The sequence below is a fragment of the Streptomyces sp. ME19-01-6 genome (assembly GCF_033793745.1).
Lineage (GTDB): Bacteria > Actinomycetota > Actinomycetes > Streptomycetales > Streptomycetaceae > Streptomyces.
The window spans coordinates 57,672-115,342 of the sequence record NZ_JARAXF010000035.1 but is presented as its reverse complement, the minus strand read 5'-3'; the positions used below and the strand labels follow the sequence as shown (position 1 = coordinate 115,342).

The window sequence follows — 57,671 nt, the reverse complement described above, 5'->3', positions numbered from 1 at the left end:
ACCGCGGGGCGCGCACCTCCACGACCGACCCGAGCGGCGCCACCACGCACTACACCTACGACACCTCGGGCCACCTGTCGTCGATCACGGATCCGCTGGGGCACACCACCCAGGTCACCACCAACGCGGCCGGCCTCCCGGTCACCATCACCGACCCCCTGGGCCGGACCACCCACATCCGCCGAGGCCCCCACGGCCAGATCACGGCCGTCACCGACCCGCTCGGGCACACCACCCGCCACGGCTGGACCATCGAGGGCAAGCCCGCCTGGCGCGAAGGGCCCGACGGCGCCCGCGAGGTGTGGCAGTGGGACACCGAAGGCAACCTCGCCCACCACACCGATGCGGCCGGACACACCACCACCTACACCCACACCTACTTCGACCTGCCCATCACCCGCACCGACCCGGACGGCGCTCACTACGCCTTCGCGTACGACACCGAACTGCGCCTCACCGAGGTCACCAACTCCCTGGGCGAGCAATGGCGTTACGAGTACGACGCGGCCGGCCATCTGATCGCCGAAACGGACTTCAACGGCGCCACCCGCACCTATGAACGCGACGCGGCGGGCCGACTCACCGCCCAGACCAACGCGCTGGGCGAGACGCTGCGCCACACCCTCGACGCGGCGGGCCGCCTGGTCGCCCAGCGCGACGAGACCACGGGCGAGGTGACGACGTACGCGTATGACGCCGACGGGGTCCTCCAGCGCGCGGCGAACGCGGATACCGAGCTGGTTCTGGAACGCGACCCGGTGGGCCGCGTCGTCTCCGAGACGGTGGGCGGCCGCACGACCACGTACGGCTATGACGCGGCGGGCAACCAGATCCACCGCACGACGCCCTCCGGTGTGATGTCCACCTGGACGTATGACGCGGCGGGCCGTCCGGCCACGCTGACCACGGAGGGCCACACCCTCACCTTCACACACGACGCGGCGGGCCGCGAGACGCGCCGCGACACCGGAGACATCACCCTCGCCCAGGCCTGGGACGAGGTGGGCCGCCTGGCCGCCCAAGGAGTCTCCACCTCGTCCCAGGACCTCCTCCAGCACCGCACCTACGCGTACCGCCCCGACGGCCACGTCACCCAGATCCGCGAACTCACCTCGGGCACGCGGAATTTCACGCTGGACACCATGGGTCGGGTGACGGGCGTCCAGGCACACGGCTGGACGGAGAAGTACGCCTACGACGCGGCGGGGAACCAGACCCACGCCACGGCCCCCGACCACCCGGCGACCGGTGACCGCGCCTACGAGGGCACTCTCATCCGCCATGCAGGCCGGACCACATACGAGCACGACGCGGCGGGCCGCCTCATCCGCAGGACCCGCAAACTCCTCAACGGGCAGACCCGTACCTGGACCTATGCCTGGAACGCGGAAGACCGGCTCACCAAGGCCACCACCCCGGGCGGCGAGGAGTGGACATACACCTACGACCCTCTGGGCCGCCGCACGTCGAAGACGAGCCCGGACGGGAACCCGCTCACCTTCAGCTGGGACGCCGGCCGCCTGGCCGAACAGGCCACCCACGACGGTGCCACCACCACCTGGGACTACGCCCCGGACAGCCACCGTCCCCTGACTCAGATCGACCGTGAGCTGGGCTCCACCGGCTTCCACGCCGTGGTCACCGACCCGACCGGCACCCCCACCGAACTCGTCACCCCCGACGGCCACCTCGCCTGGCAACACCGCACCACCCTCTGGGGCACCCCCCTCGCCGCGCCATCCGACGCCACGTACTGCCCGCTCCGCTTCCCCGGCCAGTACGCCGACCCGGAAACCGGTCTGCACTACAACCACTTCCGTTACTACGACCCCGAGACGGCCCGGTACCTCACCCCGGACCCGCTCGGCCTCGCCCCGGCGCCCAGCCCCCAGACCTATGTACCCAACCCGCACACCTGGCAGGACCCGCTCGGCCTCGAAGGGTGTGGGGACAAGAAGCCCCCGCGGCTCTCGGACCAGCTGCCACAGGGGCTGCCGAAGACGTTCGTCAGGGCATACGAAGACATCAGGCAGGGGCATGGCGTCCGGCAGACGGACCCGGACACGGGCGATCCGAAGATATTCGAGGGACGGAAAAAGCATGAGGCGCCTTGGAAAGACGCCTTGGAATATCGTGTCCCACACGCCAAGGACCCCGAGAACTCCCGCATCCTCGTGAAGGAACTCCCTGACGGGCGTAAGGTGATGGGGTGGACCACGGACCACTACAAAACCATCCACCCCTTCACGGCACCCCATTTCCCCGATGATGGTTGGAACTGACGTAGCCATGTACCGATTCGTCGAAGACGAGACGGAGCGGGAGATCCTCACCGCGACCGACGTCCGCGGCTTCTTCGTCGAGCCATCGCTCGGAGAGTCGCAGACCATCACCGCGGTCGGGTCCTCGCTGCGGCCGGCGCGGGTTCCCGTGCTCTTCGAGGACGTCGAGTTGCAGGTCAGGGACGTCCGAGGGCACGAGATCGGCGGCTACTACATCGGCAGAGTCGAGGTGACGGACGTGAGGGACAGCGTGAGCGTCCCGGGCGGCACCGATCTCGCCCTGTCCTTCTTCGGATACGGCTCTCCCTACCCGTATGCCCGAGAGATCTGGCAAACCTGGGCACAGGGCCCCCCGGCCGAATCCGGAATGTGGAAGAAGCTTCCCCCCGAAGCGCATGACAGCTGGCTCCATGTGGTCCAATCGGCCTGGTTCCGCACAGGCCACCTGGCCAAGCGCTATGGGGACGCGACCACCTGCGAAATCGCGGGAGCGGACCTCGCCGATATCGCCGGCTTTTACTGCGAACTGGGCGAGGCGGTCAACGGACCGGGCGGGTACTTCGGCTCCAACCCCAATGCGCTCGGCGACTGCCTCAGCAACAGCGGTGCTCGCCGGAGGCCGCCTTTCCGGCTGGTGTGGCGGGACTTCGAGACATCGCGGCGCAACGTCGGCGACGAAGAGCTGGACGATGTGATCTCCGTGCTGCGCACATACGGAATCGAGATCGAGTACCCGCCCTCCGGCTGACGGCGTGGCCGGGCCCGGGCCTCGGCGCGGTGGGAATGCCGGGGCCCGTCAGGCGTTGAACCCTGTGTGAGCTCTGCGATCGCCTCGACTCGGTTCTCGATCCTCGACCGCTCGCGGATCCGGGAGGGATCCGGCGGCCCGCGGGCGCTGCGTGACACCGTGCGCCTGGCCCAGGAGGCGGAGCGGCTCGGCTACCACCGGATCTGGGTCGCCGAGCACCACGGCGTGCCCGGTGTCGCGGGATCGGCGCCGACCGTGCTGGCCGCCGCGATCGCCGCCGCCACGCGCACCATCCGGGTCGGCACCGGCGGGGTGATGCTGCCGAACCACCAACCGCTCGTGGTCGCCGAGCAGTTCGGCGTCCTGGAGTCCCTCTTCCCCGGGCGGGTCGACATGGGCCTGGGCCGCTCGGTCGGCTTCACGGGCGGCGTGCGCAGGGCGCTGGGCCGGGACAAGGACGACGCCGACGACTTCGCGGGGCAGCTGGCCGAGCTCCTCGGCTGGTTCGAGGGCACCTCGCCCACCGGTGTCCACGCCCGCCCCGCCGAGGGGCTGCGCGTACCGCCGTATGTCCTGGCCACCGGCGAGGGCGCCACGATCGCCGCCGAGGCCGGGCTTCCGCTGGTGATCGGCGACCTCAGGGGCCGCGAGAAGCTCCTGCACGCGATCGAGCGCTACCGCGGCGCTTTCCGCCCGTCCGGGTGGGCCGAGGAGCCGTACGTCGTCGCCGCGGGCACGGTCGCCGTCGCCGCGACCCCCGAGCTGGCGCGCCGGCTGCTGATCCCCGAGGCGTGGGCCATCGCGTACGCGAGCACCCACGGCACGTTCCCGCCGCTCGCCCCGGCGGAGGAGGTCGAGCGGCGGACCATGAGCCCGAAGGAGCGGGACCTCTACGAGTCGGCCCTGCGCGGCCACATCCATGGCACCGAGGAGCAGGTGGCCGACGAGCTGGAGGTGGTGATCAAGGAGACCGGCGCCCAGGAGATCATGGTCACGACCAGCACCTACGACCAGGAGGCCCTGATCGCATCCCACCGCGGTCTGGCCCGGATCGCGGGGCTCACCAGTAACCGGTGAGCCGGTAGCCGTTGCGGGTTCTCAGGGCGGGTACGCGATCCGGTGCGGCGCTGCGGAGGGATGCGGTCACTCTCGTCCAGTGCCGTCATCGCTGGTCGGCCGCCACCATCGCGGTGCGGCTCGCGCCGCGGGCCGCGGTCTGCGGCGTGGCGTCCGCCGCGGCCGCCAGCAACTGTTCGGTGCCGTCCGCCGGACCCACTTCCGCCCATACGGCCCGGCACACCGGGCTGTACCTCAGACGCAGGGTTCGCCCGTCCGTGGACGCCGACCCAGAGGGGCGCAGAGCCCATGGCCAGGCGCGTGAGCCTTCGGGCGCTCCCGGCGGCGCGCTCCGGGCGGACATCGTCGCTCCAGGGGCGTACGAGGAGCAGCAGGAGCAGCACGGCGAGCAGGCCGCACACCGCCACCGCGGCCCCGATCGTCCTGCGGGAGAGGCGCCGCACACCGCCGGGCAGCCCGGTGGCCCAGCGGTGTTTCCGGTCCCGCGACGCGCCGCCTCCGCTGTCTCCGGTTCTTCCGCCGTCTCGGCCTCGTCCCCCGTCTTCGGGTCCCTGGGCTCCTTCGAGCCCTGTCCCGCCGCCCAGGCGTCCGAGACCGACTCCCTCGGCCTCCCACGGCGGCAGGGCCCGCCCGTTGCGGTAGCGGTGCCAGGACGAGCGCGGAAGATCACCAGGCAGCGGTCGCCATCGGGCCATCGGCACCCCTACGCCGCCGCGCCTGTCGCCCCTGCGGTATATTGCTCAGGAACTGTCAAGCCTCCTTGCTGCGGGTCCGCCTCCGCCGAGGAGGCTTTTTTCATGTCTGATGACCACACCACCAAGGGGGCAACGACGTGAGCCCGAGCAAGACCGAAGAGACGTACACCGCCGCGGCCGCGGGCACCTGGAACCTCGGCGATCTGACCGTCAACCGCCTCGGATTCGGGGCGATGCGGCTGACCGGCAGCGCCGCCTTCGACCTCGGTACTACCCCGAGCGACCGCGACCGGTCGATCAGGGTGCTACGGCGAGCGATCGAGCTCGGCGTCGACCACATCGACACGGCGGCGTTCTACTTCTCGTCGCTGCGGTCCGCCAACGAGCTGATCAACCGGGCGCTGGCGCCCTACCCGGACGACCTCGTCATCGCCACGAAGGTCTGGGCGGGCAGGGACCCGTCGGGCGCGTGGTGGTGGGCCACACCGGACCAGTTGCGCGGTCAGGTCGAGGAGAACCTGCGCCAACTGGGGCGTGACCACCTGGATGTGGTGAATCTGCGTGTGCCGCCGAGCCGCAGGTCCGGCTCCATCTCGGAACACTTCGGCGCGCTGGCCGACCTTCGCGACGCCGGGCTCATACGCCACCTGGGCCTGTCCAATGCCACGCCCGAGCATCTGACCGAGGCTCAGGCCATCGCGCCGGTGGTCTGTGTGCAGAACGCCTACGGCATCGGCGCCCCGGCCCAGGAACAAGACTTTCTGCGGGCCTGTGGCGAGCAGGGCATCGCCTATGTGCCGTTCTTCGCGATCGCCGGCGCCGGGCGCGAGGCCGGCGCGAGCGCGACCGACAGCGATGAGGTGCTTGCCGTCGCCCGCGCGCACGGTGTGACCCCCGCGCAGGTCCGGCTGGCGTGGACGCTGCGCCAGGGGCCGCATGTGCTGGCCATCCCCGGCACCGGGAACCCGGACCACCTCGTGGAGAACGTGGCCGCGGGGGCGCTGCGGCTCTCCGACGACGAAGCGGCCGCTGTGACACCGGAGACATGACACGCCACACGCGCTCGCTCCGACACCGGAAGGGCACCGGCGGCGGAGCGAGCGCGTGGGCGATCGGCGGCGGTGGCTAGACGCCCAGGGCGTCGAGGCAGGCCTCGACGGCGAGGACGCCACCGAGACCGAGGACCGCGAGCGTGGTGGTGTAGGTGGTGCGTGCCTTGATGGCGTCGATGACGGAGAGGTTGAAGTACTCCTTGAACATCCAGAACCCGGGGTCGTTGACGTGGCTGAAGGCGATGGATCCGCAGGAGACGGCGAGGACCATCATCTCGGGGTGGACTCCACTGCCCGCGACCAGCGGCGCCACCACACCGGCGGCGGTGACGACGGCGACGGTCGCCGATCCGAGGGCGATGCGGAGGATGACGGCGATCAGCCACGCCAGGATGATCGGCGAGATGTTCCAGCCCTCGGTGGCGTCCTTGATGTAGTCGGAGATCCCGCCCTCGACGAGGACACCCTTGAAGGCACCGCCCGCGCCGATCACCAGAAGGATCATGGCCATCGCCTGGGCCGCCGAGTTGCAGGACGCGCTGACCTCGGAGAGCGACCGGCCGATGCGCGGGCCGAACGCCCAGATGGCCAGGAGCAGGGTCAGCAGGAGGGCGACCGGCGCCGAGCCGATGAAGGTGATGAAGGGCCGGGCGGGGTTGGATTCGGACACCGCCATGTCGTACACGGCGGCGAACGCGATCAGCACCACCGGGACCAGCGCCACCGAGAGGGACCAGCCCATGCTGGGCATCTCCTCGTCGGTGAAGGTGCGCTCCGAGACCAGGCCCTTGGGCATGGAGGGGTTCATCTTCTTGACGAACGGGAGGCGCGGCCACACCAGGGCGATGAGCGCTCCGAAGGGGATGGCGAAGAACAGGCCGTAGAAGAGGGTCAGCCCGACGGAGGCGTGGAAGGTGGCGGCGACGGCGGTGGGGCCGGGGTGGGGCGGCAGGAAGCTGTGCATGGTGGACAGGGCGATCGACATCGGGAGCCCGACCCACAGCAGGTTCTTGCCCGTCACCCGGACGATGGTGAACGCCACGGGCACGATGATCACGAAGGCGACCTCGTAGAACATCGTCACGCCCAGCAGCATGGCCGTGACCACCATGGCCACCTGGACCCGGCGCAGGCCGAAGGTGTCGATGAGTTTGCCGGATATGCGCTGGGCGGCGCCGGAGTCTCCCATGACACGGCCGAGCATGGCGCCGAGTCCGACGACGATCAGGGTGTCGCCGATCTGCCCTCCGACACCCTCACCGAGGACGTCCGGGATCTTCTCCATCGGGACGCCTCGGACCAGCGCCACGGCGACGGCCACGAGGAGGAGGGAGATGAAGCCGTTCAGCTTCACCTTGGTCATCAGGAAGAGCAGCGCCAGAACGCTGATTCCTACTACGACAAGAGGCATGGGTCAGTTCCCCTTTGAACTGCGCTCAGGAAATGGCTTCCGAGAAGTGGCTTCCGATCCGTGGGGCGTGTACGGATCAGGGGGTGGCGGTGTGGGGGATGGCCCGGTCATGGCCGGCGGCCGCGCCGGTCGGGCCCTCGTCGCTGAGATGCGGCGGAAGACTGGGCCGGGCGGCGCGCGGGGCCGCCCGGATTCCATCGGTGTGTCGTGGTCAGCGGCCGGCCACGAGGCTCAGCCCGGTCTCCAGGAGTTTCTCCAGGGTGGCCAGATCCTCGGGGCCGGGGTCGGTGAGCGGGGCGCGCACCGGGCCGACCGGCTTGCCGCGCAGCCGGGCGGCGGCCTTCACCAGCGATACGGCATAGCCCGGCACCCGGTCGCGCAGCTCGACCAGCGGGACGTAGAAGTCACGCAGCAGCGTGTCCACGGTCTCGTCGTCGCCGTCCCGCAGCGCCACGAAGAACGCGCCCGCGATCTCGGGTGCGAAGGCGTGGACGGCGGAGGAGTACGCGGGCACGCCGACGGCGGCGTACGCGCGGGCCTGCACCTCGGCGGTGGCGGCCCCGTTGAAGAACAGGAGGTCGTCGGGGGCGGCGAGGGTCAGCCGCTGCAGCCGGTCCAGGTCGCTGTGTCCGTCCTTCAGACCGATGACGGTCGGGATCTCCGCGATCCGCCGCAGGCCGTCGATGGTGAACGTCACCTGGTCGCGCTGGTAGGCGATGAGCGGCAGCCCGGTCCCGGCGGCGATCCGGCGCACCTGCTCCACCAGGCCGTCCTGCGGGGCCTTGACCAGGTAGTGGGGGAGGACCAGGGCGGCGTCCGCACCGGCTTCCTCCGCGATCCGGGCGAAGCGCAGGGCCTGCGCGTAGCCGTAGCCGATCCCCGCGACCACCGGCATACGGCCATCGGCCACCTCCACCGCGGTGGCGATCACCTGGCCGTATTCGTCCTCGTCCAGGGCGGTGAACTCTCCGGTGCCACACGCGGGGAACACCGCGCCGGGGTCGGTGGCCAGTTGAGCGGTCAGATACTCGCGGTAGGCGTCCAGGTCGAGGCTGCCGTCCTCACCGAAGCTGGTGAGGGGGAAGGACAGCACGCCGCGCGCCATGCCGTCACGCAGTCGCTGCGCGACGTCCTGGACCGCCGTGTTCATATTCATGAACTGATCTCCACATACATGCACTGAGTCTAGATATGAGAATGGAGGTTAGGGTGGCCCACCCAACAGGTCAATGGGTGTGCGACCCGATTTCCGCGGAGCGGTACGTTCAGGGACGCGTACCGAGCTCGTGGTCCGCCTGTGTCCAGGCCCGTGCCTGCTCGCTGAGGGTGATGCCGAGACCCGGCCGGGAGGACACATGCATACGGCCGCCGCTGATCCGCAGACGCTCGTTGAAGAGCGGCTCCAGCCAGTCGAAGTGCTCCACCCACGGCTCGTACGGGTAGGCGGCGGCGAGGTGGAGGTGGATCTCCATCGCGAAGTGCGGGGCGAGCTGGAGATGGTGGTGCTCGGCGAGGGTGGCCAGTTTGAGGAACTGGGTGATGCCGCCGATGCGCGGCGCGTCGGGCTGGATGACGTCCGCGGCCTCGTTGCGGATCAGCTCCCAGTGTTCGGCGACGCTGGCCAGCATCTCACCGGTGGCCACCGGGGTGTCCAGCGAGGCCGCGAGGGCGGCGTGGCCGCGGGCGTCATACGCGTCCAGCGGCTCCTCGATCCAGATCAGGCCGAACTCCTCCAGGGCGCGCCCCATGCGCTGGGCGGTGGGCCGGTCCCACTGCTGGTTGGCGTCGACCATGAGCGGCACCTCGTCGCCCAGGTGCTCGCGCACGGCGGTCACCCGGCCCAGATCCATTTTGCCGTCGGGGTGGCCGACCTTGATCTTGATGCCGCCGATGCCCTCCGCCACGGAGCGGGAGGCGTTCTCCAGCAGCTGCTCGGTGGGCGTGTGCAGAAAGCCGCCGGAGGTGTTGTAGCAGCGTACGGAGTCGCGGTGGGCGCCCAGCAGCTTGGCCAGGGGCAGCCCGGCCCGCTTGGCCTTCAGGTCCCACAGGGCGATGTCGAAGGCCGCCACCGCCTGGGTCGACAGCCCACTGCGTCCGACGGAGGCGCCCGCCCACGCCAGCTTCGTCCAGAGCTTGGCGATGTCGCTGGGGTCCTCGCCGAGCAGGGTGGGGGCGATCTCCTTGGCGTGGGCGAACTGGCCGGGGCCGCCGGCCCGCTTGGAATAGCTGAAACCGATGCCCTGGTGTCCCTCCTCGGTGGCGAGCTCGACGAAGAGAAAGGCCACCTCGGTCATCGGCTTCTGCCGTCCGGTGAAGACCTTCGCGTCGCTGATGGGAGTGGCGAGCGGAAGGGTGACCGAGGACAGCTTGATCCAGGAGATCCTGTCGAGGGTCGCCTCGCCTGCCTGCTGCGCGGCATGTGCCGTCGTTTCCGGTGTGCTCATTACTTAGCGTTCCCTGTGAGTGCGGGCGGGTCGGCCGGTCCTTGAGGTGGCCGGTCGCTGTGTCGGCGGGCGTCTCTCGCTCGGCCGCCCCTTGAAGCTAAGTGGTCGATTGATATTCGTCTAACTTAAAATTTGTATGCGTTGATACAGGGAGAGCATCGTTGTTCACACTCGCCCAGCTGGCCAGTTTCGTGGCGGTCGCCGAGGAACTGCACTTCACCCGGGCCGCCGAGCGGCTCAAGATGACACAGCCACCGCTGAGTCGCCAGATCCAGCTCCTGGAGAACGATCTGCGGGTCCGGCTCCTGGAGCGCACCAACCGATCGGTGCGGCTCACCCCCGCGGGGCGTGCCTTCCTGACCGAGGCCCGCCGTATCCTGCGCCAGTCCGAACACGCGGCGCTCGCCGTCCGGCAGGTGTCCACCGGGGAAGCGGGGAGCATCGCCATCGGCTTCACCGCGGCCAGTGCCTACTCGACGCTCGGTACCCTCCTGGAAACCGCCCGCGCGGCGATGCCCCGGGCGGAGATCGTGCTGCAAGAGATGGTCACCCGCGACCAGTTGGAAGCCCTCACCCAAAACCGCCTGGACCTCGGCCTCGGCCGGCCCTCGGTCACCGGCCCGGATCTGCGGTCCCGCCCGGCCGTACGGGAGCGGCTGCTCGCGGCGCTGCCGAGGGAGCACCCCTTGGCCGCGCGCGAGGGAGCGCTCCAGGTCGCGGACTTCGACGGTCAGACGTTCCTGATGTACTCACCCACGGACGCCCGCTACTTCCACGAGCTGCTCATCAGCATCTTCAGCGCGGCGCATGTGGCCCCCGTCTTCTCGCAGTATCTGAGCCAGGTCCACAGCATTCTGGCCCTGGTCAACTGCAGCCTGGGGGTGTCCCTGGTGCCCGAGGCCGCCGCGCGGCTGCGCTACGCCGACGTCGTCTTCAAATCCGTCGAGCTGGAGACCTCCAACCCCGTGGAGCTCAACCTCGTCTGGCGCGAGAACAACGACAACCCGGTGTTGCACGCACTGCTCCGGCACCTGCCGTCGCCACCGACGGTCGGCGGCGGCCTCCGGTAGCTGACGGTCCGCGGCGGCTACGGAGCGTCGGGCGGGCCGGGGCACCGCACCGTCGTGCCGCGGACTTCGAGGGCCGGGGTGGTCAGGACGGTCCCGCCGGGGCGGGCGGGGTCGGCGATCCGGTCGAGCAGACACTGCGCGGCGCGCCGGCCCACGTCGTGGCCGGCGTGGTCCACGGTGGTGAGCCACAGGTGGCGCAGGCGCGCGAGGTAGGTGTTGTCGTAGCCGACGAGGGACAGGTCGCGGGGCACCTGGAGGCCGAGCTCCTCGGCGGCCGACAGGGCACCGACACCGGCTATGTCGTTGCACGCGAAGATGGCGGTGGGCCGCTCCCGGGCGCTGAGCAGCCGGACCGTGGCCCGGTAGCCGCCCTCCTCGGTCAGATCGCCCTGCTCCACGACCGCCGCTCCGCCCAGTCCGTGCTCGTCCATCACCGCCTCGAAGCCACGGCGGCGCAGCTCGCCGACCGCCCCCTGCCCCGCGATATGGGCGATGCGCCGGTGGCCGAGGCCGATGAGGTGTTCGGTGGCCAGACGGGCGCCGTGCTCGTCGTCGCCCGCGACGATGTCCACCCCGGGCAGCACGGGCTCGCGGGCGCCCGCCACCACGGTGGGCACCTGTCCGGCCGCGGTGCGCAGCGCCTCGGGGGCCGGCAGCGTACCGACGGCGATCAGGCCGTCGACCCGCAGATCCGTGAAGGTGCGGGTGAGGTCCTCGCCGAGGCGCCGGTTGAGGCGGCCGTCGGCCAGCAGCATGCGCAGACCGGAGTCGTGCAGCCGGGAGTTGAGGCCGTCGAGCAGCTCCACGAACCAGGGGTTGCGCAGGTCGTTCAGGAGCACCCCGACGGTGCGGGTGCGTCGCTCGCTGAGGCTGCGCGCGGCGGCGTTGGGCCGGTAGCCGAGCTCCTCGACGGCGGCCAGGACGGCCTGCCGCTTCTCCGGGCGCACCTGGTCGGAGCCGCGCAGCACCAGGGAGACCAGCGATTTCGACACTCCGGCCCGTTCGGCGACATCGCGGATCGTCGGTGGTCTCATGGCCTGGACCGTTCCATAGGGCGCGCCGGGTTGTCAAAGGGATTGACAGGTGCGGAGACGGCCCTCAAGGTGGGCCGAGATAGTTCTGGACCGATCCAAAGCGCGCCACAGCCCGAGCGGAGCACAGTCCCGAGCAGGGCAGTCATGGGAGAGCAGTCATGATGAGTACGCTCGGCGTCGCCGTCGTGGGGTTCGGCTGGATGGGACGGGTGCACACCCAGGCGTACGCCCGCGTGCCGCACCACTTCCCCCAGCTGTCCCTGCGGCCCGAACTGGTCGCCGTCGCCGACGAGGTGCCCGGCCGGGCCGAGGAGGCCGCCGAGCGGTACGGCTTCGCCACCGCGGTCCGGGGCTGGCGGGAGGTGGCCGCCGATCCCCGGGTGCAGGCGGTGAGCATCGCCGCCCCGAACTTCCTGCACCGTGAGATCGGCACCGCCATGGCCGAGGCGGGTAAGCACATCTGGATCGAGAAGCCGGTCGGCCTGACCGCCGAGGACGCCCGCGCGGTCGCCGGTGCCGTGGCCAAGGCCGGTGTCCAGGGCGCCGTCGGCTTCAACTACCGCAACGCGCCCGCCGTCGCCGCCGCCCGCGAGCTGATCGCCGCCGGGGAGATCGGCGCCGTCACCCATGTCCGCATCCGACTCTTCAGCGACTACGCCGCCCACCCCGAAGGTGCCCTGACCTGGCGGTACGAGCGCGAGCGCGGCGGCAGCGGAGTGCTCGGCGACCTGGCCTCGCACGGCGTGGACCTGGCGCGTTTCCTGCTCGGCGAGATCGAGTCGCTGGCCGCCGACACCGCGGTCTTCGTGCCCGAGCGGGCCCGCCCCACCGGGGCCACCTCCGGCCACACCCGCTCCACCGGTGGCGAACTGGGCCCGGTGGAGAACGAGGACTACGTCTCCTGCCTGCTGCGCTTCGCCTCAGGCGCGCGGGGTGTGCTGGAGGCGTGCCGGGTCTCGGTCGGTGAGCAGAACAACTACGGCTTCGAGATCCACGGCACCCAGGGCGCGGTCTTCTGGGACTTCCGCCGCATGGGCGAGCTCGGCGTCAGCCGCGGCACCGTCTACCAGGACCAGCCCGTCAGCACCGTGTACGTCGGCCCCGGACACGGCGAGTACGCCGCCTTCCAGCCCGGCTCGGCCAACGGCATGGGCTATGACGACCTCAAGGTCGTCGAGGCCTATCACTTCCTGCGCTCCATCGCCGAGGGCACGGCGTACGGAGCCACCCTGGACGACGCCGTCCACAGCGCCGCCGCGCTGGACGCCATGGCACGGTCCGCCGAGCGGCGTGCCTGGGTGAGCCCGGCCTGAGCACTCATGCGGGTGGCGTCAGCCACTCGGCGATATCGGCGACGACGCCCGGGTCGACGTGTTGCGGGGGCTCGTATTCCGCGGGCGTGGAGGGGCCCGAGCCGGGGAAGAACAGGTGGTTGTCGGCGTCGTACACGCGCATCGTCACATCCGGTCGGTGGCCGAGGCCCGCCCGCCACCGCAAGAGATCGTCCGCGACGGTCACCTGATAGTCGCGACCGCCCTGGAGCACGAGCATGGGCTTGTCCAGTGCCGCCGCGGTCGAGACCGGGTCGTAGTCGCGCAGGTCGAGCCAGTACGCGGCCGACAGGCCGAGCGGGAGTGTTTCGGCCGGTGTCGAGGGCGACAGCTCGGGGCCCGCGACCACCGCGGCCTGACGCGTCATCGCCTCGACGGCGGCGTCGGCGGCGGGGCCGGGGTTCAGCGAGGCGAGGTGGCGCGTGACGCGGACCGCGGCCTCGTGCATCGGCTGCGCGTCAGCGGCCAGGAGGACCAGACCGGCGACCGACGGCTCGGCGGCCGCCACCCGCGGGGCCGCCTTGCCGCCCATGCTGTGGCCGAGTACGAAGACCCGCGCCGGATCCACGGTCGGCTCGCGCTGGAGCATCCGGACTGCGGCGACGGCGTGCGGGACGTACTCGTCGGCCATCGTGAAGTCGGGTGCGTTCGCCACCTGGCCGGGGTGGGTGTAGGTGACCTTGTCGAACCGCAGCACCGCCACGCCGCGGCTCGCCAGCCCCCACGCGAGGTCCTTGAGCGGCTTGTTCGGCCCGCCGGTCCCGTCGCGGTCGAACGGTCCCCCTCCGCCGAGCAACACCACGCCCGGCCAGGGGCCCTGCCCACGCGGCAGGCTCAGCGCGCCGGACACGGCGAGCGGAGCGGAGCCGAGCGTGACCGCGCGCTCCTCGAACCTCTCCGGAGCGGCATACGGAGGCGGTGTCCACGAGGCGGGGGTCGCGGGCGCGAACCGCAGACCGTTCAGCCCGCCGGCGTCGTCGACCGACATGACGACGGTGAGCCCCCCGTGTTCGCAGGACACGGGGACGCTCAGCCGGACGCGCCCCGCCTCGGCCGGCTCACTCACCGGCTCCCCGACGGCGGTGACCGCTCCGTGCTTGCCCGTCTCGAGCGCCCAGGCGACCCGCAGCATCTCGGCGGACACGGCCGCCCGCAGCGGCGGCGCGAACAGCCCCGCGATCTCGGCGAAGCGTCCCTTGCGCGCCATCTCGACGACCGCGACGGCGGTCGTCGCCGGATCGGTGCCTGTCGTCATCCCCGTTCCCTCCATCGTTCTCATTTTTGCGAAAGGTAGCATGTGTGAGATCGTTGGGTGATGGACGCGTTGGAACTTCTGGCACACCCGGTGCGGCTGCGGATCGTGCACGCGATGCGCGGGGGACGGCTGCTGACGACATCCCAGTTGTGCGCTCGGATCCCCGATGTCTCGAAGGCCACGGTCTACCGGCACATCGATCTGCTCGCGGCCGGGGGAATCCTGGAGGTGGCCGACGAACGGCGGGTGCGCGGCGCTGTGGAGCGCCAGTACCGGTTGCGCCAGGACCGGGCCGTCATCGACGCCGACATGATGGAGTCACTGTCGCTCGACGACTACCGGCGCGGATTCGCCGCGGCGATGGCCGCCCTGGCCGCCGAGTTCAACGCCTACCTCGACCGGGACGGTGCCGACCCGGTGGCGGATCTCGTCGGCTACCGGCAGCACGCGGCTTGGCTCACCCGGAACGAACTCCAGGAGATGATCGGGGAGTTGCGCGAGGCGATCGCGCCTCGGCTGGCCAACCGGCCCACGGCCGATCGCGCGCGATACCTGATCAGCCCGATCCTCTTCCCGGCCGAGGAGCCGCCCGCCGACGGCGAATAATGGCTTGCGGCCGGTCCACGGCGGCCGGCCGGCTCAGTCGTCCGGGTCCCAGGTCAGGAGGCGGACCTGCGCGACGGTGCGGAGATGGCGGCGCATGGCCGTGGCGGCGGCCCCGGGGTGGCGCGCGGCGATCGCGTCCAGGATGCGCTGATGCTGGGCCAGGGAGCGGCGCGGGCGGCCGGGCTGGCGCAGTGACTCCTCGCGGCTCTCGCCGATCTGATCCGCGATGGACCGCATGAACTCGGCCAGCAGCGGGCTGTGGGCGGCGGCCGTGACGGCCGCGTGGAACCGACGGTCTCCCTCGGTGCCAGGGCGGTCGGATTCGATCTCGTCCTCCATCCACCCCAAGGCGGATTCCATGGCGGCGAGATCCTGGTCCGTGCGGCGCTCGGCGGCGAGTTCGGCGATCTTGGTTTCCAGCGCCTCGCGGGCATCGAGCACATCAGGGAGGCGGCGGCGCCGCTCGACCAGACGCTCCACCGGCTCGGCGTCGAGGCTGTCCCTGAGGAGATAGGTGCCGCCGCCCTGGCGGACCTCCACCAGGCCCTGGACCTCGAGGACGACGACGGCCTGCTTGACGGAGGCCCGGCTGATCCCGAGCCGCTGGGCCAACTCCCGCTCCGGCGGCAGCCGGTCGCCAGCGCGCAGGCCGCCCTCGGCGGCGTATGCGCGCAGCCGCTCCAGCACCTGCTGGTAGAGGCGCTGGCGAGCCATCGGGCGCAGTGCGTCGGTCATACGGGCCCTCCCTCGGCGTCGAGAACCATCCCACCCTCATGACCAGCGGCTCAGTGGGCGAACGGCTCACTGGCCGACTGGCTCACTGGACAAGTGGCTGAGCCAATCTGCTTCATCAGTATTGACGATGACGCACCGTGGGGCCCACCGTGATTCAGCCACTGGCCACTTGGCGACGGGAGCGCCCATTGTCCCCCGAACTCATTTCGATCATCGTGCTGGTGGCGGTCTTCGTGCTGGCCACCACCCGGTCCGTCAACATGGGCGCCCTGTCCTTCGCGGCAGCGTTCGGCGTGGGAGAGCTGGTCGCCGACCTTGACGCGGACGGCATCTTCGCGGGCTTCCCGGGAGACCTGTTCGTGGTCCTGGTGGGTGTGACGTATCTGTTCGCCCTCGCCCGGGCCAACGGCACCACGGAGTGGCTGGTCCACGCCGCCGTCAGACTCGTGCGCGGGCGGGTGGCGCTGATCCCCTGGGTGATGTTCGCGATCACCGGTGTGCTCACCGCGATCGGCGCGGTGAGCCCGGCCGCCGTGGCCATCGTCGCCCCCATCGCGCTGAGCTTCGCCGCGCGGTACGACATCAGCCCGCTGCTGATGGGGGCCATGGTGGTACACGGCGCCCAGGGCGGCGGCTTCTCTCCGATCAGTATCTACGGCTCGATCGTGAACGGCATCGTGGAACGGGAGAAGCTGCCGGGCAACGAGATCACGCTCTTCCTGGCCAGTCTGGTGGTCAACCTGGTCATCGCGGCTGTCGTCTTCGTCGTCTGCGGCGGCCTGAAGCTGCCGCGCCACGCGGCCACGGCGCCCGCCGGCGTGTCCGTCGAGGAGCCGGCGATGGGCCTGACCCCCGACCGGGTGGCGACCCTCCTCGCCCTGGTCGGCCTCGTCGTCGCCGTTCTCGTCTTCGACCTCGACGCGGGCCTCGCAGCGATCACTCTCGCCGCGCTGCTCAGCCTGTTCTGGCCGCAGGACGGCAAGAAGGCGGCCAACGAGATCTCCTGGCCGACGGTGCTGCTGATCTGCGGGGTGCTCACCTATGTCGGCGTGCTGCAGGAGATGGGCACCATCGACTACGCGGGCCGGGCCGTCAGCGACATCGGCGTCCCCCTCCTCGCGGCCCTCCTGCTGTGCTACATCGGCGCCATCATCTCCGCCTTCGCCTCGTCCGTCGGCATCATGGGCGCGCTGATCCCGCTCGCGGTCCCCTTCCTCGCCAAGGGCGACATCGGCCCGGTCGGGATGGTCGCCGCCCTCTCGGTCTCGGCCACCGTGGTCGACGTCAGCCCCTTCTCCACCAATGGCGCTCTGGTGCTCGCGGCCGCGCCCGACGTCGACCGGGACCGGTTCTTCCGGCAGCTGATGGTGTACGGGGGAGTGGTGGTGGCGGTGGTCCCGGCCGTGGCCTGGCTGGCCATGGTGGCGCCGGGCCTGGGCTGAGGATTCGCACCCGGAACCGATCGCGCGCTCGTGATCACCTCTGGTGGCCGCCCGGATCCCGCTCCCGGCTCAGGAGGTGCCCAGCCTGCGGTTGGCCAGGACGGAGACCGAGCGCCGCACGGCGGCGACCTCGTCGGGGTCCACGTCCCCCACCAGAAGGCCCGGGCCCGCCTCCAGTCGCTCCCGTACGGTGCCGTCGGGTCCGATGAGGGCGCTGTGCCCGATGCCGGTGGGCGCGGAGCTCGTGGGCGCGAGGCCGGTGGCCGCGGGGTCGGCCTGGCCCACGGCGGCCAGCCATACGGTGGCGTCCAGCGCCCGCGCCCGGATGAGCAGCTCCCACTGCTCGCGCTTGCCGGGCCCCGCGCCCCAGGAGGCGGGCAGCAGCGAGAGCTGGGCGCCCGCGTCGGCGTGGGCCCGGAACAGCTCGGGGAAGCGCACGTCGTAGCAGGTGGCCAGGCCGACCCGGACGCCGTCGAGGTCGAAGGTCACCACCTTCGAGCCCGGGGCCACGGTCCTGGACTCGGTGAAGCCGAAGGCGTCGTACAAGTGGATCTTGTCGTACGAGGTCTCCACCCCGGGGCCGGTGGCCAGCAGGGTGTTGGTCACCCGGCCGTGGGGCGCCGGTGTGAACATGCCCGCCACGACCACCAGACCGGTGTCCTCGGCGATCTGCCGGACCTCGGTGGCCCACGGGCCGTCCAGCGGCTCGGCGAGCGGACCGAGCCGGGTGCCGAAGCAGGCCATCGCCGCTTCGGGGAACACCACGAGACGGGCGTCGGCCTCCGCCGCGCGGCCCGCCTGCTCGCGCAGGAGCGCCAGGTTCCGCTCGGGCTCCGGACCGGTGGTGATCTGGCTCAGCGCGATGCGCATGGGATGCGGGCCTCTCTGTCGGGTTGAACGCCCCGAAAGGTTACGGCGTGTACGAGGCGTCGCGCGCGGTGCGCACCACGGTCTGCCCCTCGGCCCGGCCGAGCAGCCCGGCCGTCACCCACTCCTCCACCGTGGCCGCCACATGCCGCACGAGTTCGGCCTTGGTCGTGAACGGGGCCGCGGCCCAGATCTCGTCGAGAAGCGTGGTCTCGTCGGATTTGACGGGGTTGGCGATGCCGGAGTCGGTGCCGCCGAAGACGATGGCGGGCTCGGTTCGCCGGAAGTAGGCGTGTGTGGGGTCCTCGGTGCCCTCGTGGAACGGCGCCAGTCCGACCTCGCCCAAGGTGTAGTGGAGCGGCTTGCCCGGCACCGGGGTGAGCGAGGGCAGAAGGTCGCCCGACAGGGCCGCGTTGCGGTACAGCCCGAGCCGTAGACAGTCCTGGCCGGGGTCGCGGGCCACCAGGTTGACGGGGCCGTAGAAGAGGGTCTGTGCCGCCGGGTCATCGAGGGCCTGCTCGACCCTCAGCCGGAAGGGGATCGAGACGCGGACCGTGTCCCCGTCCCGCCACGTCCGTGACACCGTGAAGTAGCTGCCGGGCGCCGGGGTCCCCTTGACCCGCTTTCCGTTGACGGTCACCCGGAAGCCGCCGGAGCCGCCGGTGGCCCAGGCGGGCACCCGCAGGCGGAGGTCGAAGGCGGCCTGCTGTCCCCGGATGGTGAGGGTGGTGCCCTGCTCGACCGGGTAGCGGGTGGTCTGTGTGACGGTGATGTCCCGGTCGGCCCAGGTGAGCGTGGAGGGGCTGTACAGGTTGACGTAGAGGGCGGTGTTGTCGGAGGCCGCGAAGTACACCGAGTCCTGGTATGTGGTGGCGCTCTCCATGCCCGTGCCCTCGCAGCAGGTGGTGCCCGCCTTGGGGGTGTAGTCGCGGACGTGGCCGGGCAGCAGGCCGATGAAGTACGTGACGAGGGGCTTCTCCTGGTCGGCCCGGTCCTGCTTGGAGCCGAGGACCTGGTTGTAGAGGGCGCGCTCGTAGTAGTCCATGTAGGCCGGATCCTGCTGGTGGAAGAACAGCATCCGGGTGAGCTTGAGCATGTTGTACGCGCAGCAGGTCTCGGCGTTGGTGTCGCTGAGTGTCGCGGCGATGGCCTTGGGCTCCTTCCAGAACTCCGCGGTGCTGGTGCCGCCGATGCCGTACATGCGGGTCGGGACGACCATGCCCCAGAAGTTCCGGGCCGCCTCCAGATAGCGTTCCTCGCCGGTCTCGTCGTACAGGCGGAGCAGCCCGGTGAAGATGGGGATGTGCTGGTTGGCGTGCAGACCGCCGAGGATGTCCTCGCCCGCCGCGCAGGCGTCGATGAGCCGGTCGAGGTCGAACATCCTGGCCAGGGCGAGGTGTTCGGCCTTGCCGGTGATGGCGTGGAGGTCGCAGATCGCCTCGACGATCCCGCCGAACTCTCCGCTGGAGAAGATCCCCCACATGCGCTGCAGAGTGGCCGCGGGCAGCTTGGACAGGCGCGAGTGCATCCAGTCGCACATGCCGCTCGCGAGGTCGAGCGCCCGGGCGTCCTCGGTGTGCAGATAGGCGTCGAGGAGCCCCCGCAGGATCTTGTGCGCGGTGTAGTACGGCGCCCACACCACCGTGTAGTCGCCCTTCGTCATCGACTCCAGGGTGATGAACTGCGTCTCCGGGTACGCGGCGAGAAACCCCGGATGGCTCGGGCCGCCCCAGGTGCGGCGCAGGGTGGCGGGCCGCCCGTGTCCGGACGCGTCCGCGAAGGTGGTGGCGCCGCCCTCGCCGAGTCCGTACGAGGCCAGCTCGCCCGGGCCCGCGGAGGTGTCGGCGGCAGGGGCGTCCTGGAGCTCGGCGATCTCGGCGGCGGTCAGCGCCCGCGACCAGATGTTCACCTCGTCGAAGGCGCCGGCGAAGACCGGGTCGCCGGGGAAGCCCGAGCGGCCCAGCCAGCCGTGGGCCAGGGCGCCGAGCGCGGCGGGGGTGAGGGACAGGGCGGTGTTCGTGCGCACCGCGGCGCCGTTGACGTAGAGCGTGCCGGTGCCGCCGGTGAGCGTCACGGCCACATGGCTCCACTCGTGCGGCGGCAGCGGCGCGGTGCCGTCGAGTGCCTGCTCCTGACCGGGGCCGTCGGTGGTGATGGCGAACCGGGGGACGCCGTCGGCGTTGCGTGCGGCCAGGTAGAGATACCGGGTCGTGTCGTTGCCGAAGTCGAAGACGCGGGCCCAGTTCGCGGTGTGCGCCGGGCGTATCCAGGCGGAGAGGGTGAGGGCGTCGGCCGCGCCGAGCACATCGGCGGGCAGGTCGATGTACTGACAGCAGCCACGGACCTGCTCCACCGCCGTGCCGAACCTGCCCGGGACACCGAGGGCGCGCGGCTCCTCGCGGAGCGCCTCGCGGACCTCGACCAGGGCGCCGACCATGGCGCGGATCTTCTCCGCGTACGCCTCCTCGCCGGTGCTGCCGTACGCCTGGGCGAGCATGGTGAGGAAGTGGCCGGTGTAGTGGCCGCGGAGGTTGCCGTTCGCCTCGCCGTCCAGCCCCTCCCAGCCGCCCGGCGCCACGGCGCCGCGTGTGTCGAGCCCGGCGTTGGCGCGGAAGACCTGCAGCAGCCGGTCGACGTCGTAGCCCCGGCCGTAGTCGAGCATCAGCCGGCGCTTGGTGGCGAAGAGCCCCTCGCCCAGCGTGACGTCCCGCAGCGCGAACGGCCGCACGGGGCGCGCCGCTGCCACCGAGGCAGCCGCGGTACGGAGGAAGACACGCCTTCTCAGCGGTGCGGTCATGGGGTCTCATTCCAGGGATACTTGTCCGAAGTATCGAACGAAGTTCGAGGGGTCGAGCAAAAGGTAGAGGTCTACCGAGGGTGCGTCAATGCTCCCGCGCGGGATCCGGGCCCGCTCCGTGTGGCCGGGGGTGTACGGCCGTCCGTGTCGCCCCCGGCCCCGCCCGTCAGGCGTTGGGGTCGAACGGAATCCCGGCCGGCTTGGCCTTCGCGAGATGGGCGTTGAAGCTGCCGTCCTTGAGGCCGAAGGTGGCGCTGCCGAAGTCGGCCTGGCTCAGCTTGTCGCGGATCCCCGCGGGGTAGCCGTTCCAGCCGACCAGGCTGGGGAACTGCCAGGTGTGGTGGTGGTTCTCCGGCGGCTCGTCGCCTGAGTTCGCGGCGCGGAAGGCGTGGGTGCTCAGGCCGTCCTTGTGGTAGACGACCTTCGGGTGCGTTCCGTCCCACCGGATCTGGTCACGGCTGTGGACCTGGAAATTGCCGTGGGCGGAGGTGGAGACGTACTGGGCCTGGTTGTTCTGCACCCACACCACGACGTGTTCCCAGTCGTGGCGGTGGCCGCCGATCGTCGCCTGGTCCTTCTCGAAGTAGAGGCCGTAAATGATCGCGCACCAGCCGTTGTTGCATGTGTAGCGGGCGTATCCGTTGGTGTTGTCGAGGTCGGATGCGTCGTGGCACTGGCCGTTGGGGTCCCCGGACGGGTTGAGGCCGCCGTTGAGGGTCCCGTCGGGTCCGATGGCGGGGGTCGGGTAGCAGCCGTCCGTGTCGTAGTCGTAGGCCGGCTGGAACGTCTGCTCCATTCCGTCCGCGTTGGCGGGCAGCGCCTTCGGGGGGTCGGCGAGAGCGCTGCCCGGGAAGGCGATGACCAGCGCGACGGCGCTGCCGAGGATGAGCGGGACTTGGCGGATGCGCGAGCTTGTCTTCACTGCGTCCTCCTGATGGACCGCGGGTGTGGGGCAGGCTATCCGGAATTGGCATGCTCTGGTCAGCCTTTCGCCCACGCGGCACCAACGGGGGACGTAGGGGAGTTGGTCTCGGCGATGACGTCTGGCGTTGGTGCGGATCCCCTGGTCCCGGTACATCACGGCGAGGGACTTCGCCAGACCCACGACACCGTGCTCGGAGGCCGCGTAGGCGGCGCCGGGCGGCCTCGGAGGCGGTGAAGACGATCGAGCCGCGGCCCGCGGGCAGCATGTGCGGTAGCGCGGCACGCGTTCGGCGAGCGCGGGGTGGCGGCGACCTCGGGCGAGGAGATCGCCCGCGCCGCCGGTATCTCGCCGCGCACGCTGTGGCGCTACTTCCCCTCCAAGGAGGAGTGCGTCCGTCCGCTGCCGGCCGCCGGCCTGGAGACCGTCGCCCGGCGGCTGCGCGCCTGGCCCGTGGACCGCCCCTTCTGTGAGGGGATCCAGTGGTATCTGCCCTCGGCGGCCGACCCGCGGGAGGCCTCCTCGGCGCTCCGCGGGCTGATCCGCCTGCTCCCCGAGGAGCCCGGGCTGCGCGCGGTCTGGCTCCAGGTCCACCATGACGCCGAACCCGTCTTCACCGAGATCATCGCCGCCCGCACCGGAGCCGATCCCGCGGATCTGCTGCCGAGGATCAAGGCGGTGATGCTCAACGGGGCCCTGCGCGTGGCCGCGGAGGAGTGGGCCCAGCGGTCCGCGGAGGTGGACGGGGCCGCCGACGCGCAGGCGTTCCGGCGGGCGGTGCTCAAGGCCACCGAAGGCCTTGCCACCTGACGCCCCGGATCCGGCCGGGTCGGCCGTCGCTCCTCAGTTCCCTGAGCGCGTGATGGGGGCCAGCCACAGGCCGACGATCGCGTCGATCAGTCCGGTGGCGGTGTCGTGCCAGGTGGCACGGGGAGTAGAGGTGTTCTCGGCGAGCGCGCGTTCACGCTCGGCGCTGATGTGCAGAATGAGTTCGCGCGCCATGGCGCCGCGCTCGGCGCGGACCTCGGCGGGCAGGTCGGGCAGGCGCCGGTTCACTTTTTCGATGACCCGCAGCAGCGACGGGGAGGACATGGACTCCTCGACGATGATCTCGTGGAGTGCGGGGTCGGTCATCGCCTGGGCGCAGAACCGCGCGTACCACGTCGGGCTGCCCAGGGCCGCCAGATGCTCGGGGACCGGTCGCACCAGACAGGCCACCCAGTCGCGGATGTCGTCGGAGTCGCCGGTCTCGGCCAGCAGCCGGGCGCGGATCCGCTCGATCTGTTCGGCGTGTTTGCGTGCGATGGCGCGCACCAGGTCGGCCTTGGTCCCGAAGTGATAGCCGACCGCGGCGTTGTTCCCTTGTCCCGCGGCCTCGCTGACCTGACGGTTGGAGACCGCGTACACCCCGCGTTCGGCGAACAGCCGCTCCGCCGCGGTCAGGATCAGCTCCCTGGTCGCGCTGACCTGCTCCGCCCGTACCGTCCTGCCAGTCATGATCACCACCGCACCGGGACTTCCCACAGTCCGCGGACGGCCAGTCCCTCGAGCCGCCGCAGGCCTCCACCGCAACAGCGGGTTCCAAGGAAGGAAGCCCACGCAACAGCACCTCGAGGGCCTCCTTGGTCACACGGTCAGGCAACCCCATCCGCGCGGCCCGAGTCAAGCAGCTGATTTAAGTGTCCCTGTGGTGCTTTCAGGCGGCGCCGCGCCGTGGGGGCGGCGGGGCGGCGGCGACAGCGGCCAGCCGGCCGCACACCAGCTCGCGAAGGGCGACGGCCGGCGGCCGCTCCTGGCACAGAAAGACATGACCGCCGGCGAAGTCCCGCGGCCAGGGCGGGGACGGCGTGCTCAGCCGCCACCGCTCCAGCTCCGCGGGTGACAGGCTCTGGTCGCCACGGCCGAACCACACGTGGTAGTCCGTCCCGTCACCCGCCGCCATGGCGGGCGGTTCGCGGTACGTGTCCATGAGATGCAGGTCCTGGCCGAGCATCGTGACCGCGAGGTCGAGCATGTGCGGGTAGTCGAACAGCTCCGCGGGGCAGCCGCCGTAGCGCCGCAGCTCCGTGACGAGTTCGTCCCGGGTCCTGGTCAAGAACGGGGCACGCGGGTGCGCCGCCAACCGTGCGGTGGTCGCCGGGGACCAGGATCCCGACAGTACGACGTCCCTGATGTGGCGCCGCTGGTCGCCGGGCAGCGCCGAGACCAGGGCGTGGGCGAGGAGGGCGCCCACGTCGTGCCCCACCACCACAGCGGGCCGGTCGACCCAGCTGCGGAACGCCGGGGAAAGCCGCTTCACCGCGTCGTCGAAGCTGCGCACCGGGGGAGCGTCGGTCAGTTCCCCCCGGCCGTCCAGCTCGAACGCGACCGCGGCACAGCCCGGCGGCAGGGCCCGGGCGAGCGGAAGCATGGACAGCGCGGTCGCGCCCGCGTAGTGGAAGAAGAGCACCCTCAGTGGCAATCTGGGGTCGCCGATCAGGAGGTGACCGTCAACTCTCCTGACACGCATGCCATTCCCCCTGCCCCCGTTGGCTGGTCGGCGCCGGACCGTGTGAGCGAAGTGATCCTGTAATATGCCCGCCGATGCTGTCAACCAATTCAGTAGGCTCTGAGGGCACCCTCGTCATATCGGGCAATTCGGGGCTCAGTTTTTACAGTTTTTTGGAATCGGTGCGGGTGGAGTGGCAGTGGCCGCCTTGCGGTTCGCTTAGGATCCACGGGTATGTCGCCCCCGCAGCACAACCTTGGAGAACGTCCGCGGATGTCAGGACGTCATGACGCGGCAGGTTGCTTCGCGCGACGCTTCCAGCGCCTGCAAGAGGTCATCTACCCCGTCGACTTGGGCAGGCCGTACACGGAGCGGGAGATCGCGGAAGCCGTCGGGATGTCCGTGAGTCAGATCAGCAATCTGCGCAATGGCCGCTCGGTCCCCCGGGCCGACCGGGCGGTCGCGTTGGCCACCTTGTTCGGGGTGCGCGTGGAGTACTTCTTCTCACCCGACGAGGACCCCTACGCGCGCGACGTCGAGCGGCACTTGGGGGCCATCGAACAAGAGCGGCGAGGCGAGCCCGTCGGCGGGCGGTACCGCGCCGCCGGCGGCTCGACCCAGTTCGCCGGCGGTCTGACACAGACGAACGCCGGGCTGCTCGACGACGACCAGGTCCGTCAGATCGCCGAGGGTGTCGCCGTATTGCCCCACGACATGCGCGAGACCGTCTGCACCCTGGTGGACCAGCTGCGCCGCGCCGTCGCCCGTCAGCCCAAGGGCCGTGAGAGGACGCCGCGGTGAATGGGCCGCGTCCGCAATCCCCACAGGGGCCGACCTTCTGACAGCGCGCCGAGGGAGAGGACGACAGCGTGGGCATGCGGTCCGAACGGCGCAGGGTCCGGGCCTTGTTGAAAGACCTGGGTCTACCCCCGCATCCGACCCTGGCCGAGCTGCACGCCGCCTACGAGGCCCGCACCCAGCGGGCGCTGCGACTGATCGAACAGGACGTGGCGCCTGGCGAGCCGACCGGAAGGTACGAGCAGTACCTGACGCACGACCGCATCTACTACCCCAAGCACACCAGCCGCGCCCATCAACTGCTGGTCATCTGCCATGAACTCGCACACCTGCTGCTCGGCCACCTCCCTCGGCACGACGCCATCGATCCCGCCGTGGTGCGCAGGGCATTGGGGCGCTCCCACTACGACGACCCCACCGAGCACGAGGCCGAGACCATCGGCACACTGCTGTACCAGCAGTTGAACCTCGCGCCCGAAGTCGGCCCGGCCGCCCGGCTCGCGCCGTCCCTGGTCCACCGGGAAGGGCGCCATGTCTGAGGCGGGCGGCCTCCACACCCTCGCCTACGTCACCGTGAGTGCCGTCAAGTACGGGCTGGCCGTGTACAAGGCGCTGGCCTGGGTCAGGGAGCGGATCCCCAGCCTCCTGCTGATGGCCGTGGGGGCCCTGGCCGGGGGCACCGCTTTCACCGCCGCCATTCCGGTGGTCTACCGGTGGATCGGGGAGACCAGCGGGATCTCCAACCTGGCGACTCCCGTCGTCTATACCGAGGTCCTCGTGTGCTTCGGCTGCCTCCGCGTTCTGGCGCTGTTGTGGTCACCACGGCAGCTCGCCGTCAGCGAAGGCGGCCGGCCGCCCCGGGGGATCGGCATGCGTGGCGCCGTGCGCCGCGTCCTGCCGCTCTATGCCGCCGCCATCGTCGTCATGTGGGCGCTGTTCCTCTCCGCCGACCTGCCCCCCGGCGAAGAGCCCATGACTTTCGACATCACCTTCAGCGCCCGCCCGCCCGTGTTGGCCTTTGTGCTGGTGTATCAGGCGGCTTTCGGATGGGCGCTGTGGTCGATGGTGTACGTGTGCTCCCAACGCTTGAAGGACGTGCACGATCCCATCCTGCGCCGCAGTCTGCGTGTGCTGGTGATCGGCTGCACATTCATCGGCGGTTATGGCGTATGCAAGGTCCTCGCGATTTTCGGCGCGGTGCTCGGTTCCAGCACGCTGGACATCCTGTCCACCGATGTGGGCCCGGCCCTCTCCGCCCTCGGTGGGGTGGTCACGACCACGGGATGGACCTGGGCCGCCCTGGGGACCCGGCGACAGCGCCGCCGCGACTTCTACGCCCTGGAGACTCTGTGGACCACCGTGACCCAGGCCGACCCCGGTGTCATCCTCCACAGCCCGCCCTCCGGCTCCGCGTGGGAGTTCCACACCCTGCGCCGGGCCCATGAGATCCGCGACGGACAGCTCGCACTGCGCCCATGGACCTCCCAGGACATCGTGAACGCCGCACGGCGCCTCGACGAACACGGCCTCGACTCACCGGACCGCGACGCGCTGGCCGCCGCGGCGGGCATCAGGGGAGCTCTGGGAGCCCTGCGGGCCGGGCGGCCCCCGCGGCAGCCCTGTGAGCGGCTGCCGGGCATCGACGTGCCACCGCAGGCCGAACGCAGACACCTGGTCGCCGTGGCCCGCCAGCTCGACAGCCCCCTGGTCGCGCGCGTTCTGGCGGAGACGGAGCAGTGAACTCCGGTCGCCGCGCCGTATGGTGGTGCGGTTACGTGCCTTCCAGCGTTCGCTTCCCCGACCCGTCCCCAGCGTGAGGTTCCGGTGTACACACGGCTCGCCCTCGGCATGCCCGATCGTGCCTCCTGGCTGATCCTCCTCGGCTTCCTCGCCGCTTTCACCCTGTTGGTCTGGCTGTGCGCGCGGTTGCTCAGGTCTCAGGGCGGCTTGCGCCGTACCTGCCGCCGCATCGTCTGGGAAGCGCGGATGACGCGACGGGCGTTCGCCGAGCCCTTCCGCGTCTTCCGGCGCCACCTCCGCTGGGCCCGGATCCTCTCCGGCTATCTCGCCGACCCGGCCGCGCCCGGCAGGGCGCTCGCCGCGCTCGACCACGCCGACTCCACCACGGATGACGGCTGTTACGCCCTGGCGGTGCAGCTGAGCCCGGCCCGCGACCAGGTCCGCGTCGTTCTGGCCGGGCGCGACCCGCTGCCCCCCGCCGGGCCCTGGCAGAAGGCCTCGGCCGAACCGGGGGAGTGGTCCTGGTCGGCCGCGGCCGCCTCGGTCGACCCGTCCGACGGCCCGGAACGACTCCTCCTCGCCGTCGGCGTCGACCGGCGGCTGCCCGGTGCCGTCCTCGTGGACTGGATGCGTGGCCCCGCCGCCCTCGCGGTCGAAGGCGACCCTCACGCGGCGCGGGGCGTGCTGCAGGCCCTGGCCGCCCAGATCGACCACCTGCCCGACGGCCCGCCGGTCCATGTGGCCCGCGGCGTACACCCCCGCCATCCCGGCCCCGACCTCGACACCCTCCTCGACACCCTTCCCGACGCTCTTCCCGACGGCGTGTTCGCCGAGTCCCCGGTGACACCGGTCGTGGTGTGCTGGTCCCCGACCCCGGAGCAGGCCGCCCGGCTCTCCGAACTCGGCGCCGACGGCCGCCTCCGGGCCCTCGTCGGCGGCCGTGTCCCCGGTGCCTGCTGGACGCTCCACGCCGAGCCCGGCGGCCGCCTCCTCGCCCCCGGCCTCCACCTCGATCTGGAGTCCGCCGCCCTGCCCCGGGCTATCGCCCGCACCATCCGCCGCGACCGTCGGCGGCCACCCGCCGGGACCGCCGTGGCGGGCCCCGGCACGGCCGCGCCCGCCACGGTGCCGGCCACCGTGGCACCGGAGCCCCGCACCGGTGCCGCTCAGGCGCGGGACGCGGCGGTCCCGGTCCACGATGCTTTGGCCGACGCCGACTTCGCGGCCGATGTGGGGGCAGATTTCGAGGCGGACTTCGCGGAGCCCGCCCCGGCGTCGGTCCCCGCCCCGGTCCCGGGCCCGCGCGGCGAACCCGACCTTGCCGAGCCGGACTTCGCAGAGCCGGACTTCGCCGAGCCGGGCGACCGCCCGGGCCCCGTACGGGAACGTCCAGCCCCGGCAGTTGAGAAGACCGAAACAGCCGGTCCAGCCGAGCAAGCCGGGCCGGACCCGGCCCGGCCCGTAGGCTCCGGGGACGACGGCGATCTCGCCGAGCCCGCTCCCGCCGTGCCGCCGTCGCGGTCCGGTGGCATCTCCGCCGCATCCGCCACGACAAACGAACGGACCTCTTCGCAGCCGTGAGACTTTTTGTGAGCGTTGCCGACAGCGACGTCGTGCTCGATGCGAGCGGTGCCACCACCGCCCGGGCCGTCGCCGTCCGTCTGGCCGAGATGGGCCATGCCACGGGCCCGAAGGGCGCCGAGCTGTTCCTCGGAGACCGGCCGCTGCCCGCCGCGCTTCCCTTGGCGGCGGCCGGGGTGCGGGACGGGGCACGGCTGGGGCTCGGGGCTCCGGCGCCGGGGGACGGGGGTGCGTACGGGCCCGGGCGCGAGGAACTCCCGCCGCCCTCGCGGTCCGCCGGCGGCGAGCGGCTGCCGCGCGGCCCCCAGGTCGAGCTGCAGCTCGTGGGCGGCCGCGGCGCCGGGCGCTTATGGCTGCTGCGGCCCGGTACGTACACGGTGGGCCCGGAGCCCGGCAGCGCGGTGCGGCTGGAGGGCCGTGACGTACCGGCCACGGGAGTCCGGGTGACGGTCCGCCCGGACGGCGGTGTGCTGCTGAACGCCGGTCAGACAGGCGGCACCGTGGCGCTGTCGGTGCCCGAGCCACCTCCGGAGCGGCCGCGCGCCGACGCGGTCCCGCTGCCGCCCGCGCCGCCGCCCCCACTGCCGGACCCGGACGCCGACCGGCATGAGCCGGTGCCGCGCGGCTGGACGGAGTGGCCGCTGGACGGCGAGCTGGTCTTGGGAGAGTACCTGCTGCGGGTCGCGGAGCCCACCGAGGCCGACGCGGCGGTGACGGTGTCGGCCGACGGCGCGTACCTGGACTTCAACCGGCCGCCGAGGATCATCCCGCCGCTGACGCCTGAGCGGTTCGTGCTGCCCGCGCCGCCGACCCCGCCGTCGCGGCGGTCGATCCCGGTGCTCGTGGTGGTGGCGCCGATGTTCCTCGGGATCGCCATGGTGACGTTCCTCGGGTCGTACTTCTATCTGATGTTCGCGGTCTTCAGCCCGTTCCTGGCCATCGCCAACCATGTGACCACCCGCCGCAGCGGCCGGCGCGAGTACCTGGCCGGCGTGGCGAGTTACCGCGCGCGCCGCGCCTCACTGGAGGCGGACGTACGGGAGAAGGTCGAGCGCGAGCGGCGGCTGCGGGTCGCCGCGGGTCCCGATCCGGCCACCACCGGGCTGTGGGCGGTCGGGCCGGGCGCCAGGCTGTGGGAGCGGCGGCGCGGCCACCCGGACCACCTGGCGCTGCGGGTGGGCACGGTCGGCCAGTCCTCCCTGCTGACCATTGACGACAGCTCACGCGAGGACAACCACCGCTCGGTGAACTGGCGGATCCCGGACATGCCGGTGCAGGTGGACCTGTGCGCGGACGGCGTGGTCGGCATCGCGGGGGAGCGGGAAGCGGCCCGGGCGCTGGCCCGGTGGGCGGTGGCGCAGGCAGCGGTATTGCACAGCCCCCGGGACGTACGGGTGACCGTGCTGACGGACATGGCGGGGGCGCCGGCCTGGGAGTGGGTGCGCTGGCTGCCGCATGCGCGCCCGGGGCGCGGCGGGGTGGCGGCGACACGCTCCGGCGGCCCGTCGGTGACGGTCGGCAACGACCCGGAGACCGTCGCCAACCGGGTCTCCGAGCTGGTCTCGGCCATCCGGTCGAGGATGCGGGCCCGGGACTCCGCGATGAGCGGTGCCCTGCTGAGCGAGCCGGACCTGGTGGTGGTGCTCGACGGGGCGCGGCGACTGCGCGATGTGCCCGGTGTGGTCCAGGTGCTCAAGGAGGGCCCGTCGGTGCGGGTGTTCCTGATCTGCCTGGACCAGGAGGAGCGCATGCTCCCCGAGGAGTGCGTCACGGTCTGCGCGGTGGGCGCGCGTGAGCTGACGGTGCGCCGCACCGGCAGCGCCGAGGTGACCGGCATCCGCCCCGACCAGGTGGACACCGAGTGGTGCGAGCGGATCGCCCGCGCGCTGGCGGCCGTACGGGACGTCACACCGGACGGCTCGGACGGACTGCCGGACCAGGTGAGGCTGCTCGGGCTGCTGGACCTGGAGCCGCCGAGGGCCGAGGAACTGGTCCGCCGCTGGGGCAAGCGGCCGGCGTCCACCGGCGCGCTGCTGGGCGTCGGCTACACCGGACCGGTCACCTTCGACCTGGTCAAGGACGGCCCGCACGGGCTGATCGCGGGCACCACGGGCGCCGGCAAGTCGGAGCTGCTGCAGACGCTGGTGGCCTCGCTGGCGGCGGTCAACCGGCCGGACGAGCTGACGTTCGTCCTGGTCGACTACAAGGGCGGCAGCGCCTTCAAGGACTGCGTACGGCTGCCGCATGTGCTCGGCATGGTCACCGACCTCGACAGCCATCTGGTGGAGCGGGCGCTGGCCTCGCTGACCGCCGAGCTGGTCCGGCGTGAGCGGGTGCTGGTGGAGGCCGGGGCGAAGGACCACGGCGAGTACCGGACGATGCGGCGGCGCGATCCGGCGCTGCCCCCGCTGCCCCGGCTGCTGCTGGTCATCGACGAGTTCGCGACGCTCGCGCGCGACGTCCAGGAGTTCATCCCCGGGCTGGTCGGCATCGCCCAGCGCGGCCGCTCCCTGGGCCTGCATCTGCTGCTGGCCACGCAGCGGCCCGCCGGCGTGATCACCGCCGATATCCGGGCCAACACCAATCTGCGGATCGCGCTGCGCGTCACCGACGCGATGGACAGCCAGGACGTACTGGAGGTCAACGACGCGGTGACGATCTCCGGCGCCACCCCGGGCCGGGCCCTGGCCCGCACCGGCCACCGCTCGGTGCTGCCGTTCCAGACGGCCTTCGTGGGCGCCCCGCGCCTGGACGAGGCCCCCGGGCCCGCCCCGGCCGAGGCGCCCGAAGCCACGGTCTGGGCCGCCGAGCTGACCTGGTCGCTGCTGGGCCGTACGGCGGCCGAACCGGGCCCCGCCCACGAGGCCGAGGACGAGCTGCCGCCGCTGGGCGCCGATGAGGTGCCCACCGATCTGACCGCGCTCGTGGAGTCCGTACGGGAGGCTGCGGCCTCGCTCGCCATCGCTCCGCAGCCCAGCCCGTGGCTGCCCCCGCTGCCGCAGACGATCACCCTGGAGGAGCTCCCGGTCCGGACCGACCGGCCGGGCGGCGGGCTCGCGCCGGTGCCCTGGGCGCTGGCCGACCTGCCGGGCGCCCAGCGTCAGGAGCCGCTGGAGCTGGACCTCTCCCGCTTCGGGCACCTCTACATCATCGGTACGCCGCGCTCGGGCCGCTCCCAGGGCTTGCGGACCATCGCGGGCGCGCTGGCCCGCCGCCACTCCTGCGCCGACGTCCACCTTTACGGCGTCGACGCGGCCGGCGGCGCGCTGGCGGCACTGAGCGAACTGCCGCACTGCGGCGCGGTGGTGCCCCGTGCCGACCTGGAGCGGTTGAACCGGTTGCTGGCGCGGCTCGTCGCCGAGATGGGGCGCCGACAGGAGCTGCTCACCTCACACGGCGCGGCGAACCTGGCCGAACTGCGCTCCCTGCTGCCGCCCGCCGAGCGCCCCGCCCACACGGTGCTGCTCATCGACGGCTGGGACTCGCTGACCGCGCTGCTCGGCGACCACGACGGCGGACGGCCGGTGCAGGAGCTCACCGCGCTGATCCGTGAGGGCGCCCCGATGGGCCTGCACGTGATCGCCACCTCCGAACGCGCCCTGCTGTCCGGCAAGGTGGCGTCGCTGAACGACGAGCGGCTGCTGCTGCGGCTGACCGACCGCAGCGAGTACATGCTGGCGCAGATCCCGGCCAAGCAGATCCCGGCCGTCGTGCCGCAGGGGCGCGGCTGGCGCGGCGGCAGCGCCACCGAGGTGCAGGTGGCCCTGTTGAGCGCGGTGGGCGCCGGGCGCGACCAGGCGGAGGCGCTGCGGCGGATCGGCGCCGAGGCCGCCCGCCGCGACCGCGAGGTGCCCGCGGCGCTGCGCCCGGTGAAGGTGGCGAGCCTGCCGAAGCGGGTGACGTTCACCGACGCGTACGAGAAGGTGCCCGCCGGTCTGCGCCGCCCGCTGTGGGGACTGCTCGGGGTGGGCGGCGACGATCTCGGCCCGGTCGGGGTGGACTTCGCGGCGGACGCCCCGTCGTTCATGATCAGCGGGCCGCCCGGGGCGGGCCGCTCCACGGCGCTGGCGAGCCTTGCTGTGTCGCTGCTGGCGGGCGGGGCGCGGGTGGTCGCGCTCACTCCGCGCGACTCGCCGCTGCGGGGCCTTGGCAGGCATCCGCGGGCCCAGGTCATCGAGACGCCCGACCCGGGCGCGGACGAGGTGCGGCAGGCGCTGGAGGCCGAGGCGGGCCCCGTGGCGGTGCTGGTGGACGACGCGGATCTGCTGGCCCAGATGCCGTCCGCCGACTCGGTGCTGCGGGAGATCGCGTCCACCGGCCGGGACCGCGGCCAGGGGCTCGCGGTGGCGGCCACCGCCGAGACCCTCACCTCCGCGGGGATCGGCTGGCTCGGCCAGGTCCGCCGGGTCCGCAAGGGCCTGCTGCTGTCCCCGCAGTCGCCCGGCGAGGGCGATCTGCTGGGCGTGCGGGTCCCGTACGACCTGCTGCGCGGGCGGCCGGTCCCGGGGCGCGGGCTGAGTGTCGACCCGGTCACCGGGGCGCTGGTGTCGGTGCTCGTCCCCGAGACGGTGCTGCGGTCGGACGGCACGAACTGACCGGGCCTGACCGACCCGGGCCCCCGCTCGCCAGTGAAGCGGGAGCTCGGTGGGGGCCGGGTCAGCGTGATCTTGCGAGGGACCCCATGCCTTCACGTAGGGGAGGAATCGCCTCTTTGGATTGCTCTGGCGTGCGCTTATGCGCGGGTGGGTTCTGGTTGGTGGGTGTAGGTGTAGCCGTCGCCTCGTTGGAGGAGGCGGATGTTGGTGTGTCGGATTCCTGCGGCGAGGCCATGGGGGGTGCGGATGTCGAATTTGCCGGTGGTGCGGACCATGACGCGGCCGGTGTGGGTGCCGGCGTACTTGCCCTGTGGCACGGAAGCGGTCACGAGGTCACCGGTGGCGTAGCCGTGGACGGTTTTGACGCGGGGGCTGGTGCGGCGGGGGAAGCCGTGGCGGTCGGGGCTGTGCGCTGGTGCTGACCGCGCCCAGAGCAGCCGGCGACCAGGACGGTGGTGATGGTTTCGGTGACCGTCTCGAGTTTGCCGACGTTGAGGGCGTCGAGGGTGTGGGATTTCGGGAGTCGGCAGCGGGTGCGGTTCCATTTCGTGCGACCGCCGGAGGCGACGTGGGTGGGCAGCATCTGGTCGAGGGCGCGCCACAGTGCCCAGCGGGTGGACTGTACGGCTGCCGCATCCCGCAGCGGGGCTTTGGCCTGGCCCAAGATTTTGGCGAGCTTGGTCTTGTCGCGTACGAATTCCTCGACGGGGCGGTTCGATTTGGTTTCGTTGCAGGGGATGCAGGCGGTCACCAGGTTGGAGATGCGGTCGCTGCCGCCCCGGCTGCGGGGGTGGACATGGTCGATGTTGAGCGGTACTCCGGTGATGCCGTAGTAGGCGCAGGTCCGGCCGAACTTGGCCAGGAGGTATTCGCGGATCTCAGTGCCGTGGAGGGTGCCGTGCTGGTACTCGGCTCCTTCCAGTGGTCTGCCCGTGCTGATGGCGTGGGTGTCGAACGCGACCCGTTCCACATGCACAGCGCGGACCGGTGCCCAGCGCGAGAGGCGCCTCACCCATGAGACGGTGGTGGCGACGCGGTGCTGGAGGGACGGGGCGAGCCAGCCTCTGGGTCTGGTGCGGTTGTTGAAGCGCGGGGCGCGGTAGCGCAGATTCGAGGTGCGACGACGGCGCCGGTAGGCGGCACGCTGCCCTATCCTCTTCCGGATGACCGTGCCCCGATGGTTGAGCTGGACTGCGTACCGTCCCCTGCGTTCTCCCGCTTGGGCGGTGAAGGTGGCGATACCGGTGTGTTTGCTGCCGGGGTCGATACCCAGTTCTACCCCGTCGACCTCGGATTCGGCGAGGGTGCGGTCCTTGAGACGGATGGTGAACGGGGTGTGCCGGTGGACAACGGCGCGTCCCTTCTTGAGGAGCTTGCGGGCCCTGGCGGGTGTGCAGGGCTGTAACGGCTGGCCGTGCTTGTCGAGCACGAACACAAAGGGGTGCCGCTCACGCGGCTCCTCCCCAACCGGTTGGTTGGGGGTGACGCCCCCGCCACCAGGTGGAGCGGCGGGGATCTCACCTCGCACATGTTCCGCGCCGGTTGCCTCACGGCGCTCGGCCCCCGTTTCGTCCCTGTCCCCGGGGTTGTCTGCTGGGTCGAGTTCCAGAGCAAGCCGCTGGTGAAGCACAGCTTGGTGGGTCTTCTCGCCTACACGGAACGTAGCCAACTTCGGTCACCTCCCACAATGCATTGTTGGCTGGTGCTGGTAACGGCGGCCCCCAACCATTGAGGCTGAAAACCTGGCCCCTCAGAGCCGGGAGCCCGTTACCCGTTGTTGGTGCTGGCGGCGATGTCCTTGTCCATCTGCTCGACGGACTCCTTGATCTTGGTGAACTGGGTGGCGAAGCTGTTGATGCTCTCCACCGCCTGTTGCAGGGAGGCCGTGAGCTTCTCGTAGGCGGCCTTCATCGCCGGGCTGCTCTGCTGCATGAACAGGCCGTTGTCCAAGAGCCCCTCCACCGAGGTCTTGGTGGACAGCAGATGCGGGTTGATGTCGTTGACGGCCTGGTTCATGATTCCGGACACGCGCATGATCTCGGCGTAGTCGAGGTTGATGTTGCCTGCGGGCATGGTGTGGTTCCTGCCTTGTCTAGTCGTCTTCTTTCGGGGCCCAGCCGGTGTTCTGGTCCGCGTGGTCGCTGGTCCACTCCTCCTTGCGGCCGTCCGTCTCCACCGTCCGGGTGCCGCTGCCGTCCTCGTGGACCTCGATCGTCTCGATCACTTCGTGGCCGTTCACATCGACCGAGGACGTCGTCGTGCCGTGCACGGTCTGTTCGTTGCCGTCGTCGCCGGGCCCTGTGGTGGTGTAGGTCGTGGTGGAGTCCCGGTGACCGGTGGAGGTGTTGTAGTCCGAGGTGGTGGTACCGGTGGTGGTGGACTGCTTGCCGTCCGGGGTCTTGGTGGTGCTGCTGAAGGTGTCCGTGGTGTTGCGGTGGTCCCCCGATTCGGTCGTCTGCGAGGTGCCCGTCGTGGCGGTGACGTTGCCGTAGACGTCGGTGGCGGTCGAGTCGTAGGTACCGTCGGGGTGGTAGTTGGTGGTGTCGGTGGAGGTGAGCCCGCTGCTGGTGGTGATCGTCGTGGTGATCTTGGTGGGCTTGCCGTCCGGGCCGTACTCGTAGGTCGTGGTGGTGGTGTTGCCATGGCCGTCGGTGGTCGTCCACTGGCTCTCGCGCTCGCCCGGGGGCTTCGGTGCGTGCGGGTCGTTCGGATCGACGTACCCCTTGGCGACCGCTTCCTGCCAGTCGTCCCAGATCTCCTTCTGCGTGCGGTAGAGATCCGCGGCCAGCGACGCCTCCTGCTTGCTGGCCTCCCCGGCCAGCCGGAAGTCCCAGTCCGCCCAGCCCCGCGCGACGCCCTCGTACAGGTTGTGAAGCTTCTCCAGCTTCTCCTCGGAGCGCTTGAACGAGCCCTTCCAGACCTCGTAGTACGCCTGGATGGCGTAGGAGACGCCACCCGCCCCCACCTGCTCGGTGGTGTAGTTCTGCTTGCTCTCCCGGGCCTGCTTGACCTGCTCCTTGAGGCTGCTGGCCTTCAGCGCCACCTGGTTGAGCAGCTCGTAATCGACAACGATGTCCGGCACGGTCCCCCCTGGGTTGGCTCGCTACGGGCTCACTGCTCCACCCTGACCAACGGCCCGAAAGTGTGGTCGTGTTCAGGAATTTACGCCGTCTGACGTACCGTTCATTCCGATGAACCACTTTCGCCCGTCGGCGCGTTACGCAAGTGTAGGCGTCCACCGATGAGGCGCCGGTACCGCAGCTGACCGTCAGGGGGGAGGAGCAGCGTGCCGACCCGTCCCGGCGACTGGAGCGCGCTCGGTCTCGGCGGTGACCCGGTCCCGGGCGACCCCGCCATGCTGAACACCATCGCCGACACCATGCGCGACCTGGCGACCTCCGCCGGGGTCATCAACAACGGGCTGCGCGAACTCCAGAACACCGCCGGCGACGGACAGCGGTTCATCGGCGTCACCGCCGACCGACTGCGCGAGATGGTGGACAGCCATCTGTACAACTTCGTCGGGCATGTCGAGGAGTCCTTCCGCAAGGCCGAAACCGCCATCCGCGCCTACGCGACCGCCGTCGAGACCGCTCAGGGCGAGGCGGACCAGGCGCTCTCCGCCGCCCAGGGGCTGGCCGAGGACGACCCGCAGCGGCAGCAGCTCACCCAGCGCGCCGAGGACGCCCGCTCCGACGTCTCCACCGCCGCGGGCGAGCTGCGCCGCCAGCTCCACGACGCGGGCGCGATGATGGTGCAGCCGGTCAGCGACTGCGACCTGTTCTGGGAGGCGTTCCAGTGGCTGACGATCATCATCTCGGTGATCGCGGTCTTCACCGGCGGCATCCTCGGCATCCTGGCCTGGGGCATGAACGCCGTCCTGCTCATCAAGACCATCGTGGACTTCAGCCAGGGCAAGGCCAGCGGGCTCGAACTCGGCCTGGCCTTCCTCGGTGTGCTCTTCCCCACCACCAAGGCCATCAACGTCGGCGCCATCATCAAGGGCCTCGGCAACGGCCTCAAAGGCGCCATCAGCGGGGTGACCGGCGCGGGCCGCGGCCTTTTCGGCCAGATCAGCCACTTCTCCTCGCTCACCGGCCTGCCCAAGATCGTCGTGGCCCCGATGGTGATCGGTGCCCATCTCGCCCCGCTGGTCAAAATCGACGTCATCGGGCTGGGCAAGGGCTTCGGCAACGCCCTGCGCGGCGGCTGGAACAGCGCGATCGGAGCGATCGGCAGCGACTGGGCGCGCGTCACCGCCTCCGCGACCGGCGGCTGGGCCAAGGCCGGCGCCTATTCGCTGGCGAACCTGCAGCGGCTCGGACGGCTCGGCGCCGCCACGCTCCTCCCGCTGAACTTCGCCGAACTGAGCGTCCTCGGCATCGGTGGCGCCGCCCGGCTCGCCTTCGGCGAGCGCGTCCTCGGCATCGCCCAGCCCGAGTTGCACGCCCTGCTGGCCAACGCGGGACGTACGGACGCGGCCCTGCGCGGCATTCCCCCGGTGCAGACCGGCCCTGGCGCCCTGGTGCCCACCGGTCTCATCCGGCCCCCCGGCGCGTTTCTGCCGGGGGGCGGCCTCCACCTCGGCGGCCTCGGTACGGGCACCCTGGGAGCCGTACCGCTGACCCCACTGACCGAACTGCCCACCGTCAACCTGGGCGCCCTGACGCCACAGGGGCTCGGCGGCGCGTCCCACAGCCTGCCCGCCGCGCCGCTGCCGCACGGGATGACCACCAGCCCGGGCGGCCTGGTCGTCCCGGCCTCCCACGCGACCCCCGGCGGCCAGGCCCTCCAGACGCTTCATCAGATGGACTTCGCCGCCGGCCAGGTGCGGCTGGACAACAACCTTCTGCTGCCCGGCAACACCGCCATCGACCTGCTGCGCGACGCGCACACCCCGTCCCCGGTGTCCCACACCGAGCAGGGGTCCGTCCCCGGCGTCGCCTCGGCCGGCGGGGTGTCCGACGGGGTCACCATGGCCCGCGGCGCGGTGGGACACGCCGAGGCGCTGAACGATCTGACCTTTCCCGAGCTGAACGCCCTCGCCCACGGGGATGTCGCCGTCACCGCCATCCGCGGCGACGGCATCACCCTGCGCATCGGCGACGCGGCCCCCCGCACCGTCGACGCCCACACGGTCGCCGGCACCGCCCCGGTGCCCGCCGGCGCGGCGGCTGTTTCCCCACCTGCGGGTGTCGTGGCCGCACCGCCGCCGGGCGTTGTCGGCGGCCACGCGCCGGGTGCCCCGGCGGTCGCGGGCGGGCACGCCGCGCCGGTGGGCGCGGGGGCGCACGGCCCAGGCGCGGCGCCGGGTGGCCCGGCTTACGTAGGAGCGGGCTCGGCGCCCCCTGGTACGGCAGTGGCCGCGGCGCCGCAGGGCGGTGTCGCCCGCGCTTCGGCCGAGCCCCCGACCGCGGGTGTCGTCGGCAGCCCCGCGCCGGGTGCCGGAGCGCATGGCCCGGCTCCGGCGGCCCATGCCGACCCGGGCGGCCACGCGGCGCCGGGCACGCCCGCGTCCGCGGGCGCGGCGGGCCCACCGCCGGGCGCCCTTGGGCGCGGCGGGCCCACCGGTGCGGATGCCGGGGCCGCCTCCGTGCCGCCTGGTGGCGGCGTCCGCGCCCCGGAGCCGCTGTCCGCCGCCGCCGCACATGACCTGGCCATGGATCTGCTGCGCGGCGAGCGCGCCGCGCCACCGCCACCAGGGGCGTCGGTGTCCGCGGCGGGCGGCCTCAGCGTGCGATCGGCGCCGCCGGCGGGCGGAGTGTCCGCGCGGGGCCCGCTCGACGCCGCCGGGAGTGGGGGCGCCAAGGCGGCGGGGGACGCGCTCGACCTCGTCGCGCACCCCGGCCGCCCGCCCGAGACCGCGCCGCACACCGGGCTCCCCAAGACGGGTGAGACGGTGGTGCAGCCGCCCCCGCCGTACCGGGAGGCGGCGGCGGCCGATATGCCGCCGCCGTACGCCCCGCCGTCCCCGGGCAAGGGCCGGTTGGGAGGGCTGTCCCCCATGGCGGCGATCAACCAGCGCATCCGCGAGGGCCACCAGCTCATCATGGGCGGCACCAGCGGCTCCGAGGCCGCCGCGCGGCTCAACGCGTGGGCGTCGTACGAGCGCGCCCTGTCCGATCTGGCCACCGCCGAGCGGCAGGTGGAGCTGGTCACGCCCCCGCCGGGGCAGGGCGGCTCACGCGGGCCGTCCGCCGCCCAGCTCGGCGCGCTGGACGAACTGGGCGCGGTCCGCGCGCGTGTCGACGCGGCCGAGTCCCGGCTGGACGGGCTGGGCATCGACGCGCACAGCACGCACCGGCAGATGCGGGCCATCACCGCCCAGATGTTCCGCGAGCGGGGCGGACTGCCGGGCGGCTCCCGGCACTCGCCCTCCCCGTCCGACATCTCCATGGGCGACACGCCGCCGCCGTCCCCGGAGACCCAGACCGTGCACGACGCTGACGACGCCATGGACGATGTCATGGACGACATCACCGACACCACGGACACAGGCACGCCACACGGCACCGCGCCGGACCAGACCCCCGAGCCGAGCGTGATGGACGTGGACCCGCCCCCGGCCGGCCAGGCCGTCACCGCCCCGACCGGCGGCTCCCACATCTGGCCCCCGCCCGGCACCGCCCCGGGCGGGGCCTCGCCGCACACCATGGTGAACGACGCCTTCCTGCGGCTGACGAACGGCGGCCACGCGGGCGTGACGGGCGCGGATTACATGAGCTGGGTCCGCGCCATCGAGACCCAGCCGCGCGAGCTCGGCTTCGTGGTCGCCGCGATCGTCCGGTTCGACCAGCTCGGTGACGGCCTTCAGGGCTTCCTGAACGCCCTCATCCACCAACTCGACGGCTTCGACGGCCGGATCGGCGTGGTGATCGGGGTCAACGGCTCCCACGCCCAGCTGCCCGCGATCCGCCAGGCCATCGCGAACGCCCTCGGCCGGACCACCTTCCGGCATCCGCTGGCCCTGGTGGCCACCCCGCTCGGCCCGTACCCGGCCGGCCACTTCACCTACGGCACCGCGCGCAACCTCACGCTCGACAGCCAGGCCACCCGCCACATGGTGCGCTCGATGATGGCCGACAATCTGCACCCGTATCACTCGATCATGGACTTCGACAACTACCCCCATCTGGTCCCCGGCGGCGAGCACGTCTTCCAGTACTGGGAGGGCGCGCTGAAGGTCATGGAGGACGGATACGAGGTGGGCACCCCGGTGCGGCCGCTGATGATGGCGGGCGGCTACCGGGCGCCCGAGCCACCGCCCGTCGGCAGCGCCGACCGGCTGGTCGACGAGACCCAGGCCAGGCTCGAGGGCTTGACGCTGAAGGAGCGGAAGAACCCCAGGCCGCCGCTGGAGGACATGCGGCTGGAATTCGTCCGGCGGATCGAACAGGACATGCGGATCCGCGACCGGCTCACCGGCCTCCACCCGCAGCTGCCGTACGCCCCCGAACCCAACCTCTTCGTGGACGCTGCCGCGACCCTGCTCACCGACGACCTGATCCGGGTGAGGTTCGGTCTCGGCGGTGCCGAGTTCGGCGAGCTGAGCGAACGGCTCAACCGGCTGAACGCCTGGGAGCTGGACCAGTCGCTGCACACCCCCTCGCCGGCCAACGGGGCGAGGACGCTTGACGAGTTGCGCACCCTGCGCGAGGTGCACGCCAAGAACAACACCCTCCCGCACCGGGGCGTGTCGTATCTGACCAAGTTCCAGGAGGCGTCCACCGAGACCGACCTGTCCCGGCTGATGACGACCTGGTACAAGGACGGCAAACTGCCGCAGGACCACGCAGGTCTCAAGAACCCTCTCGACCGGCTGTTCAGCCGCGACGCGCTCGGCGCGGGCCAGAACAGCCAGGCCGCCCGCGAGGGCATCGAGCTGAAGCCGCTGCGCGACTCCTTCAAACAGACCATCAGGGAAGGCAAGTGGAACGACCCCCTGTGGCCGGTCCACCACCCGCCCGGCGAACTGCCGAGCTCACGGCTCGCCGCCGACCTGTCGGCGGCGCTGGACGACAGCCTGGGCACAGTGGGCAAGAACCGGGTGGGTCTCGCGGTGTCCGCCCGGGTGCCCGGCGGCGGCCCGCGGCTGTTCGCGGGCATCGACCCCGAGCAGATGCGGCTCGCCGCGCAGTCCCTCGCGCTGAGCCACGACGAGGGCTATCTCGCCCGCCACCTGTCCTACTTCCACCGTGAACACCTGGCGCGCGGACAGCTCCCCACGGCCCCCGGCACCTTCTTCCACGCCCTTGAGCAGGCGGCCATTGCCTCCGGGGACTCCTCGTTGCACCCGCTCCGGATGATGACCAACCTGGTCGAGAACGTCTTCAAAGACGTGCGCCAGGGCCGCGCCAACGAGCTCGGCCGGATGGTGGAGCAGATCAACGCCGCCGGCGTCGACGTCGAGAAATTCTTCCCACGGCTGGTGGACGGCAGGCTGCACCCATCGAAGACCAACTTCCAGACGTTCCGCGGCACGGACGGCGCCCTTCCCCACGACCCGGCCCGGGACGCCCTGCTCACCCAGTACGCGACGGCGCTCGGCAGGGACATCCGGGTCACCGGCGGGGACGGAACCACTTTCACGGTCCAGGCCATCGGGGTCACGGCCAGAAACCGCCGACCGACGCTCGAGCTCACCTGGAACTCCAGCTACGACGGCAGCGGATGGTCGGTGCACGTCCCCGACCAGCCACCCCCGAAGCGCGGGGGCGGCAGGCGCGGCCCCGGGGGCGGGCAGGACGGCGGGAACGCGCCCACCTCGAAGGGCAAACGCCCGCGCGGCCCGGAGGCCCCGGGGTCCGTCGACGCACCCGGGCCGAGCAAGCGCCCCCGCACCGCCCAGGACGGCTCCACCGACGCCGCACCCACGGGCAAGGGGAAGGAGAAAGGCAAGGGCAAGGCGCGGGCCTCCCGAGCTTCCGCGCAGCCCGCCCCGCCCGCTCCGCGACTCCCGCAGCTCCCGCCGCCCGTGGACCCGGCCGTACTGGCCGCCGCGGAGCAGGCCGTCGTAGACGCCACCACGCTTCTCGGGAGAGCGTCCGAGTGGCTGGAGGTGGTCAGGGCGCGCGGCGGCCCGGCGGCCGGGGGCAGTTCCGGTCTGAGCGAGCTCGAATCCGCCATCGCCGACGAGGCACAGGCCCATGCCAGGGCGCAGGAGGCCCAGAGGAACCTGGACCGGCTCAAGCACCAGGGCGGCGGCGCACCCCGGCCGCCCGGCCCGTTCGGAGGTAGCGCATGACGTCCCTCGGCCTCGACGCCCCGGTGCGCCTGGTCTCGGAGCACGGGCACCGGCCCTACCGGACGCTCGCCGCGGCGCTGCGGGACGCGGCGGACGGCGACGAGATCCGTATCGCCCCCGGCCGTTACGAGGAGACCTTGCGCGTCGCCGGACACGTGACGCTCGCCGCGGCGGACCCGGACGGCGACGACACGCCCGTGGCCGACGGCCCGCGCCCGGGCGCCGCCGTGACGCTCGTTGCGCCCGCCCCCGGCCGGCCCGCCCTGGAGGTGCTGCCCGGCGCCCGGTTGACGCTGCGCGGGGTGACCGTGCGCGGCGCCGCCGCGGACCAGCCCGCCGCCCTGCTGGCGGGCGGCGCCACCGACTGGACGGGCGGCGGGGTGCGGCACGGGCGGCTGGAGGTGCGCGGCGACGCGGCGCTGCGCATGGCCGGCGCCGTGCTGGCCGGTGCCGCGCTGGCCGGGGTGCTGCTGCGCACCACCGGCGCCGTGCGGCTCACCGGCTGTCTGCTGGCGGACGTCGACGGCACGGGACTGGTGGTCGGCGGCGCCACCCGCGTGAAGCTGGTGGGCACCGAGATACGGGCCGCGGCCGGCTCGGGCGTACGGGTGCGCGAGGACGCCCGGGCGGTGCTGCGCGGCTGTCTGGTCGACCGTCCGGGCCGCAGCGGGCTGCTCAGCGAGGACCGGGCCGCCGCCCTGCTGACGGACTGCCGGATCCGGGACACCGGAGGTGAGGCGGTCCGCGCGCTGGGCAGCTCACCGCTGCCCAAGGCCCCTGATGCCGCCGCCACGGACACCGATGACGTCGACGACGCCACCGGCGGCGTCGTACTGCGCGGCTGCGAGCTGACCGGCCCGGCGGCCGACGCGATCGGCGTCACCGGCCCCGCGCAGCTTCAGGTCACCGCATCCGTGCTGCGCGACTGCGCGGGCTCCGGCGTGGCGGCGGGCGACGGCGCCCGGGTGCGGCTGGCCGCCGTCACGGTCGTACGCACCGGGGCCACGGCGCTGGTCGCGCAGGGCTCCGCCCGGCTGACCGCGCGCGAGCTGACCGTACGGGACTCGGCCGCCAACGGGCTGCTGGCCACCGGCACCGCGGCCGTCGACCTCACCGACGGCGAGCTGACCGGCTGCCGCTACAGCGCGGTCCACCTCGGCGAGCGGACAACGGCCTCGCTCACCCGGGTGCGGGCGGGCTCCACCCCCGAACACGGGGTGCACGCCGTCGACGAGGCCACCGTCACCCTGATCGACGCCCGTCTCACCGACTGCGGCATGTCGGGCCTGGATTTGACGGGCGCCGCTCGCGCCGAGGCGTCCGGGCTCGCCGTGTTCCGCTGTCTGAGCGGCGTCACGGCCGGGGCGGGCGGCCCGCTGCGGCTCACCGACTGCGAGGTGACCGACGCCGAACGGGCCGGAATCACCCTGGGCCCCGGCGACGCCGAGGTGTCCGGCGGCCGGATCCTGCGGCCGGGCACCGCGGGCCTGGTGTTCACCACGGGCGCCACCGCGCGGGTCACCGACACCGAGATCCGCGAGGCGACCGGCTCCGGACTGGTCGTGGCGGGCGAGGCCGCGCCGCGGGTGACCGGCGTACGGATCGTCGGGCCCGGCAAGAACGGTCTGATCCTGGACGCGGGCGGCGCCGGGGTCTTCGAGGACCTGGATATCGTCCGGCCCGGCTTTCCGGCGGTGCACCTGGCCGACCGGGCCGCGCCCGCGCTGCGCCGGATCCGGGTCCGGGACGCCGCCGAGGATCTGAGCGCCGGCCCCGAGGCCCGGCCGGAGGTGGTGGACTGCGTCTCGATCCGGGTGAAGTCCGCACGGTGGCCCGCGCCGGAGACCGCCGAAAACACACCAAAGCCGAAGCCGGCGACACCCGGGGCCGGTCAGTCCTCCGCGGCCGACGGGACCTCCGCGCCGGAGGCGTCTCCCGCGTCCGAGGAGACCCTGGAGGAACTGCTCGGTGAACTCGACCGGTTGGTCGGTCTGGCCAGGGTCAAGCAGGACGTCGCGTCGCTGGTCAAGCTGATGCGTACGGTCCAGCGCCGGGAAAGCGCCGGGCTCGCGGCCCCGCCGCTGAGCCGCCATCTGGTGTTCGCGGGCAACCCGGGCACCGGCAAGACCACCGTCGCCCGGCTGTACGGCCGGATCCTGGCCGCCGTGGGGCTGCTGGAGCGCGGCCATCTGGTGGAGGCCGACCGCTCCTCCCTGGTGGGCGAGTACGTCGGCCATACCGGACCCAAGACCCAGCGGGTGTTCCAGGAGGCCATGGGCGGGGTGCTGTTCATCGACGAGGCGTACTCCCTGGCCCCGGCCCAGGGCGGGGGAGGCAACGACTTCGCGCAGGAGGCCATCGCCACCCTGGTCAAGCTGATGGAGGACCACCGGGACTCGGTGGTGGTCATCGTGGCGGGCTATCCGAACGAGATGGAGCGCTTCATCGACTCCAACCCCGGCCTCTCCTCCCGGTTCAACCGCACGCTGATGTTCGAGGACTACGACACCGAGGAACTGCTGCGCATCGTGGAGCGGCACGCCGCCTCGCACCAGTACGATCTGACCGACGCCGCCCGCGCCTCCCTCACCGGCTACTTCGAACTCCTGCCCAGGGACGGCCGGTTCGGCAACGGCCGCTCCGCCCGGCAGGTGTTCCAGGTCATGACGGAGCGTCAGGCGTATCGGGTGTCAGAGATCGAAACGCCCTCGGAGAGCGAGCTGATGACGCTCTCCGAACTCGATGTGCCCGAGCTGCCGGAGCCACCGCGGTGACCGCAGCACCCCGATCGACGGACAACAGCTCTCAGAAGGAGGCCGCGGTGTCCGAGCCGAGCCGCGAGGAACAGGGCAAGACGCAGGGCAGGGATCGGACGGCGCAGCGCGGGTTCGCGGACACCTTCGCGCGGCGGAGCCGGGTGCCGCTGCGCGGTCTGGCGCCGGGCCGCCGGGTGTGGACCACGGTGGTCGGGTTGCCGGTGACCGCCGGTCTCGCGGTCGGCGCCGTGGTGCTGGTCTCCACGGGCGTGTCCCAGTTGAACTTCGAAGAGGATGAGCACACCGCCGAGACCGTGGCCGCGCGGCACACCGCCGAGGACCGGGCCAAGGGCACCTCCTCCTCCCCGAAGCCGGGCGGCGCGGCCGAGGACGGCGGCTCGGCACCCTCCACCGTGGGCAAGGGCGCCCCGGGCGGGGCCGCCTCCGGCGGTGGCTCCGGCGGTGGCAGTGGCACTGGCACTGGCAGCGGCGGCGGAAGCGGCAGTAGTGGCGGTGGTGGTGGTGGCGGCGACGCGGGGGCGCCGCCCTCGTCTGGGGGCGACGGTTCCGGCGGGTCCGGGGGCGGTGGCGCCGACGCCCCGGCCACGAGCGGCGGCGGGGGCGGGGCGCCCAAGTCGGCCGGCAGCAAGGTGATCTACACCGACTACGCCGGGCCGAGCTGCCCGACCCCGCCGCGGGGCGGCTACTACGAGCAGAACCGCTTCACCGATGGCGACGGCGGCTGGTACTCCCTCGGCGGTGGCGGCTATGTGGGCCACGGCTGCAACGGCGTGTTCGCCTCCGTGCCGATGTCCGGCGACCCGGCCAAGGACGCCAACAGCCGTGTGATGTGGTGGTGGGAGCCGGGCACCTCGGCCAAGAGCTGCCAGCTGTCGGTGTACGTCCCCAAGGGCCCCAACGACCGCGATGTCGCCGGCCACCCCACCACGTACCACGTCCTCACCGACCCCTTCGACCGGACCACGAAGTACGACGCCTTCACCGTCAACCAGGCCGGCCACCGCGGCCAGTGGGTGAACGCGGGCAGCTTCGCGGTGAAGCAGGGCAAGATCGGCATCAAGCTGCTCGACCGCGGTGACGACTGGTCGGCCGGCTGGAACCTGGCCCATCACGCCGCCGCCCAGATGAAGGTCACCTGCCGGACCTGACGCCGGGCCTCGTCTCACCCCCCGTCCGCCGCCAGGGCGTGCAGCAGTCCGACCGTGAGCGCGGTGCGGACGGGGAGGTGGTCGAGCAGGGTGTGCTCGTGCCGTGCGTGGGCGCCGGAGCCCACGGCCCCCAGTCCGTCGAGCACCGGTCGGCCCAGGGCGGAGACGAAGTTGCCGTCGCTCGCCCCGCCGACCGCGGTCCCGCGCAGATCCCAGCCCTGTTCGGCCGCGACGGCGCGGGCCCGCTCGAACAGTGCCACCGACGCGGCGTGGGCAACCATAGGCGGCCGGTTCCACCCGCCGCCGACGGTCAGCCGCACCCGCGGGTCCGAGGGCGCGAGGTCGCTCAGCGCGGCGTCGATCCGGGCCATCTCCGCCGGCTCGGCGATCCGGACGTCGATCCCGCACCGCGCCTGCGCGGCGACCACGTTACGTCCCGTGCCGCCGCTGATCACCCCCACGTTCACGCTGGTCCCGTGGGCACGCGAGCCGAGCGCCACGATCGCCGGGACGACCTCGGCCAGGGCGTGGATCGCGCTCGCCCCGGCGTACGGATCGAGGCCCGCGTGTGACTCGACGCCGTGCGCGGTCACCTCGAAGAGCCCGACGCCCTTGCGTACGGTCTTGAGCGCCCCGCCCTGCGCGGCCTCGAAGACGAACGTGGCCAGCACGTCCTCGCTCAGCCGCTCGATGTGCGGGCGGGAGGCCGGGCTGCCGATCTCCTCGTCGCCGTTGAGCAGCAGGCGCACGGAGGGGTGGGGCAGCTCCAGCTCGCGCAGCAGCCGCAGCGCCCACACGGCCTGGACGAGCCCGGTCTTCATGTCGAAGACTCCGGGCCCGGTGGCCCGGCCGTCCGTCACCTCGAACGGCCACTCGGCCAGCGTTCCGGCCGGCCACACCGTGTCGTAGTGGCAGAGCAGCAGTACGGTGCCGGGCGCCGTGCCGCGGTAGGTGACGGCCAGTACGTCGCCGTGTTCGCCGCCGTCGTGGCGCTCCGCCTCGTCGGGCTCGCCGAGCCGCTCGATCAGCCAGGAGCGGATCGCGGCGAGCCCGGCGTCCAGCAGAGCCTTGTCGTCGCTCGGTGTCTCCAGCTCCACCACCGTCCGCAGATCGTCGGTCATCTCGGGCAGTACCCGCTGGGCGAGTTCGGTGAGGTCGGAGAGCGCCATGGAGGGGGATTCCTTCCGGGGAGTGGGGGTACGGGGGTGCGGGAAAGCGCGGTCGGGGTTCAGCGGACCGGGGCTCCGGGGCCGAGCGGGATGCCCAGCGCCCACCAGGCGTAGAAGAACAACGTCCAGGCCACCAGCATGGCCACGGACAGCGGCAGGGTGAGGGAGGCGAGGGTGCCGATGCCCGCGGAGCGCCGGTACCGCTGGAGGAAGCCGAGGGCCATGATGAAGTACGCGCTCATCGGGGTGATCGCATTGGTGCAGGAGTCGGCGATGCGGTAGAGGGCCTGGGTCGCCTCCGGCGGCACGTCCAGCAGCATCAGCATGGGCACGAACACCGGGGCGACCAGCGCCCACATGGCGGATCCGCTGGTCATGACGAGGTTGATGACCGTGCAGACGACCAGGATGCCCAGGAAGGCCACGGGGCCGGTCACCCCCAGGTCCTTGAGCAGATCGGCGCCGCGCACGGCGAGCACCTGGCCGACGCCGGTCCACTTGAAGTAGGCGAGGAACTGGGAGATGGCGAAGAACAGCACCAGGATCGGGGCCATCTCACGCATGCCCTGCGCCATGAAGTCCGGGATGTCCCGGCCGTTTCGCACCGTGCCGACCGCGCGCCCGTACACCGCGCCGAGCAGGGCGAACAGCACCCCCAGCACCACCGCGATGCCGGACAGTACGGGCGACTCGACGATGGATCCGCCCTCGCCCCGCAGCGGGGAGCCCGACGGGATCATGGCCACCACGATCACCCCGAGGAAGACCAGCAGGGTGATACCCGCGCGGCGCAGCCCGCGGCGCTCCTCGGGGCGCAGCTCCAGCTCGCCAAGCCCGCCGGGATCGCGGTCGTCCTGGGCCTCCTCCGCCTCGGGCGGCAGCGCCGCCACCCGCTTGGTCAGCACCTTCTCGGTGACGAAGGTGATGACGGCGGCGAGCACCACCGAGGAGCCCAGGGAGAAGAAGTAGTTGGACAGCGGGGTGACGGTGTAGCCGGCGTCCACGGTGTGCGCGGCGGCCGTGGTCAGCCCGGAGAGCACGGCGTCCATCGGGGTGATCAGCGGGCTCGCGTCATAGCCGGCGGACACCCCGACGTACGCCACCACGATCCCCAGGACCGGGCTCCGCCCAACGGCCCGGAAGGCCAGCCCGCCCAGCGGCACCAGCACGACGTAGGCGGCGTCGGAGGCGATGTGGGAGACCATGGCGGTGAAGGCCACCGCGAAGGTCATCCACCGGGCCGGGACCTTGCCGACCCCGGCCCGCAGCATCGCGGTGAGCAGCCCCGACCGGTCGGCGACCGCCACGCCCAGCATGACGACGAGGATCGTGCCCAGGGGCGGGAAGGTGGCGTAGTTGGTCACCGCGTCGGTGATCATCGATCGCACGCCGTCGACCGACAGCAGGCTGCGCACCACCACGTCCTTGCCGCCGGCCGGGTCGGGCGCCGATACGTCCGCGGCGGCCAGCCCCCAGCTGACGAGGGCGAGCAGGGCGCTGAGGATCCCGAACAGCCAGAACGGGTGGGGCAGTTTGTTGCCCGCCCGCTCGACCGCCCCGAGCAGCCGGAGCAGCCGGGACAGCGCCGCTGAGGTGTCGTCGGTGGGTTGCGGGGGCGGCCGGCGTGGGCCGTGCTCGGGTGTGGTCGTGGCGTCGTTGGGGCTCACCGTCGGCACTTCCTTACATCAGGGGCGCTGCGTGATCGTCCATTAGAGAGGCGATGACGGAATGAGGCAAGTAAAAGGCTTGTTACGCATGAATCATTCACACTCGACGCATCAATGACGCGATACATTCGAGCAGCAGTACAATGCACTCCATGCGGGAGACTCCACGGCTGGACGACGCCGACCTCGACCTGGTGGCCGCCTTGCAGGTGGCGCCGCGGGCGCCGCTGAGCGCGCTGGCCGAGGTGCTCGGCGCCTCGGCCAGCACCGTCGGGCGCCGGCTGGCCCGGCTGGAGGACGAGCGCCTGCTGCGGGTGATCGGGCAGGTGGAGTGGCCGGTGCTGGCCGAGGGCCACCCCCTGCACGTCTGGGTGGCCACCGCCCCGGGGCAGGCCCGGGAGGTCGCCCGCCACCTCTCCGAGCTGCCCGAAGTCCCATTCGTGGCCACCACCACGGGACGCTCCGACGTCTACTGCTCGCTCCACGCGGCCCGGCGGAGCCGGGCCCGGGAGCTGCTGATGGCGACCATCCCCTCGGTGCCGGGAGTGCGGTCCGCGCACAGCGAACTGGTGCTGCGGGCCGCGACCAAGTCCGACTCCTGGCGGCTGCGCCGACTCGATACGGACCAGCTGAGCGCCCTGCGGGCACTGGCCGATCCACGTGACGAGCCCGTGGGCGCGGCGGAGTTCAGCGCCGACGAGTTGCGCGCCGTGGAGCTGCTCCGCCGCGACGGGCGGGCCAGTGCGGCCGAGGTGGCCCGCGCGGTGGGCGTCAGCCAGTCGACCGCCTACCGGCTGATCCAGTCGCTGCTCCGGCGTGGCCTGGTGCGGCCGCGCGTCGAGATCGAACCGGTGTTCCTGGGCCATGCGCTGGAGGTCGTCGTCGCCGTACACGCCGCGCCCGGCGCCATCCAGGAGGTGGCCGACACGCTGGCCCGGCACCCGTCGGCGCGCTATGTGTCGATGGTCGCGGGCACCTCCGCGGTGATCCACCACGGGGTGTTCCAGGACGAGGAGGGCCTGGCCAGGCTGCTCACCAGCGACCTGGCCAACCTCCCCGGCATCACCGCGTGCGAGGTGTCCGTGGTGCTCGATGTGCTGCGGCGGTACTGGATCGCCCGGGAGGACGGCCGGCTGGCGGCGGGGGACGAGCGATCGCCCGCAACGGTGTGAGGAGCCGATGTCACGGGCCCGGCCGGGCCCGCGCGCCGGGTGGGGCGCGGGCCCGGGGCGGGACGGCCCCGCCCATGCCTGGGGCGGGGCCGTCGCCGGTCTACCGGGGCGGTGTCCCGGCGGTCGCCGCGTCGGGCGCCGGGGCGTAGCCCGCGGGCCGGGAGGTGAAGGTACCCCGGCCCTGGGTCCGGCTGCGCAGCCTGGTCGCGTAGCCGAACAACTCGGCCAGCGGCACGGTCGCCGTGACGACCGCCGTGCCCGCCCGCGCGACCGTGCCCGAGACCCGGCCGCGCCGAGCCGCCAGATCGCCGAGCACCGCGCCCACGGCCTCCTCCGGCACCGTGGCCGTGACCTCGGCCACCGGTTCCAGCAGCACCATCGCACCGGCGCGCAGCGCCTCCCGGAGCGCGAGCCGCCCGGCCGTACGGAACGCCAACTCCGAGGAGTCCTTCGGATGGGTGGCCCCGTCGGTCAGGGTGACCCGTACGCCGGTCACCGGGTGGCCGCCGAGCGGCCCCTCGGCCAGGGCGTCCCGGCAGCCGGCCTCCACCGCCCGGACGTACTCCTGCGGCACCCGCCCGCCGACGACGGTCGACCGGAACACGAAGTCCGTGCCCCCGGCGATCGGTGCGGCGTCCGGCGCGGCATCGAGCGGCTCCGTGTCGAGCACGACATGGGCGAACTGACCGGCGCCGCCGTCCTGCTTGACATGCCGGTACACCAGCCCGGACACCCCGCGGACGACCGTCTCCCGGTAGGCCACCCGCGGCCGCCCGACGCCGACGTCCAGTCCCTGGGCGCGGCGCAGCTTCTCCACCGCCACCTCCAGATGGAGCTCGCCCATCCCCGACAGCACCGTCTGCCCGGTCTCGGAGTCGGTCCTGACCGCGAGCGAGGGATCCTCCTCCACCAGCCGCGCCAACGCCGTGGCCAGCCGGTCGGCGTCGGCGCGCCCGCGGGCCTCGACCGCCACGGAGACCACCGGGTCGGCGACCGTGGGCGGTTCGAGCAGCAGCGGAGCCGACGGCGCGCACAGCGTGGCCCCGGGGCGGGCGGCCTTCGGCCCGACCACCGCGACGATGTCCCCGGCCACCGCCCGGTCCACCTCCGAGTGCCGGTCGGCCTGGACCCGCAGAATGCGGCCGATCCGCTCGGTGCGCCGCGCGCCCACGTCCAACACCGCCTCTCCCTTGTCGATCGTCCCCGCATACACCCGCAGATACGTCAGCCGCCCGGTGGCGGTCGAGGTCACCTTGAACACCAGCGCCGCGAACGGCCCCCGGGGGTCGGCGGCCCGCTCCTCCACCGCCTCGCCCCGGGTGCCGCGCACCGCCGCCACATCCAGCGGCGAGGGCAGATACGCCACGGCGGCATCCAGCAGCGGCTCGATGCCGCGGTTGCGGTAGGCCGAGCCGCACAGCACCACCACGCCCTCGCCGCCGTGGGTCAGCTCGCGCAGCGCGGAGGCCAGGGTCGGGGTGGAGACCGCCGACTCGGCGCAGAACTCCTCCAGCGCGCCCGGGTGGAGCTCCGCCACCGCCTCCTCCAGCAGCCGGCGGCGCCGCCGTGCCTCCTGCCGCAGGCTCTCCGGCACCGGCCCCTCCTCGTACGTGCCGTGGCCGTCCGGCCACACCAGCGCGCGCATCCGCAGCAGATCCACCACCCCGGTGAACCCGTCCTCCGTGCCGATCGGCAGCTGGACCACCAGCGGGGCCGGATGCAGCCGCTCACGGATCGACTCGACCGCCGTGTCCAGGTCGGCACCGGCGCGGTCCAGCTTGTTGACGAAGGCGATCCGCGGTACGCCGTGCCGGTCGCACTGCCGCCACACCGACTCGCTCTGCGGCTCGACCCCCGCGACGGCGTCGAACACCGCGATCGCCCCGTCGAGCACCCGCAGCGAGCGCTCCACCTCGTCCGAGAAGTCGACATGGCCGGGGGTGTCGATCAGATTGATCCGGTGGCCGTCCCAGGCGCAGCTCACCGCCGCCGCGAAGATGGTGATGCCACGGTCGCGCTCCTGGGAGTCGAAGTCGGTGACGGTGGTGCCGTCATGGACCTCGCCCCGCTTGTGGGTGGTCCCGGTGAGGTACAGGATCCGTTCGGTGAGGGTGGTCTTGCCCGCGTCCACGTGGGCGAGGATGCCCAGGTTGCGGACTCCGGCCAGCGGATTCGCGAACGGAGTGGCGAGCTGACGGTGACGGTTGACGTCGGTACGCACGGCCCGAGGCCTTTCAGGTGATCCAGAAGAGGGCGGCGCGATTCCCGGACGAAACGGCCTGTGGTCAGGCCGGGCGAAACTCTCAGGGAGACGTCATGCGTTCGTCACGGGCATCCGGAGCCGGCCGCGCAGCCGGCACCGGGCGCCCGAAGACACCAGGATCACCTCGTACCGTGACGGGAGAACGACGACAGGGGTGTCAGCGGTGTGGACACGCACGGCCGACTCCCCTCACTCGTCACGAAGCGCGCCGCGATGTAGTGGACGGCGCGCGGTTCGTGGCGAGTGTAGGAAATCCGGTACGGGCGGGGCACCCGGTTTTCTCGCGCCTCGTGTGCCGGCCCGTGGGTCAGACCAGGGGCTCGTACCGGAGGGCGGGGAAGTAGTTCTCGCGGGTGCCCTCGCGGCGCACATCCCAGGTGGCGCAGTGGAGGGAGCCCCCGTACTCGAACACATGGCGGAACGGCACGGTGAACACCTCGAAGTCGAGCTTGGCGAGCAGGTCCTGGAGCGGCTTCTCCCGCTCCTCGCAGATGACCTTGGTCGGCGAGATGCTGAGCACGTTCATCGAAAGCCACTTGGAGGACTGGCAGTATTGGGGCATCTCGTCATTGCCCAGGACGGGTTGCGGGGCGTCGACCAGCTCCCAGTCGTTCGCGAGGAACATCTTCTCCTCGCCTTCGCGCAGCGGACGCTCGGGGTTGGTGAGGACCAGGCCCGGGCGCAGCGGCACAAAGGTGCAGTCGATGTGCGAGGGGAAGAAGTCCAGCGGGAAGTGGACCGTATGGACCCGGAAGCCGCGCGGCTCCAGATGCCGCTTCAGCCAGCGGATGCCCGCCCGGTTGGTGGTCATCGACTCCTGGACCAGGATGTCGCGCCCCAGCCGGCTCATGTCGGCGGCGTCGAAGACCACCTCGTCCTGGCCCACGCAGAACTCGAAGGAGTGCATCCGCTCGTGCCGCTGCTCCAGCGGCCACTCCCAGAACTCCTCGCGGTACATCCCGTCGCGCATCGAGGGCTTGGGCGCGGTCGTCCACTCCACGCGCGGGTCGGCGTTCCAGTACTCGTACACCAGCTTGCGGTAGGGCTGGTACTCGAAGTACCGGGCCCGGCGCGACATGGTGGCCTCGATGATCTCGTTGCCCATGGTGATCATCACGTCGCGCGGGCAGACCGCGCAGTACTGGTTCTCGACCTCGAAGCCGGGGGTGCGCACCGGGGCGGAGAAGTCATGCGGCTCGGGGCGGCGCACCGTGATCCCCTGGGACTCCAGCAGGGCCGCCAGCCCGCCCAGTTCCTCGTTGGCCCGTTCGACGGCCTCCTGGGACTTCGGGCCGGTGGGGAACGGTACGTCGGGGGCGTCGCGTATCGCGGGGCGGCTGCCCGGCTCCGTCGGCTCGAAGCAGGCGTTGTCGGCGGAGCCGACCACGATCTCCTGGAGCGGGTCCCACTCGTTCCATGAATTGACGACCCGTGAGTATCGCATATGTGTGTCCACCTGCCTGTTCCTTAAGACGGGGTCAGAGTGCGTCACCGAGCGACCGCGCGGTACGGCAGCGGAACACGGTCGCGACATCGACGGTCCGGCCCAGCTCCGCTTCGATCCGGCCCGCCAGGCGCAGCGCCGTCAGCGAGTCGCAGCCGAGGGAGAACACGTCGTCGTCCGCCCCGACGGACCCGCGTCCCAGTACCTCGGCGATCAGCCCGCACAGCCGCCGCACCGCGGGTTCGGCGGCCGGTGTGGTGACGTCGGTGAGAAAGTGTCCGGTCGGGGACGTCAGGGTCGCCGGCAGGCCGGCCAGGATCTCCCGCAGCTGTCCGACCACCTGCCGGCCGTCCTCGGCGTCGCACAGGTCGGGGCGGTAGCTGACCTCGAGGAGCAGCCGCCGGCCGGGCGCGACCATCAGCTTCAGGGGGTAGTGGTAGGCGTCGTGCCCCGCCACGTCCGTCAGCCGCAGGCCGTCCTCCGGGCTGGGCAGGGCCTCGGCGGTCGGGAAGTTCTCGAAGACGACGCACGTGTCGAACAGGGTGCCGAGCCCCGCCGCCCGCTGGATGTCCGTCAGGGCGAGATGGTGGTACGGGAGGAGTTCGGCATGCTCGTGCTGCAACCGCGCCAGCAGCTCGGCCACCGGCTCGGCGGCGTCCAGCCGCACCCGCACCGGCACGGTGTTGACGAACAGCCCCACCATCTCCTCGACCCCGGGCAGCTCGGCCACCCTCCCCGAGACCGTGGCCCCGAAGACGATGTCCCGCTGCCCGGTCCGCCGCTGCAGACACAGCGCCCATGCGGCCCGCAGCAGCGTGTTGAGCGTGACGCCGGCTCGGCGCGACGCCTCGAGCAGCGCGGAGGTGTCCGGCTCGGACAGCTCGACGACCACGCGCTCGGGCAGGACGCGTATCCGCGCGGTGTCCTGGTCCGGGCAGACCAAGGTGGGTTCTGCCAGGCCCGCCAGCGCGCCGTTCCAGGCGGCGTGCGCCTCCTCGCGGTTCTGCGCGGCCAGCCACCGCAGATAGTCGGGGTAGTGACCGGGCGTCGGCAGACCGCGCTCGTCGCCGTGGTCGAAGAGCGCGAGCAGGTCGCGCAGCAGCAGCGAGGTGGTCCAGCCGTCCACCAGCAGGTGGTGCATGCTCAAGGCCAGCGTCCGCCGGTCCTCGGCGAGCGTGACCAGGGTGCAGCGCGCCAGCGGCGGCCGGGCCACATCGAAGCGCTGCCGTCGGTCGGCGTCCAGCAGCGCCTCCAGCCGCGCGTCCCGCTCCCGCGCATCGAGGCCGGTCAGGTCGTGGGTGTGCCAGGGCATCCGAACCCGTTCCGGGATGACCTGCACCGGTTCGCCCGACCGCCGCTGCAGAAAGCCCGCGCGCAGCATCGGGTGGCGGCGCAGCAGCGCGTCACACGCGCCCCGGAACCGCTCGGCGTCGAGCCGGCCCCGCACCTCCAACGTGATCTGCACGTTGTAGACGTCCAGGTCGCCGCTGTCGTACCGGGCGTGGAAGAACAGCCCCTCCTGCGTCGGGGTGAGCGGCAGCAGCTCGGCGACGGGCATGCCGATGCGGGCGCCGAGCCGGGACAGCTCCGCCTCGTCCCGCTCCCCGGTGTCCACCGGGAGCGCGGGCGCGGATGCGGGCGCCGGTGTGGTTCGGGGCGCCTCCGCACTCGTCCCGTACGCCACCAGCGCGCGCAGCGCGGCGAACCAGAGCCGGGCCAGGTCACCGGCCTCGTCCTCGGTCAGCAGACGGCGGACCCACAGCCAGTGGGCGGCCAGCCGCGGCCCGGCCGGTCCGTCCTCGACCGCCGCGTTCACCTCGATCACATGCGCCATCGGCATCCGCGGATCGGCCCCCGTCGGCAGCGCGTCCGACTCGGGTGCCACGCTCCAGTCCCCGTCGGCGGAACCGTCGTGCCGGCCCAGGTAGTTGAACCCGATCCACGGGTCAGGGCAGGCCGCCAGCTCGGCGGCCGTGTCCCGGTTCAGACGGCGCAGCAGGCCGAAGCCGATGCCGCGCCGGGGGATCTCCCGGACCTGGTCCGTGACCCGGCGCACGGCCTCCCCGAGGCGCGCGGGCGCCGGTTCGCCGTCCGGGTCCCAGTCGCCGAACCCGGCGTCGAGCCGCACCGGATACAGCGAGGTGAGCCAGCCCACGGTGCCCGACAGGTCGATGTCCTCGCCCAGCGGCTCACGGCCGTGCCCCTCCACATCGACCAGCACCGCGGTGCCGGCGCCGGCAGCGGGGCGCCGCCAGGCGGCGAGGGCGAGCGCCAGGCCGGTGAGCAGCACCTCCCTGGTGTCGGCGGACAGGGCGGCCGGCACCGTGGTGAGCAGGGGCGCGGTCAGGTCCTCGGGGAGGGTGAGGGTGAGTTCCCCGGCCGTCGCGTGGATGTCCCGGGACGGCGAGAGCGGGGCGTCGGTCAGCGCGATCCCGCCCGCGCGCAGGATCCGGCGCCACAAGGGGAGCTCGTCCAGCACGGTGGGCGACTTCGCCGCGGCGTGCAGCCTGTGGCCCCAGTCCCGCAGCGGGACGGGCACCGGGTCCGGGGCGGCACCGGCCGCCGTACGACCCCGCCAGGCGGTGTACAGATCGGTCAGCAGGATGTGCCAGGAGACCGCGTCGACGGCCAGGTGATGGACGGTGACGAGCAACCGCCCCGGTCGGCCCGCGCCGCCGTCGAACCAGGTGGCGCGCAGCATCACGCCGTCGCGCGGGGCGAGGGCGTCGGCGTCCTCCCCGGCGCAGTCGGAGATCCGGCGGCGGAGGTCGCCCGCGGCCAGGCCGGAGACGTCGACCCGCCGGACCGCCGCGCGCAGTCTGCCCGGGTCCACCGGGTCCAGGACGAGGGAACCGTCGTCGCGCAGGCGGGCGCGCAGCGCCTGGTGCCGCTCCACCACGGCTCGTACCGCGGCGGCCAGCCGGTCGGTGCCGAGCCCGGGCGCCACGCGCAGCAGCGTCGACTGGTGGAAGGCGTCGATCGCGCCGCCGTGTTCCAGGAGCCACCGCGTGATCGGCGTGGCCGGGACGGTGGCGGACGCCTCGTCAGGGGCGGGGGAGCCGGCCGCCGGGGCCGGGGCCGGGCGCGTCTCCTGGCGCAGGAACGCGGCCAGGGCGTCGGCCGTGCGATGGGTGAAGACCTGCTTGGGGGTGAACCGCAGCCCCGCCTCGCGCGCCCGCGCCACCAGTTGGATCACGGTGATGGAATCGCCGCCGAGAGCGAAGAAGTCATCCGAGGCCCCTGCCTCGTCCGCGCCGAGCACCTGCGCGAAGAGCCCGGTGAGGGTGGCCGCCGCGTCTTGCTCCGCCCCCGGATCGCGCCGGGCCTCCCCGGCCTCGTCGGCTGCTCCGGCCCCCTCGGCCTCCTCCCCGGCCTGCCCGGCCTCCTGCGGCCGTTGTCCCGCCGGCCCCGCCAAATCCGGCTCGGGCAGCGCCGCCCGGTCGACCTTGCCGTTGGGGCTCAGCGGCAGGGTGGGCAGGGTGATGAACGCCGAGGGGAGCATGTACGCGGGCAGCTTCGCCGCGACCCGTTCCGCGAGCGTGGCCAGTTCGGCGTCCCGTCCGGGCGCCGCCACGACATACGCCACCAGGCGTGGCGCACCTGGGCGGTCCTCCCGTACCGCCGCGGCCACCTGGGCGACGGCGGGGTCGCTTCCGACCACGGCCTCGATCTCGCCCAGTTCGATCCGGTAGCCACGGACCTTCACCTGGTCGTCGGCCCGGCCGCCGTAGACCACGGTGCCGTCGGGGCGCCACCAGGCGATGTCTCCGGTCCGGTACATCCGGCCGCCGGGCGCGCCGAACGGGTCGGCGACGAA

Annotated in this window: 39 protein-coding genes (2 of these 39 cut by a window edge); 18 read left to right on the top strand and 21 right to left on the bottom strand. The window is 72.2% G+C overall.

The window, feature by feature from the left end:
* From PV419_RS43920 to PV419_RS43910, 3 genes are all read left to right on the top strand, one after another.
* The coding region annotated (locus PV419_RS43920) for a DUF6531 domain-containing protein (RefSeq protein WP_319698708.1) crosses the window boundary (this coding region is incomplete at its 5' end): on the top strand, window positions 1-2,282 show 2,282 of its 3,672 nt. Its footprint begins 1,390 nt before the window's first position.
* A gap of 7 nt (window positions 2,283-2,289) precedes the next feature.
* Window positions 2,290-3,030, top strand: coding sequence for a barstar family protein (locus PV419_RS43915; protein ID WP_319698706.1), 741 nt, complete (start codon window positions 2,290-2,292; stop codon window positions 3,028-3,030).
* Window positions 3,031-3,096: 66 nt separating this feature from the next.
* Complete coding sequence (locus tag PV419_RS43910) at window positions 3,097-4,107, top strand: MsnO8 family LLM class oxidoreductase (RefSeq protein ID WP_319698705.1); 1,011 nt, start codon at window positions 3,097-3,099, stop codon at window positions 4,105-4,107.
* Between the two features lie 85 nt (window positions 4,108-4,192).
* Here the strand turns inward: PV419_RS43910 and PV419_RS53585 are convergent, their stop codons facing one another.
* Window positions 4,193-4,450 carry a DUF2690 domain-containing protein gene (locus PV419_RS53585; protein WP_415925514.1) on the bottom strand — a complete coding sequence of 86 codons (258 nt, stop codon included), beginning with the start codon at window positions 4,448-4,450 and terminating at the stop codon, window positions 4,193-4,195.
* A 489-nt stretch (window positions 4,451-4,939) separates the two neighbouring features.
* On the opposite strand from PV419_RS53585, the gene PV419_RS43900 reads away from it, so the two are divergent.
* Window positions 4,940-5,851 carry an oxidoreductase gene (locus PV419_RS43900; RefSeq protein ID WP_319698702.1) on the top strand — a complete coding sequence of 304 codons (912 nt, stop codon included), beginning with the start codon at window positions 4,940-4,942 and terminating at the stop codon, window positions 5,849-5,851.
* A gap of 76 nt (window positions 5,852-5,927) precedes the next feature.
* Here PV419_RS43900 and PV419_RS43895 read toward each other — a convergent pair whose 3' ends face one another.
* The 3 genes from PV419_RS43895 to PV419_RS43885 form a co-directional block, all read right to left on the bottom strand.
* Entirely contained in the window at window positions 5,928-7,265 is a 1,338-nt protein-coding gene (locus PV419_RS43895) for a gluconate:H+ symporter (protein ID WP_319698701.1), read from the bottom strand.
* Between the two features lie 211 nt (window positions 7,266-7,476).
* Window positions 7,477-8,415 carry a 5-dehydro-4-deoxyglucarate dehydratase gene (locus PV419_RS43890; protein WP_415925515.1) on the bottom strand — a complete coding sequence of 313 codons (939 nt, stop codon included), beginning with the start codon at window positions 8,413-8,415 and terminating at the stop codon, window positions 7,477-7,479.
* Window positions 8,416-8,530: 115 nt separating this feature from the next.
* Window positions 8,531-9,709 (bottom strand): L-talarate/galactarate dehydratase, encoded by a 1,179-nt coding sequence (locus PV419_RS43885; RefSeq protein WP_319698697.1) that lies wholly within the window; start codon window positions 9,707-9,709, stop codon window positions 8,531-8,533.
* Window positions 9,710-9,870: 161 nt separating this feature from the next.
* Here PV419_RS43885 and PV419_RS43880 point away from each other — a divergent pair, with 161 nt between their 5' ends.
* Window positions 9,871-10,779 (top strand): LysR substrate-binding domain-containing protein, encoded by a 909-nt coding sequence (locus tag PV419_RS43880; RefSeq protein ID WP_319698695.1) that lies wholly within the window; start codon window positions 9,871-9,873, stop codon window positions 10,777-10,779.
* 17 nt (window positions 10,780-10,796) lie between these two features.
* On the opposite strand, the gene PV419_RS43875 is transcribed toward PV419_RS43880, so the two are convergent.
* Window positions 10,797-11,813 (bottom strand): LacI family DNA-binding transcriptional regulator, encoded by a 1,017-nt coding sequence (locus tag PV419_RS43875; protein ID WP_319698693.1) that lies wholly within the window; start codon window positions 11,811-11,813, stop codon window positions 10,797-10,799.
* A 158-nt stretch (window positions 11,814-11,971) separates the two neighbouring features.
* Between PV419_RS43875 and PV419_RS43870 the strand changes: the two genes are divergently transcribed.
* Window positions 11,972-13,126: a Gfo/Idh/MocA family oxidoreductase gene (locus PV419_RS43870; RefSeq protein ID WP_319698691.1), complete on the top strand. Its 1,155-nt coding sequence runs from the start codon at window positions 11,972-11,974 to the stop codon at window positions 13,124-13,126.
* A 4-nt stretch (window positions 13,127-13,130) separates the two neighbouring features.
* Here PV419_RS43870 and PV419_RS43865 read toward each other — a convergent pair whose 3' ends face one another.
* Window positions 13,131-14,399, bottom strand: coding sequence for an alpha/beta hydrolase family protein (locus tag PV419_RS43865; RefSeq protein ID WP_319698689.1), 1,269 nt, complete (start codon window positions 14,397-14,399; stop codon window positions 13,131-13,133).
* A 60-nt stretch (window positions 14,400-14,459) separates the two neighbouring features.
* On the opposite strand from PV419_RS43865, the gene PV419_RS43860 reads away from it, so the two are divergent.
* Window positions 14,460-15,005, top strand: coding sequence for a helix-turn-helix domain-containing protein (locus PV419_RS43860; protein ID WP_319698687.1), 546 nt, complete (start codon window positions 14,460-14,462; stop codon window positions 15,003-15,005).
* A 33-nt stretch (window positions 15,006-15,038) separates the two neighbouring features.
* Here PV419_RS43860 and PV419_RS43855 read toward each other — a convergent pair whose 3' ends face one another.
* On the bottom strand, window positions 15,039-15,740 hold the full coding sequence (locus PV419_RS43855; RefSeq protein WP_319698686.1) for a FadR/GntR family transcriptional regulator: 702 nt from the start codon (window positions 15,738-15,740) through the stop codon (window positions 15,039-15,041).
* A 188-nt stretch (window positions 15,741-15,928) separates the two neighbouring features.
* Between PV419_RS43855 and PV419_RS43850 the strand changes: the two genes are divergently transcribed.
* Complete coding sequence (locus tag PV419_RS43850) at window positions 15,929-17,182, top strand: SLC13 family permease (RefSeq protein WP_319698684.1); 1,254 nt, start codon at window positions 15,929-15,931, stop codon at window positions 17,180-17,182.
* Window positions 17,183-17,251: 69 nt separating this feature from the next.
* Here PV419_RS43850 and PV419_RS43845 read toward each other — a convergent pair whose 3' ends face one another.
* The 3 genes from PV419_RS43845 to PV419_RS43835 all read right to left on the bottom strand — a co-directional run bounded on the left by PV419_RS43845 (window position 17,252) and on the right by PV419_RS43835 (window position 21,768).
* The gene (locus PV419_RS43845; protein ID WP_319698682.1) at window positions 17,252-18,052 is read right to left on the bottom strand and encodes a carbon-nitrogen hydrolase family protein; all 801 of its coding nucleotides are present in this window, start codon (window positions 18,050-18,052) and stop codon (window positions 17,252-17,254) included.
* Window positions 18,053-18,092: 40 nt separating this feature from the next.
* Window positions 18,093-20,846, bottom strand: a complete 2,754-nt coding sequence (locus PV419_RS43840; protein ID WP_319698680.1) for a beta-L-arabinofuranosidase domain-containing protein — start codon at window positions 20,844-20,846, stop codon at window positions 18,093-18,095.
* Between the two features lie 166 nt (window positions 20,847-21,012).
* A complete protein-coding gene (locus tag PV419_RS43835) occupies window positions 21,013-21,768 on the bottom strand; it encodes an NPP1 family protein (protein WP_319698679.1) in 756 nt (251 codons plus the stop codon).
* Between the two features lie 303 nt (window positions 21,769-22,071).
* Between PV419_RS43835 and PV419_RS43825 the strand changes: the two genes are divergently transcribed.
* On the top strand, window positions 22,072-22,578 hold the full coding sequence (locus PV419_RS43825; protein WP_415925513.1) for a TetR/AcrR family transcriptional regulator: 507 nt from the start codon (window positions 22,072-22,074) through the stop codon (window positions 22,576-22,578).
* Between the two features lie 33 nt (window positions 22,579-22,611).
* On the opposite strand, the gene PV419_RS43820 is transcribed toward PV419_RS43825, so the two are convergent.
* On the bottom strand, window positions 22,612-23,265 hold the full coding sequence (locus PV419_RS43820; protein ID WP_319698677.1) for a TetR/AcrR family transcriptional regulator: 654 nt from the start codon (window positions 23,263-23,265) through the stop codon (window positions 22,612-22,614).
* Between the two features lie 199 nt (window positions 23,266-23,464).
* Window positions 23,465-24,277 carry a thioesterase II family protein gene (locus PV419_RS43815; protein ID WP_319698676.1) on the bottom strand — a complete coding sequence of 271 codons (813 nt, stop codon included), beginning with the start codon at window positions 24,275-24,277 and terminating at the stop codon, window positions 23,465-23,467.
* 252 nt (window positions 24,278-24,529) lie between these two features.
* Here PV419_RS43815 and PV419_RS43810 point away from each other — a divergent pair, with 252 nt between their 5' ends.
* The 5 genes from PV419_RS43810 (at window position 24,530) to PV419_RS43790 (ending at window position 32,970) form a co-directional block, all read left to right on the top strand.
* Window positions 24,530-25,057, top strand: coding sequence for a helix-turn-helix transcriptional regulator (locus PV419_RS43810; RefSeq protein WP_319698674.1), 528 nt, complete (start codon window positions 24,530-24,532; stop codon window positions 25,055-25,057).
* A gap of 104 nt (window positions 25,058-25,161) precedes the next feature.
* The gene (locus PV419_RS43805) at window positions 25,162-25,593 is read left to right on the top strand and encodes an ImmA/IrrE family metallo-endopeptidase (protein WP_319698672.1); all 432 of its coding nucleotides are present in this window, start codon (window positions 25,162-25,164) and stop codon (window positions 25,591-25,593) included.
* A complete protein-coding gene (locus tag PV419_RS43800) occupies window positions 25,586-26,794 on the top strand; it encodes an MAB_1171c family putative transporter (protein WP_319698670.1) in 1,209 nt (402 codons plus the stop codon). Before PV419_RS43805 ends, PV419_RS43800 begins: the two co-directional genes overlap by 8 nt.
* Before the next feature lie 84 nt (window positions 26,795-26,878).
* Window positions 26,879-28,375 carry a hypothetical protein gene (locus tag PV419_RS43795; RefSeq protein WP_319698668.1) on the top strand — a complete coding sequence of 499 codons (1,497 nt, stop codon included), beginning with the start codon at window positions 26,879-26,881 and terminating at the stop codon, window positions 28,373-28,375.
* A gap of 8 nt (window positions 28,376-28,383) precedes the next feature.
* Window positions 28,384-32,970, top strand: coding sequence for an FtsK/SpoIIIE domain-containing protein (locus PV419_RS43790; RefSeq protein WP_319698666.1), 4,587 nt, complete (start codon window positions 28,384-28,386; stop codon window positions 32,968-32,970).
* Window positions 32,971-33,107: 137 nt separating this feature from the next.
* Here the strand turns inward: PV419_RS43790 and PV419_RS43785 are convergent, their stop codons facing one another.
* The 4 genes from PV419_RS43785 to PV419_RS43770 all read right to left on the bottom strand — a co-directional run bounded on the left by PV419_RS43785 (window position 33,108) and on the right by PV419_RS43770 (window position 36,052).
* A complete protein-coding gene (locus tag PV419_RS43785; protein ID WP_319698663.1) occupies window positions 33,108-33,299 on the bottom strand; it encodes a hypothetical protein in 192 nt (63 codons plus the stop codon).
* Complete coding sequence (iscB, locus tag PV419_RS43780) at window positions 33,296-34,399, bottom strand: RNA-guided endonuclease IscB (RefSeq protein WP_319698661.1); 1,104 nt, start codon at window positions 34,397-34,399, stop codon at window positions 33,296-33,298. Before iscB ends, PV419_RS43785 begins: the two co-directional genes overlap by 4 nt.
* Before the next feature lie 338 nt (window positions 34,400-34,737).
* Window positions 34,738-35,043 (bottom strand): hypothetical protein, encoded by a 306-nt coding sequence (locus tag PV419_RS43775; protein WP_319698659.1) that lies wholly within the window; start codon window positions 35,041-35,043, stop codon window positions 34,738-34,740.
* A 19-nt stretch (window positions 35,044-35,062) separates the two neighbouring features.
* Window positions 35,063-36,052, bottom strand: coding sequence for a hypothetical protein (locus PV419_RS43770; RefSeq protein WP_319698657.1), 990 nt, complete (start codon window positions 36,050-36,052; stop codon window positions 35,063-35,065).
* Window positions 36,053-36,256: 204 nt separating this feature from the next.
* Here PV419_RS43770 and PV419_RS43765 point away from each other — a divergent pair, with 204 nt between their 5' ends.
* From PV419_RS43765 to PV419_RS43755, 3 genes are read left to right on the top strand one after another with little or no spacing between them, the layout of a single operon-like run.
* Window positions 36,257-42,214 carry a putative T7SS-secreted protein gene (locus PV419_RS43765; protein WP_319698655.1) on the top strand — a complete coding sequence of 1,986 codons (5,958 nt, stop codon included), beginning with the start codon at window positions 36,257-36,259 and terminating at the stop codon, window positions 42,212-42,214.
* Window positions 42,211-44,988, top strand: coding sequence for a right-handed parallel beta-helix repeat-containing protein (locus PV419_RS43760; protein ID WP_319698653.1), 2,778 nt, complete (start codon window positions 42,211-42,213; stop codon window positions 44,986-44,988). The genes PV419_RS43765 and PV419_RS43760 overlap by 4 nt, the downstream gene beginning before the upstream one ends.
* 47 nt (window positions 44,989-45,035) lie before the next feature.
* On the top strand, window positions 45,036-46,139 hold the full coding sequence (locus tag PV419_RS43755) for a hypothetical protein (protein ID WP_319698652.1): 1,104 nt from the start codon (window positions 45,036-45,038) through the stop codon (window positions 46,137-46,139).
* A 14-nt stretch (window positions 46,140-46,153) separates the two neighbouring features.
* Here the strand turns inward: PV419_RS43755 and PV419_RS43750 are convergent, their stop codons facing one another.
* Together PV419_RS43750 and PV419_RS43745 are read right to left on the bottom strand one after the other, a co-directional pair.
* Window positions 46,154-47,308 carry a M20 family metallopeptidase gene (locus PV419_RS43750; protein ID WP_319698651.1) on the bottom strand — a complete coding sequence of 385 codons (1,155 nt, stop codon included), beginning with the start codon at window positions 47,306-47,308 and terminating at the stop codon, window positions 46,154-46,156.
* A gap of 59 nt (window positions 47,309-47,367) precedes the next feature.
* Window positions 47,368-48,975: an AbgT family transporter gene (locus PV419_RS43745; RefSeq protein ID WP_319698649.1), complete on the bottom strand. Its 1,608-nt coding sequence runs from the start codon at window positions 48,973-48,975 to the stop codon at window positions 47,368-47,370.
* A gap of 152 nt (window positions 48,976-49,127) precedes the next feature.
* Here PV419_RS43745 and PV419_RS43740 point away from each other — a divergent pair, with 152 nt between their 5' ends.
* Window positions 49,128-50,147 carry an Lrp/AsnC family transcriptional regulator gene (locus tag PV419_RS43740; protein ID WP_319698647.1) on the top strand — a complete coding sequence of 340 codons (1,020 nt, stop codon included), beginning with the start codon at window positions 49,128-49,130 and terminating at the stop codon, window positions 50,145-50,147.
* Between the two features lie 100 nt (window positions 50,148-50,247).
* On the opposite strand, the gene fusA is transcribed toward PV419_RS43740, so the two are convergent.
* The 3 genes from fusA to PV419_RS43725 form a co-directional block, all read right to left on the bottom strand.
* Entirely contained in the window at window positions 50,248-52,368 is a 2,121-nt protein-coding gene (fusA, locus tag PV419_RS43735) for an elongation factor G (protein ID WP_415925512.1), read from the bottom strand.
* Between the two features lie 349 nt (window positions 52,369-52,717).
* The gene (locus PV419_RS43730; protein WP_319698645.1) at window positions 52,718-53,854 is read right to left on the bottom strand and encodes a glycine amidinotransferase; all 1,137 of its coding nucleotides are present in this window, start codon (window positions 53,852-53,854) and stop codon (window positions 52,718-52,720) included.
* 34 nt (window positions 53,855-53,888) lie between these two features.
* Window positions 53,889-57,671, bottom strand: the 3' portion of a protein-coding gene (locus tag PV419_RS43725; protein ID WP_319698644.1) for a non-ribosomal peptide synthetase. Its footprint extends 2,586 nt past the window's final position; the window shows 3,783 of its 6,369 coding nt (coding positions 2,587-6,369); its start codon lies beyond the right edge, outside the window; its stop codon occupies window positions 53,889-53,891.

What these genes read in the sequence shown, in the direction of transcription:
- PV419_RS43915 (WP_319698706.1), top strand. Translation starts at nt 2,290, where the DNA reads ATGTACCGATTCGTCGAAGACGAGACGGAGCGGGAGATCCTCACCGCG.
- PV419_RS53585 (WP_415925514.1), bottom strand. Translation starts at nt 4,450, where the DNA reads ATGTCCGCCCGGAGCGCGCCGCCGGGAGCGCCCGAAGGCTCACGCGCC.
- PV419_RS43895 (WP_319698701.1), bottom strand. Translation starts at nt 7,265, where the DNA reads ATGCCTCTTGTCGTAGTAGGAATCAGCGTTCTGGCGCTGCTCTTCCTG.
- PV419_RS43890 (WP_415925515.1), bottom strand. Translation starts at nt 8,415, where the DNA reads ATGAACACGGCGGTCCAGGACGTCGCGCAGCGACTGCGTGACGGCATG.
- PV419_RS43885 (WP_319698697.1), bottom strand. Translation starts at nt 9,709, where the DNA reads ATGAGCACACCGGAAACGACGGCACATGCCGCGCAGCAGGCAGGCGAG.
- PV419_RS43875 (WP_319698693.1), bottom strand. Translation starts at nt 11,813, where the DNA reads ATGAGACCACCGACGATCCGCGATGTCGCCGAACGGGCCGGAGTGTCG.
- PV419_RS43870 (WP_319698691.1), top strand. Translation starts at nt 11,972, where the DNA reads ATGATGAGTACGCTCGGCGTCGCCGTCGTGGGGTTCGGCTGGATGGGA.
- PV419_RS43865 (WP_319698689.1), bottom strand. Translation starts at nt 14,399, where the DNA reads ATGACGACAGGCACCGATCCGGCGACGACCGCCGTCGCGGTCGTCGAG.
- PV419_RS43860 (WP_319698687.1), top strand. Translation starts at nt 14,460, where the DNA reads ATGGACGCGTTGGAACTTCTGGCACACCCGGTGCGGCTGCGGATCGTG.
- PV419_RS43855 (WP_319698686.1), bottom strand. Translation starts at nt 15,740, where the DNA reads ATGACCGACGCACTGCGCCCGATGGCTCGCCAGCGCCTCTACCAGCAG.
- PV419_RS43845 (WP_319698682.1), bottom strand. Translation starts at nt 18,052, where the DNA reads ATGCGCATCGCGCTGAGCCAGATCACCACCGGTCCGGAGCCCGAGCGG.
- PV419_RS43840 (WP_319698680.1), bottom strand. Translation starts at nt 20,846, where the DNA reads ATGACCGCACCGCTGAGAAGGCGTGTCTTCCTCCGTACCGCGGCTGCC.
- PV419_RS43820 (WP_319698677.1), bottom strand. Translation starts at nt 23,265, where the DNA reads ATGACTGGCAGGACGGTACGGGCGGAGCAGGTCAGCGCGACCAGGGAG.
- PV419_RS43815 (WP_319698676.1), bottom strand. Translation starts at nt 24,277, where the DNA reads ATGCGTGTCAGGAGAGTTGACGGTCACCTCCTGATCGGCGACCCCAGA.
- PV419_RS43810 (WP_319698674.1), top strand. Translation starts at nt 24,530, where the DNA reads ATGTCAGGACGTCATGACGCGGCAGGTTGCTTCGCGCGACGCTTCCAG.
- PV419_RS43800 (WP_319698670.1), top strand. Translation starts at nt 25,586, where the DNA reads ATGTCTGAGGCGGGCGGCCTCCACACCCTCGCCTACGTCACCGTGAGT.
- PV419_RS43775 (WP_319698659.1), bottom strand. Translation starts at nt 35,043, where the DNA reads ATGCCCGCAGGCAACATCAACCTCGACTACGCCGAGATCATGCGCGTG.
- PV419_RS43760 (WP_319698653.1), top strand. Translation starts at nt 42,211, where the DNA reads ATGACGTCCCTCGGCCTCGACGCCCCGGTGCGCCTGGTCTCGGAGCAC.
- PV419_RS43750 (WP_319698651.1), bottom strand. Translation starts at nt 47,308, where the DNA reads ATGGCGCTCTCCGACCTCACCGAACTCGCCCAGCGGGTACTGCCCGAG.
- PV419_RS43740 (WP_319698647.1), top strand. Translation starts at nt 49,128, where the DNA reads ATGCGGGAGACTCCACGGCTGGACGACGCCGACCTCGACCTGGTGGCC.
- PV419_RS43730 (WP_319698645.1), bottom strand. Translation starts at nt 53,854, where the DNA reads ATGCGATACTCACGGGTCGTCAATTCATGGAACGAGTGGGACCCGCTC.